Source organism: Paraburkholderia sp. RL17-337-BIB-A (genome assembly GCF_046025895.1).
GTDB lineage: Bacteria > Pseudomonadota > Gammaproteobacteria > Burkholderiales > Burkholderiaceae > Paraburkholderia > Paraburkholderia fungorum_C.
This window is the reverse complement of record NZ_JARESY010000001.1, coordinates 2415608-2472117: the sequence shown is the minus strand read 5'-3', so window position 1 is coordinate 2472117 and position 56510 is coordinate 2415608. Positions and strand designations below refer to the sequence as shown.

Here is a 56510-nt window from a genome sequence, read left to right as displayed (position 1 = left end):
CGACTAGAATGGTTTTCATTTTTGCTCGCGGCACGTGGATATGGGACGTACCGGCACCGCATTGGTCACGCATCTACCTGACTGCCGTTGCTCAGGTTCCAATGATTTGGGAACGACGCTCGTAGCTATCCATTCGCGAGATGTTCCCTTCTTCAGCAAAGAGTGAAGCAGCAATCGCACGGAGGTCGCATGACCCCAGACTCGCGGCTACTGGATGCATATTGCGCAAAGGTCGACGGTACGGCGATAGATGTTCCTGCCAAGCCATGGCACGAACGTGTACTCCGAATATGCGTTGCTTCCGATATATATCCAGTTATGCAGAACAGCAGACACGATGATTCCTTGAAGATGTTAAAAAAGGGAACCAGTCGGGCCCAAATGCGATGTTGTCGTCGGGCCGAACAGCGAGCTTTGCGTTGTCATAACGGCGAGCGCTGTCTCGATGAGAGAAGGGTAGGTTTTTCCGAAGGGCAAATCTACTCTACGGTGGGATATCCAGATGCCGCGTTGGCGTCAACTGGTTATACGGGCGTATAACTGCTTCGAACGACCCGGTACGTCTGGTCGCCGACCGCCATCCTGTTTACACCGGCCTGCGTCAGTTCGAGTATCTCGTCAGCCACGCCCGCCGCAATGGCTTTACGCACGTCGCTGATGTCGGAGCGGTTGTTTTCGGACCGACGTAGGCCGCTGCGGACTGACGTCAGCCAGGTACTAGCCTTGGTTACTGCTATTTCTCCGCCAGCGGGCGTGCACTGGAGCGCATTGGAAAGCAGGTTTGCCACACCGCTGGAAGCAGCGTAATCGGGCTAAATGTTGCCAGTCACCAACTTCACTGCGTCAGTCCAGAGCGATATCAATAGGCCGGGCCTGAAACTGGATTTGAAGTTTCGATTTCTCCGGGAATCGGGATTACAAGTGCCTCAACGACTGCGGCCGCGGGGCCGCTAAACCTGCAGGGTGCAAGGGGCATCCCCAAAACCTGCGCAAATCGTCTACTGAATTCGCGTTCATCACGTCCGTTTGACTACGGTCAATGAACTCGGTCGCTGAACGTGCCTACTATCTGGGTGACTGCCATGTCCGTGACCATGGGCGTGACGCTCGTTATGGTCATAGTCGCCATGATGACGCTCGTGTTGGCGCACGGCAAACAGGGGACAGTCGCGCCACTTGGTAGCGGGTGGAGACTGCACAAGGGGGATGACAGGCTATTCGCCGTATCACCCAGCCGTTGCGTCTGCACGTAAATCGGTGTCCGTAGCGCCGCTCATCACCAGCAACTTGCATGGTGGGTTAAATGTCGAAGGTTGAAGTTGCCTCGATTTGCCGTTCTTCAATCCGCCGCGGCTGCGCAGCTGAGTCCGTCCACGTACGACGCGCCAGCTTGCGCTCTTGCCTGAGGTACGTTTGTTGCGAATTCCTAGCGACGAAATATCATGCATCGAGGTTTCCATGTCCAAACTTTTCCGTCGCGTTGCGGTGCCCGGGAGCGTGGCTGAGGGCCGCATTTTGCAATTTGCGCCAGTTGTTTCGATTGTCGACGACGATAGCGGCGCCCGTCTTGCGTTAGACAGCCTCATCCGTTCACTTGGCTGGCAGGCGCGCATGTATGAGTCGGCAGAAGAATTTCTTGCCTCCGGGCAGGCCGCTCATACCTCCTGCCTGATTTCCGACGTTCGCATGCCCAGGATGTCAGGTATCGAGATGCATGAGTGCCTGCGTGCGCAAGGGCATGCCCCGGCGACCATCTTTATAAGCGCATATCTGACCCCGGCTTTGCAGGCAAAGGCGGCGAGTAACGGCGCACTTGTGTTGCTGCAGAAGCCTTACCCGGCCGCTGCAATGACTCACTGGCTCTCGGTCGCGCTCGGAACTCCCTAGCGAATCATCGACGCTGTGCAGAAGTGCTAACGACGGCGCTCAGTGATGACCGCCGTGCGGCAGACGGGGCTGGATACCAAGCGATTCGGCCTTGCGGACAAGGTCTGGCATGGAGCGCGCATTCATCTTGCGCATCACCTGTCCACGGTGAACCTTGACCGTGATTTCGCTCAGGTTCATCTCAGAGGCAATCTGCTTGTTCAGCAGACCGGACAGCACAAAGGCCATCACCTCTTTCTCGCGCGGTGAAAGAGATTGATATGAAGCGCGCAGGCCGGCTAACGCGGCCTCGGCCGCGAGCCGCTCGCTGTCCCGGGCCAGGGCCTGAGCCACTGCGTCGAGCATGTCCTGGTCCTTGAACGGCTTGGCAAGGAAGTCCAGCGCGCCGGCCTTCATTGCCTTCACCCCCATCTCGATGTCTCCATGACCGGTCATGAAGACGACGGGAATGAGCATGCCGCTATTGACGATTTCCTGATGAAAGGCCATGCCACTTTTTCCGCGGAGCCGCACGTCGAGGATGAGACAGCTTGGTCCGGTGGCGCGAGGAAACCGGAGAAATTCGTCCGGGGACTCGAACGTTTCGACGCGCAAGCCTACCGAGCGCAGAAGCATGTCGAGAGCCTGCCGGATTCCCTTGTCGTCGTCGACGACGTAGATGACCGAACCGTCGTCTCCTGCGGTTTCAGTCCTCATTCGGTTGTAAGACCAGCAGTCATCGGGGTACCTCGCGAAGCCGGAACGCGGTCGCATTACATCACAGCGGAGTGGGTACTCCACCATTGCCGGACAGCGCCGGAAACTGCACGGTATCCGGGCGACAAGTCAATTTCAGTACGCAGGCGTGCGCAGAGTGCGGATGAATCAAGCGTCGTCGAGTGCGGCATGAAGTGAGCGGTTCAGAGCGGCTGGATATTTGCAGCCTGCTTGCCTTTCGGGCCTTGCTTCACTTCGAAGCTCACCTTCTGATTCTCCTGCAGGGATTTGAAGCCGTTTCCCTGGATTTCAGAAAAATGTGCAAATAGGTCCTCGCCGCCGCCGTCCTGCGTGATGAAGCCAAAGCCCTTTGCATCGTTGAACCACTTCACTATACCTGTTGCCATTTTCCTGAATCTTCCCAAAAGTTTTGTGTTGTTGTCACGTTCAGCGGAACGGTAGAACATGACGCTTTCTTTGTACCACGGGAAATTGACAACGGACAACCAGGGGCGCTACGTCTTGCATCCGAAAGTGTCGAGACCTCAGCGCGAGACCGCGAACAGGTCTTCGCTGGGACTTTGACCGTCTGCGGGAGAGTCCAAGGTCAGTGACGACTACTTCCCGTCGGGTGGAGAGGTCGCTCGGCGTACCGGAGCGGGACGTGACCTTTTGGCGCGCCGGAGTTATCGTTCCGAAGAGAACGGAGTGCGAGCGCCTTTCTGAACTTCTCGGGGTGGACGTCGCGCGGCTAAGCGCAGGTCAAGCGTATGCCACAGCATGTCATGGCGGTTCTCATCGGACGCGAGCTCGCTCGAGGTTCGGTTTGTCGCTACTCATCGGCGCCTCGGTCGGGTCGCGTGCCGCGCCCCCTGCCATTGACCGGCATCACGGTCGAAATGGCATTTTTGAAAACAAGTTGCACGCCTGGACCAGACTCCAACAGAACTGCAAACGGGTCCAGGCCGGCCAGTTGCCGGCCTGCGCGAAAGGGGTGAAGCAGACGCAAGACATATGCGGTAGACCAAAGAACGGTTCGCCCGTCGTGGGACAAACCGTTTCTTACCTAGGCCGGCCTTGATGGCGCGAGACGCTTAGGCGTGCGGGTGGTATTGATGGTGAGGTTGATGATGGTGCCGCACAGGGGCGTGCCGGCTGTCGCGGTGCGTATCAGCGAACGACACCGCGGGGGCTGCGAACGAGGCTACGATGAGGACAGCGAGAGTCTTCTTGAAAATGAGTTTCATGTAAATTCAGGTGGAAGTAATAGCGTGTCAGACGAGAAGCGCGATGCAATGCCTCGAACCACTGCAATGCCTAGACATTTTAACGTAATGGCTGGCGAGGCGAGCAGGCGGCCCCCGGTCGTCAGCACGCGGGGAACCTCCCGGCGTGCCATACTCGCACCGAAGCGACTTTCCGTTGTCTGCACAAGACAGTAGTGCGTCAAGGTTTCATGCCGAGAGTAAGAGCGATGACAAAGGAAAAATCCCCATCACATGAGGCGCTGGCACTTGAACGCGTCGTTAGTGCCGCGCGAGAGGTGTACGCAGCCTCAACAGCGCTCGAGGCGCACTTCGGCGAGGAGGGAGGGCGGCATCCGTCTACATTGGAACTCGCGAGATTTGCCGCCGCCATGCAGGAACTGCGAGACGCCCGCGAAGCGTTCGATGTGCTGGTTTCAGGCAACCCGGCGCCGCGTCGTTGAATTGACCGCGCCCGCATGGGATGAGACGGCGGGTCACGCAACCGGGGTGTGCGTTGACAAAGTGCGCTCCACAATGGCGGGTCGACTCTCCCCTCGAGAGCGGAGATAGCACCAGAGGCCGTCAGTGAGAAAAGTCTGCAGCGTGCAGCTTTATCGGCTCGGCCGAGCCTCTCAGTACTACTTTTCGTTCAACAGCCGCGGCAATCCGCTTGTGTCCATCCGTATAAGCCTTCAGAAGGCGAGCGTCGTTTGCGCCGATGGGCGCCCAGAAATACTGTTCGAGCACATCCCGCGTAATCGAACATTGCACCACATGTCCACGGGCGAATACGACGAACTCAACGAGTTTTCCGTCCGTTGACACGTTGGCTTCTACGGTGAGAGTGGTGTCCATGGGGGCATTGGTTCTTTGTTGACATTGGCGGACCGACTGTCCCTGGAGGAAGAGCGTATAAGCTACGCTGGCATCAGCATAAATCAAACAACGCCCCCTAAAATTGCCGGGCGAATGGACCGGTAAAAAGTGATGACAAGCGCATCCGGTGCGACCTCAAAAGGCGCGGATGTTGGACGCCGGTCACCTATGTGAATCGTGCAGTGTCGGCTCCCCGTCTTCGACATCTGCCATCTCTTCACAGCGTGCCAGTCCGGCCGCCCGTTCGACCCTCGTCACACCACTGGGTGTCCTTGTCTAGCTTACCCAGTCCGCCGGCTCTCGCAAGTTTCTTCACATGCGCAGACGAGACGCTCCGAAGCTTCGCAGCTGGCTTTGCCGACAGACAGTCTGTGCTTTCGTCAGTTGCGTGGGTTTGTCTGGTGGATGTCATGTGCACAGGTACCTCTCTCGCCCGCAATACTGCGACGAGCGATGCCCGACGTTCGGACGCCGACTTTCCGCCTGCGAGCAATTCCTGTTCAAAAGCCCGTTGGAGCAACTCGGGGACCGCGTCGCTTAGCGCCTGTGACAGATGGTCGAGCGTCTGTTTTCTTCCATCGTCGAGAACGGTTGCTAACAGCGCCGCGAGTTCTTCCGTCAGTGCGGTGGCGATGGGCGCAAGCTCTGGTTTGAGGTCGTCACGCAGAGGCGTGTTTCCCGACAGGTTGATGCTCTTCAATGCAGACTTGCGTTTTGCGACCATTGTGGCCCCCCGAGGTCTGTCGATAGCATGCACCCGGGTCGTGACTATGCCCGGAGCCGTTGAATCTCAACAACTTGCACAACCGGGGTCAGCAGTACCCGGCTAACCGAGATGCGATGGCCCAAGCGGGAAGCCCCCGAGTTTCAGACCATTAAGACTACTGATAGTCATGTGAAGATATTCGGAAAAGCGCGGGCGGCGAATCGAGACACCGTCCGACAGGCGTGCCCGCTACATTTGTATCGGGCGGGTTCCCTGCGTGCTTTCCGGCGACCGTTACGTTTTCTGTCCGACGCGCATAGGCGACTAGCTCCACGACGGCATCCGAGGTGCACTTGCCCTACCGAGCCCCACAAAGCCACTCCAAAAAAAGAAGGACTCGCTTGAAACATTTGGCGGCGTTGGCCGACGTCGAAACATTACTACTTCTGAACGGCTTCGACTGGTACAACGGCCTGTCGCGTCCGCTTGGCCAAGGCCGGCGACGCAGCGCTAACATTGCTGTCGACAATCTCCACCGCTTGCTTTGTAGCTTTCCTGGCAGCTTCATACGTGGCGCTGGCCGTCTCGCTGGCGGTCTTGATGAATGCCTTCCATGCTGCCACGGCGGCTTCGCTTCCTGCCGGTGCTTTCTTCGCGAGCTTGTCAACGAACTGGTGCGTCCCGCGATGGTGCTGCTGGAGTTGCGCTTCAGCCGCCGCCGCGAATCCGCTTTGTGTGCTGGAGATGATTTCGTAAACGTGGCGCCAGTACGACTGTGCCTTTTCTACGGGGGGTTGAGCGTGGCTTGCCTGCAACCCGAACAACTCGTGCAGGTCTTTGACCGAAAACGTTTTGGCCAGGATTTCCTGATGTTCGGCGAGGGTCGATTTGACCGCCTGCAAATTCAACTCGACCAGCTTTTCGGTGTCTTCGAAAGCCTTGGTGAAGACGCTAAATACCGCTTCGAAACCGGCCTTCTGCGCAGCAGTCAATTGCTGTTCGGGGTCGACACTGCCCATCACTAACTCCATAGGGGGCGAAGTGGTGAACGTCCGGGAGACCGGTGAACGGAATCACGAACGACGGAATCGTTGTTGCGATGCAGCGAAGTCTCATTCTAGGGTTGAGCGCGCGAATGTCAATTGTTTGTCGCGCTGCGGCGACGCGCGCCTTTTGCGAGCGGCATCAACTGCCTTACTGGTGTTGACTCGCAAACGTTGTGCTAGGGGAAACCCTGCTAACGGGTAGAGCCACGCGCGGAGCTAACTTGCGCCGCAATGCTTTTCCGGGCATTCCGAGAAGGGTGTACAGAATAGTGCGGGCGGCCGCACGAATCGGGTTGTATTTAAATGCTCGCAAAACAAGTAGGTTGCTATACTTAAGTATTAATCTGTAGAACATACGGATAAGCCAAGCCATTTAATAATATCGTATTACATAAGTAGGATTTTCTTGGCAAAACCATCACTTTTCGTAATAAGGAATAGCGAATGGACGTGCTCGTCGTGGACGACAATGAGGTTGTCGCGGACAGTTTGGCTTTTCTCCTGGAGTGCTATGGTCACCGCGCCGTCGTGGCGCACGATGGGGAGACTGCGCTCCAGTTGCTTCGCTGCGGCGCTTTTGAACTTGTTTTTCTTGACGAGCATCTGCCCGGTATCAATGGCAGTGCTGTGGCACGGGCGCTCATGGACAGGCCGGTGTCTCCCCGGCCTTTCGTTGTCTCCATGACCGGAGACAACGAAAGCCACGAAGATTTTGCCCAACTCTTCGATGTCCTTCTGCATAAGCCCTTCTCCCTCGAAGCACTCATGCAAGTCATCGAAGATGCTCGCTGCAGCAGCGATGCGAGCACTCTCCTGGCCGCCTAGGCTCACAGCACATCGCTGTCTGCTGCAGCTATGGGGTAGTGTGGCCTGACATATCAGGTGCATTTCGCGTGCGATTTTTCAGCCTCCTCAATAACGTGGTTATCCTTGCCAGGACCTTGGCTTGTGGACGCCAACACTACATCGACTCGCATGCCGACATCGGACTGACCAGTCTGCCAATTGGAAAGAGGTTCCAGCAGCAACGATTCACGACCCGCTCTGGTGGTCAGCCGGATTTCGGCATGCGGGTCAAGCCGGCATCGGCGACATCAGCGTTACCACCACAATTCATCCAGCGCCAAGCGCGCGCAACACGGCACGTCCATCGGCAGTAAGTGCGAACATAGAGGTGGCTCCATCTTGTTCCGACTCGACACCCTGGACCAGTCCGACTTCGCGAAGTGCCATTACGTCAGGCGTCGCGGCCATGAGCTCAGCCGGCGCCTGAAGTAATAGCAGAAGCGTGGCAATTTCATGTGCACTCAGCATCCGACGTAGTCTGAGCCCAAGAGGTACCGGCGCTGCAATAGGGCGCCTTGGTTTTACTGCCGTAGACATAACCAACTACCAGATTCCAGTTATTGTTGTACTTCACGACCATGCTGGCGCCGGACCTTGCAGCGGTAGAAGTGCATAGTCAAGGCGCTCACACCGCTGCCATGGAGAATACGGCGCCTTGCTCCTCTCGCATCAGCGTGCTTGCTCCGCGCGCCTCAGCTTTCGCAATATCACCGAGTGACGCAGCAGATAGCTGATTATCGAAGATGCCAAGCGCATTGCAGAGCTGTGTATACGCAATATCGTTCATCAGCCACGCCCCGGTACTCTTTCCCACCGTTTCGATTTGTGCCGTAGCAGCGCACGCGGCCTCGATGTGAGGCAAGCCGTGAGCGTGGTTCCGGAGGTGACAAAGCTCCTCGGCGATAAGCAGTTGTCGACTGAGGTTCTCCAACAGCTCATGTGAACCATATCCTCGACGAAACCCGTCCAGGCTGGCATACGCCTGTAGGAGCATCGCCTGAGTCACGGGCTCGTGCGCGGCACGGCTAAATGTCAATGCACGTAGCAAAGGGGACATTGCCAGAGTTGCATTCTTATGGATGCGCGATTGACTGGCCATAACGATTTCAATCTCCGCTTTGAAGGTGTTGTTCAACCATGCTGAAAGCCGACGACTAAGCCAGCCTTAGACGCCAGAATGAGCAGATGCTCGCTGTGCCGCCTCACGCTGCGCCGCCTGCTCCTGTGCGTGCTGTTTCGCGAGATGGTGACCGACAATACATCCGCCTACCGCGCCGACCACCGCGTGATGCCCGGCGTAATGACCGGCGACACCACCGACGACAGCGCCCTTAAGGCAGCCGGCGGCGTTTGCCGTTCCGACGCTTGCAAGAAGGAGTGCTGCTGCGACCAGCCTGAATTTGCTTCCAGTTTTCATGTTGTTTGTACGCGTGTGTTGGGGGCCAACCCGAGTTGGAGGCGGGTTGCTTGATTTCAACCGTCCGTTTCGCCGCTCTGAAGTAGTACGGTTGTTGCTTCCGATGCAGCGGAGGGAAGTGTAAGAGTGCGGCTCGGTCGAAAGTGAAACGTAGCAGGCCGGTGAAATACCTCATGTAGCGGTCATCCGGGACGCAGGCGTAAACGTTGAACTGATGTCATCAATGAGAGCGAGATGGAACGGATGCGTGGGCCAGATGGTTTTACCGAGTCAATGTTCACGGTGTTGAAGCTGGACGATTTTGTACCGAAGGACCATCCGTTGCGTCCGATTCGCACCTGGCTCAATGACGCGCTTAAACGCATGGACGATGTGTTCGCGCGGATGTACGAGGCTGATGCGAAAGGAGGTCGGCCGAGCATCGCGCCGGAGAAGCTGGTGCGAGCTCTTTTGCTGCAGGTGCTGTATTCGATTCGTAGCGAGCGCATGCTGGTGGAACAGATTTCCTACAACATGTTGTTCCGCTGGTTCGTCGGCCTGCCGATGGACGGGACCGTGTGGGACCACTCGACGTTCAGCAAGAACCGCGACCGGTTGCTCGAACACGATGTGCTGGTGTTGCTCTTCAACGAGACAGTCGAGACCGCGCGCGAGCGCGGATATCTTTCCGGGGAGCACTTTAGCGTCGACGGTACGTTGATTCAGGCATGGGCCGGGCACAAGAGCTTTGTGCCCAAGGCAAGTCCGGACAAAGACGACACGCCTCCTGACGAACCGCCCGCGCCGAATGACAACTGGCACGGACAGAAGCGCAGTAACGAGACGCACCAATCCACGACGGACGAGCAGGCGCGCCTGTTTCGCAAGAGCAAAGGAACCGGAGCGATGCTCTGTTATATGGGCCACGTGCTGACCGACAACCGGCATGGCCTGGTGGTCAACGCACAGGTGACGCTGGCGACGGGCACCGCCGAGCGCGACGCGGCCGAGCTGATGCTTGCCGATGCCGCAAGTGTTGCGCCGCACGGCATCACGGTCGGCGCGGACAAGAACTACGACACCGCCGGTTTCGTGGCCAGTTGTCGAGCGAACCGTGTGACGCCGCATGTGGCGCAAAACGATGGGCGTCCAGGAGGTTCAGCAATTGACGAGCGAACTACGCGCTGGCCGGGTTACGCGGTCAGCCAGCAAAAACGTAAACGCATTGAGCAGGTGTTCGGATGGGGCAAGACAGTCGGACGAATTCGACAAGCGATGTATCGGGGACTCGAACGCGTAGACCAGCTCTTCGTGCTGACGCAGGTCGGCTACAACCTGACGCGTATGCGCACACTTGCCGGTTGAGGGGCAGGAAGCGATGGATAACACCGATATGGTGAACCCGCGAGTAACGCCGAATGCCCGCAAACGTGTTCCGCGTTTCAAAAGTGCAAACCCAGCATCCGTCGTAATGCATCTGAGCGCATCAACGACGGATATTTCAACGGCCTGGTAGGGGGCGCGATTGGTAACGGCCGATTACCGGCCGACGAAGACTGACATAAAGAGTTACAACGGGACACCCGGAGAATTCGTTGACAGTGCAGTCGCCAGGGCCCAGTTCAGGCGCTCGTTGCTCTTGAATCCGCGGCGGACGCAAGAGCAGCAGTGCCTCAGGACGTCGAGCCTGGCTGGGGCCAAGGCCAACCCTTCTTCTCGTCGGGCGCATCCCACTCAGCGGCCGGCGCGGCGTCGACCGACGCTTCGACCGGACTCGCTTCTTCAGCGGCAACGTGCGCCGGTTCGTCCGAGACGCTCCTTTTCATCTCGGGAAGCCCGGTCCCAAACCATCCCACCTTCTTCTGCATATGGGCGACATACGTCTTCCAGCCGTCAGGGTTGCCATCAAAGAGGTCGTGCTGAACGGTTGACGCAAGCGCATTGCGGTTGAGCTCCAAATCGAGCAGTTCCTTTGGCCACAGGAAGAAGGCGCTCGCGGCGCGTGCGCCGAACTCGGCCACCGTCATCTTCGGGGAAAGCGCCCGGAGGAACTCGAAGTCCTGCAACGAATCCTGTTCCGTCGCAAGCTGCCCCACCGGCGCGTCCGGCCCACCGGTCTTGGCTAAACAGCTCAAAGCTTCGAGCATGTCTCCGAGGTGAAGCAGCAGTTCACGTCTATCAAATCGGTCGTCCATTGTAGTATCTCCGCTCATCGCGTCCCTGTTGGATGATACTAGCGGGTCTCCCGTCAATATGAGCTTTGGCGTACGCGGAGGTGAATTTGAGAACGGCCTTCATGCCGTGCATGCCGCCAACAGAGACGGAACCTTGGCTACACTACACAGGAATCCTTCCTGACCGAAACGGGCGCAGGCGAACTTTCCTTGGGCTATTAGCAAATCCGACGCCGATTCAATCGGCGCTCTCTGGTTGCAGGCATGTCCGAAGGGGAGCGTGCGGGCGGCTTCCACCCGCCCGGAAGTACGGTGGCAATTGCGTGCTTCATGATGGATTGCGAGCCACCGGGCGACGTCAGTTCGACGGTGTAGCGGTCGAATGATTCGATTTTTCCGGTCAGACGGGTGCCGCTCTTGAGAAAGATGTTTACGGCTGTCTTGTCTCGGGACAACATCTTGAGAAACCCGTCTTGTACGGAGGATGGAAGGACCATGTGGAACTCCAGCGTTGTGGATGTTAACAGTCGATGGTAATGCGGCTGCGGCATTCCATCCGGACGAGTACGGGGAAATGCTGAGGTCTAACGGCTGCCCCCTCATAAAGCTGACCCGTGAGATTGCCGTCAGGGGGAGGTCAGGTCTCTTTTCTCGACCAGGGTATCGAAGGCTTCCCGCGCATTCTTCAGTTCCTGCATGGCCGCCGCAAATCTGGCCAGTTGGAGCGTCGACGGCAGCTCATTTGGGTCTTCTGCGTAGTGCGCTTCCAGCCGTAGTGACGCGGCTTGTACTTCGCGCGCGGCGCTCACCACGCGCTCAAGGGCGCATGCCTCGGCCGACGCCTTTTTTCCTTTCATCGTCCTTGTGTCCTGGGACCGGGAACAACCACCGTCCGAGCGCGTCGGTCGGCGTTGTACCAGGCATATCCCGGCAAGCCCGAACCGGTATGTTTTGTCGGTCATTGTGTGCTCTCAGGTGCCGTCCAGAGCGAGGCTTTCGCCAGGTGCTCCCGTGCGGTCATGTGCCCTTTCTGGCTGAACAGTTTGTCAGTGCAAAAAGCAGCGTAAGGCGACTCCACGGCTTCGGGAGTTTATATTGGAGAATTCGCGTCTTGAACAGTTACGCCCGAAGATATGTGCGCAGGCCCACATTCCACTGGCTGCGTTCGACAAGGGAAGGAAGTGTCAGGCTATCGGGCCGCGGTAGGTGCCGCTGCGGTCCCTTCTAGCTATACGGTGCTCGTCCGGGGGGCGGCGATGACTCTAGTTGCATCTGCAACCAGCTCGCGACTTCGATGTCGCGGTGTCGTGGAAACTCCGCAGTGGCTCCGGAGGAGGCGACCTCCACCAAACATATGCGAGCCCCGGTAGCGGTTGGCTGAACGCATCGAGAGCTCCGAACTGGAGACGGGCATTTCAGGCAGGCAGGGAGGAGTCGATGCTTTCCAACAGTCTCTGCAGCCGTTGCTGTTGGTTTGAGAAAAGTCCCGGCGTCGCAAGTGCCTGAAGAACTCGCCCACGCCAGTACGTTCTGGAGAACAGAGAATCCGCTCCTTCCGCCCCCAGTACCTGCTCGAGATGGGCAATCGCGGGGTCGATATTACGGAACGTGTAGGGGCTTATGCCCGTCGAATTTCTGTTAGTGGCAGTCATTGCATGCGCTCTGATTAACCTGCTTTTCCTGCCCGGCGTGCGTACGGGGCGAACGACGGCATCTAACTTGGATGCTATAAAAAGTATAACAATATACTTCGCGTTTTGTCTTCAATCAATACAACGGAGAGGTTGCGGCGTTGACCCAATCACACCGCGCTGGCGCCGGCACATATTGTTAGCGGCCGGTCCAGGGCGGGAACACCTGCCATGTGCCGTCATCGCACCGGAAGAAAAAAAGCCCAATCGAACCTTCCGGGCGCTGTGCATCAACGCGTACGTAACGCTTGCGGCTAGAGCCTGTGCGAGTGAAACGGGTAACCCGAATCGGCGTCGCCGCAGTTGGCGTCAGCCATTTTTCAACCAGCGAACGCAGGGACCTTCCAGCCGTGTTCATCCGCTCCTCCTTCAGTCTCGTTGCCGTCGGCTCGGCGTTGCCCTGGGGCACTCGCCTCGTTGCACCTCCAGCCGCGAGGAATGTGGTCGCTTCGCGTGATTGATACCGGACGAAATCAAACGCAGGTAGGGCAGGAGACCTGCGCAACGCCGCATGAAAATTTCTGGCTCAGAAGACGGGTTTCGTGACGGCGTACGAGGCGCACTGGTCGCCTCCAAGCGTTCCGGGCGCCACTGACGGCCACCCGCAACCAACGCGAGCGGGGGCTCGCCTGGAAGATTTGACAGTGATGAGCTACGACAAGACGCTATTACTTCTCATTGGCATCGACCGGTGCTGCAAAGCTGTCGAGTCCGCTTGGCCGAAGCCGATGCCACCGTGCTGATGTTGCTCTCCGCAGTCTCCACCACCTGCTTTGCGGCCTTCTTCGCAGCTTCATACGTCGTGTTCGTTGTCTCGTTTGCCGTGGTGATGAACGTTTTCCATGCTGCCACAGCGTTTTCGCTTCCTGCCGGCGCTTTCTTCGCGAGGCTGTCGACAAAAGCCAGTGCACCTTGCTGGTACTGCTTGAGTTGGGCTTCGGCGACCGCCGCGAACTCGGCTTGAGTGCTGGAGATGATTTCGTAGACGTGGCGCCAGTACGACTGTGCCTTTTCTATGGCGGGTTGAGCGTGGCTTGCCTGTTGTGCGAACAACGCGTGCGGCTCTCCGGCTGAAAACGTCTTGACCAGGATTTCCTGATTTTCAGCGAGGCTTGATTTGACCGCTTGCACATTCAGCTCGGCCAGCTTTTCGACGCCGTCAAAGGCTTTGGTCAGGAAACCAAATGTTGTGTCAGCGCCGGCTTTCTGCGCAGCGACGATTTGTTCCGGGGGGAGACTGCTCATCACTAAACTCCATAGAGGTGAAGCGACTAATTTCGAACAGTCAAATGAATCAAATCGCGAGATATTAGTCACGAAGTAGGAGCGGCTGGTGCGGTGCAGCAATGTCCCATTCTATGGGCGAGTGAGCGGATGTCAATCGTTTGTTCAGCCGTGGCGGCGAACGGTGCGTGAGCGCATCGGCAAATGCCTTGTTGATGTTGAGGCGCAAACGTTATCTAGGTGAAAACCCGGGTTGGGGAGGGGTCCCGCTGAAAATCCGGAAACGACCTTTACTCAGATGAATGCAACGCGGCCAAGGGATAGACGGCCATCTTCGGGATGCGTTTCGGAGTGCTCTGGAACATGCGAAAAGTTGTCGCTTCTGGTTTGCTTCTCTGTCTGGCTGCGGTGACAGTGCCGCCAACGGTTCACCTGACTGCAGGTGAACGCGTTGCAAAAATATTTTCGTTTCGGTGGTTTAGGCCGCGGCGAAGATTCTGGTAGCGCATCGAGGTCGACCCAAAGACGCGTATTCGATGCGCGAGCCGTCATCGACGAACCTTGTCAGCGACGCCCCTTCTGACGAATCTGGAAAAGCACGGTCGTTCATGCTTCGCATTACAAATTAATTAAAATCATCTGTTCGGTTCTGCACATTTCTCGACCGCAAAAACGCGCAGAACGGCCTTAATGTAGCGCAATGATTTTCTCAGACGAATTTGTCACTTGACGTCGATGCGCATGCAGAGAGATAGTTGTGAGCACAACCGTTGCGCAAGTTCGGGGTCACGGTGACGAAGGGGCAACACCGAGTCACAAGGCTGTCATGACGAACACGTAACTTCATTCGACGCCGCGAATGCGTCGGCGCTGAAACGCATCAAAAATAAAAGCTGAGAGACGTTAAGCAAGATGATTCGACGTACCACGAATATCGGTCACCTCGAGCGTAGCATCGAGAACGACCGCCTCAGGCGGGCCTTGGCTGCCCGCCTCGACCGGGCATTCAAACGGGCCGGCATCAGCTCGGCGCGCGCAGCGAGATGGCTGGGTGTGAGTGAATACGAGGTGCAATATTGGCGACGCGGAATCATCGTGCCGCCGTTGAACGCCTGTATGCGTCTGGCCGCCGTCCTCAATCTCGACGTTGACTGGCTTTGTACGGGGCACGCTCAGGTCGCCTAATCCGCATTTCGTGGAGATGGCGGAGTATGGAGTAGGCGTGCCCTGCGTCCGTATTCATCCTTGTGATGTCAACTCAGTCGGACTGGCGCGCGGCGACGCGCCAGCCGGCATTTATAAGTCGACGCGGCAGGCGCTTGCCGGAAAACCGGGGTATCGATGTGATGGCGGCTAAACGTAAACGGTCGACTGATGACGTCCGGCGCTTCAATGGCTGCGAGATGGAGTTGGCGCGAGGTGCTTCGCACATCGCGAGCATGTTGTACGAGCAAAGTATTCACGCGGCGGTCAGGGAAACAGTTCTTCAGTTCGAGGCATGTCACGGACGCGATGACCTGAAGGGGTTTGCGGAAGCACTTCTCAGGAAACTGGAGCAGCGCGGCAAGCCGGAGGCAGTCAAGGTGCTTCACGACTTTATCGAGCATGGTCGCCTGCCAGAGTAGACACCCGGCGCGGTGCCCAAACCTGTGTCTACCCGGAAGCCCATCGCCCCAGGCGATTCATCCAGGCACGGATGAGTCGGGCGGATGCAATGACCGAAGCTGCTTGAACGCCACCGGTCAGGTCGACCATAGAGGCGACTGGCACGCTCACCCGGGCGCACTAGCAATGCGTAGTCACTCTACCTAGCAAGAGTATTTTGTTCCTTAACCCTAACAGAAACTGAGAATAGAACATGGCAAAGCGAATTGCGTACGTGACCGGCGGCATGGGTGGAATTGGAACAGCGATATGTCAGCGTCTGTATAAGGATGGGCTAACGGTGGTGGCAGGATGCGGACCGAATTCGCCACGACGGGAACGGTGGCTGGCCGAGCAGGCCGAGCTTGGATTCTCCTTTATCGCCTCGGAGGGCAATGTCGGTGACTGGGAATCGACCGAAGCCGCTTTTGCGAAGATAAAGAAGGAAGTCGGTGAGATTGACGTGCTGGTGAACAATGCCGGCATTACGCGGGACGGCGTGTTTCGGAAAATGTCGCGGGAGAACTGGAACGATGTCATCGACACGAACCTGACAAGCCTCTTCAATGTGACCAAGCAGGTTATCGAGGAAATGGTCAGCAAGGGATGGGGCCGGATAATCAACATCTCGTCGGTGAACGGACAGAAGGGGCAGTTCGGCCAGACCAATTATTCGACTGCCAAGGCAGGCATTCACGGCTTCACGATGTCGCTTGCCCAGGAAGTTGCGACCAAGGGCATCACGGTGAATACCGTTTCACCCGGGTACATAGGGACGGATATGGTTCGTGCGGTGCGCCCCGAAGTATTGGATGCAATTGTCCAGAGCATTCCTGTACGTCGGCTCGGCGAGGCGTCGGAGATTGCTTCGATTGTTTCGTGGCTTGCCAGTGACGAAGCCGCGTTCGCGACCGGGGCTGACTTCTCGCTGAACGGTGGCTTGCACATGGGTTAAGAATCGACCCGGAGCTCGAAGGGCGCGGCCCGAAAGCTCGTGGCTCTAGCGCCCACGACAAGGCGTTAGAGCGTTTGGGTGACGGGCGAGCGCGACCTCATTTAACGAAAGCGCAATGGAGGGCGGTCTCGACATGCATCGGACATACGGTTACAAGGATTTCACCATAGCGGTGGAGGCGGAGTCTGTCGGCGGAATTCCCAGAGGAAAAGTTCTTTCGGTGCCGGTTGGATACGTCGCCGTCGTCCATATCTCCTTGGGCGCAAGTCCTGCAACAATTCAGCCATTGCGCTTCGGCCGGGACAATGGCTGTCCGTTCGCTACCGAAGCCGAAACTTTAATGCGCGGCTACGGCGCGGCTCAGCGCATCATCGACGACATCATAGTCACGCGCACGCCATGGTCAACGCGCTGACAGCGCGTTCCCTTTGCCTCGATTTGTGTAACACAGTTGTGCTCGTCTGGTGAACTGTCGAGCCTATCGAGAGCACAAGCGGCCAGTGTCTTTTTGCCTTCGGCATAGGCAAGAATACTGGTGTCGGCGATTGCCGTGGACGAGGGCACACATAATATATGTCGCAGATTTTTCTATCGCGCGATAGTGCTGTACAGCTGCTCATGTATGGAAAGCGCAAACCCGTGAACGAAACCATCCAGTGGGAATCGCTGGATTCAGGCGCATGCCAGGCCGCCGCTGTCGGAGACATCGGGCAACTTGTGCTCGACGTCAAAGCCGGTCGTTTACACGTGTTCGACCTATCTGAGCCTGATGGCACCATCCTGCGGGTCTACGTTTCTTGAGCGCCGGGTTAGGGCGCCGGCAGCATAGCCGACTGATGCCACCCATAGCCCCGGGCTCTCGTGATTGCCCGGCGACGGCCTCGGGTGTCTAGCGGTGCGATGCAGGACGGCCAACAACATTGAGGAAACAGCATGCCGAATCAAGCGTCAACGGAGGACCCATTCCTGAAGGCATTAATCGAGGACAAGACGCTCGTGAGCGTCTACATGATTAACGGAATCCGGCTCAGCGTTCGCGTCGCGAGTTTCGACAGACACATTGTCCTGCTGGAGTCCCTGACGGGTCGCCAGATGGTATTCAAGCATGCAATCTCAACGGTGATGCCGGGCGCAGCGGACCGGCCGCCACGGCCGCCCTATGCTGCAGGCAATCGGGCGAGAACCTCGCACACATAATACAAAGGTGTCCCGCGCGCGCACCTTACGTTGAACGCGTTGATGGCCACAGTTTTCGCCAGGGGGAGCAACGGCTCGCTGCGTGACGACATCATCTTCCTCAAGGGGGAGCCCGACAGGCTGAATGGCTCGCCGGGCGCATCCGTTTGGACCGTCAGCGGCTCCAATGGATGAATGCCACGGCGAGGCTTATGCGCAAGCAACGAGTACGGCTCTAGCGACTCCTGGGCCGTCTCGGGAACATTTCCGAGGCGGTATTCCTTTGAAGGCCACGGGCCTCACGCTATGGCCTGCTGCGCCTGAGCTATCGCCTTTCGGTGGTTTTTCTTCCACTCTTCGATAACGAGCCCTGCACGCTGCAGGTCGGCCCGCGAGACGATATGCAATTGCGCGAAATACACGGAGAGCGCGCTTTGCAGCGCGGCATAGGTATCGTCGTCGAGTTGCCATTGCCCGGATTTCGTCCCGTTGGCATAGAACTCCGCAAGCCGCGTTTGGGCGCGAACAACGATTTCCTGGGCGTAGGCCAAGTGTCCCGCACAACAAAGAGCTTCGCTCAGGAAGACGTACTGCAAGACGAGGAGCGCGGAGTCTTCGCACACGCTATACCGGACCATCCAGTCGAGCGCGACGTAAGGTTTAAGCGACAGGTTGAGTATCTGGCTGGGGGACAGCGGCAGTCGCGAGCGTATCACGGTGTAAAGCGGAGGTATCTTGCCTGCAGGTATGGTTTGCGTCGGTGGAAGACGACTGCTCATGGCGACGGGGCGAAGTTGCAAATTGGAAATCAATCCTAGCACAGGGCTTGAGCGAATGAGGCGAGGAAAAGTCTTCCTGGTTATTGCGATATGCGAAAAACAGAATTCCCAAAACCGTGAACTGTTTTGGGGCATTTCAGTCAATCACGCGGATGCGCGGTTGGCTTCAAAGTTTCTGTGGCGATTGAACACGGTTTGTCGACCGGGAAAGTGGGAAGCGCGGGCGTAATGCGGCGCAATGAATTCCACGAATTATTTTTCGATTGACACTAATGTGCGCACGGAGGAATAGTTGCACATACAACTAATACGCAATTTCGGTGCCTTGCAGGTTGACGCGGGGCATAACGTAGCGCCATTCGACGCCGCGGATGAGCCGGCGTCGGATTCATATCATGTCACTGGGTGCCGTTGTAAAGTAATCTGCCAATTAAAAGAGGCGCGCGGCACCGACCGCACGTCATCCGAGAGAGAGTAATCGAGGGTCTCATTTTGCAAATTACGCCAGTGGTTTCGATTGTCGACGACGATAAGGCCGTCCGTGTTGCGTTAAGCAGCCTCATCCGGTCGCTTGGTTGGCAGGTGCGCATGTATGAGTCGGCAGAAGAATTTCTTGCATCCGGGCAGGCCGCGCATACCGCGTGCCTGATTTCCGACATCCGCATGCCCGGGATGTCGGGTATCGAGATGCATGAGCGACTTCGTGCCCAGGGACATGCGCCGGCCACTATCTTTATCAGTGCATATCCGACGCCGGCATTGCAGGCAAAAGCGGCGAGTAACGGCGCACTTGTGTTGCTGCAGAAGCCTTACCAGGCCACTGCACTGACTCACTGGCTCTCGGTCGCTCTCGGAAATCCCTAGCGTGTCATCGACGCCGTGCAGAAGTGCTAATGCACAGCGGCGCGCGGCCCGGAAAGCTCGTGGCTCTAACGCCCATGACAAGGCTGTAGAGCATTTGGGTGACGGGCGAGTACGACCTGATTTAACGAAAGCGCAACACCGGGGGATTGAGAGATGCATCGGTTGTACCGATACAAAGACTTCACCATCGAGGTGGATGCAGAGCCCATCGAAGGAATTCCAAGCGGAAAGGTACTTTCCATGCCGGCCGGATACGTCGCGGTCGTTCACATTTCATGGGGCGCAAGTTCCACAACAATTCAACGGTTGAGCTTCGGTCGGGGCGATGGTCGGCCATTCGCTAGCGAGGCCGAAGCCTTGATGAGGGGTTACGGTGCCACCCAGAGCATCATTGATGGCATGAGAGCCGGGAGCGCGCTACGGCCAATGCGTTGAGCGCGCGTTCCGTTTGCCTCGACTTGTGTAACGCAGCTGCGGTCGGCTTGTATACGGTCGAGCCTGTCGAGGGGACACACGGCCGGTGCATGACTTCGGACCAGGCAAGAATGCAGGTGTCGGCGATTGCCGTGGACGAGGGCACCATAATATATTTCGCAGATTTTTCTATTGCGCGATGGTGCTCTTCAGCCCCTTATGTACAGAAAGCGCAAACTCGTGAACGAAACCAACCAGATGGAATCGCTGGATTCGGGCGCATATCAGGCCGCCGCCGTCACAGACATCGGGCAACTCGTGCTTGACGTCAAAGCCGGCCACTTGAACGCATTCGAACTCGCCGAGCCTGATGGCACCATCCTGTGTGTCTACGTTTCTTGAGTGAGTGCGCCCCACGGTGAACCACATGCAGTCCGCAACGAGGCCCGCGATGACTTCGGCGCTCAGCATGCCGGAAACGAATAGGGCCGGTCGCGACTGATGCCGCGGCGTCATTTACGAGAGAGCGCTGTTCATTTGCGGCAACCAGATAGCCGTCGACGACGCAGGAGCCGTTGCGAACAGCCCGAACGTCTACGCTCGGGCATGGTTGTTCCACACAAAGTCATTGAACATGGTCGTTGATAACGGTCTGCTGAAGTGAAAGCCCTGCACCGTGTCGCACCCTGCGGCCTCGAGGAATTGCTTTTGCTGTTCTGTTTCGACACCCTCGGCGAGAACCTCCAGCCGCAATGCCTTACCAAGCGATACCACGGCCTGGGTGAGAACCCGGGCGTCTTCGTCCTCTTCGATATCCCCGACGAATGACTTGTCAATCTTTAACGTGCTAATGGGGAACCGTTTGATGTAAGCGAGATTCGAATAACCGGTTCCAAAATCGTCCAATGCGACCTTGATGCCCATAGCCTGTAATCTCAACAAGACATTGGACGCCGTGTCGAGGTCGGCCATCAACATGCTTTCCGTGATTTCCAGATGTAACCGGGAGGCATCGAGTTCGTAGTCTTCCAGCATCTGTGCAACAAAGTCCGGCAACCCGATACTGCACAGATGTTTCGCTGACAAGTTCACGGACACTGGAAACACAGGGAAGCTTGTTTCCTTCCACGCGCGGATTTGCCGGCAGGTCTTCTCGATAACGACCTTGCCTAGCGAAACAATGAGCATCGATTCCTCAGCTACCGGAATAAAGTCGCCCGGCATGACCAGACCTCGCTCGGGGTGGACCCAGCGCACAAGGGCTTCGGCTCCGATGATGTCGCCGGTCGCAAGGGATATTTGTGGCTGAAAGTACAAAACCAGCTCGTCGTCACGAAGTGCTCGACGAATCTGCTGCTCAAGGTCGCGCTTGTAGCGTTGCCGGGATGCAAGTTCTGCCGAATATAGTGCCCAGACGTTGCGCCCCGCGGCTTTAGCGGCATACATTGCCGTGTCGGCATTACGCAGCAATTCGTCCGCAGTGGTGCCAGCTGCCGGGTAGCTGGCAATACCCACACTTGCGCCTACCGTCACCTCAGTTTCGCCAATCGATATGGGCAGTACAACGGTCTGCAATAGAGTTTCCGCAAAGCGCTGGAGTTCGTCTGCGGACAATCCGTCCAGCAGGAACACAAACTCGTCGCCGCTGATGCGCGAAACTGAACCCTGCGCGCCGGCGAGCGCGCTGAAGCGTCTGGCCAGCTCAACTAGAACGATATCCCCGGCGTCATGGCCGTACGAATCATTTACGGTCTTGAAGAGGTCAATGTCGACGAACAGGACGCTCACATTGCGACCCGTCGCGGGAATGGCTGCGACAGCGGTCTCAAGCAAACGCAGGCACATACGCCGGTTGGGAAGGTCCGTAAGGCCGTCATGCTGGGCGATGTGTTGAAGCTGAGCCTCCTTGTCCCTGAGCTCCGAAATATCGTGCAGCAGCAGGGTAACCCCTTCCGCATGCGGATATACCCGAATCTCGAGCCACTTATGTGCCACCGCACAGAACCCCGAAAATGACACCGCCTTCTGCGTTCGGACTGCTTCCTCGTAACGCTGTTGAAATTCGGTGCCCACCGCGCTAGGGAACGCCTCCCAGATACTTCGCCCAAGCAGACTTTCCGTCGGCAGACCCAGCAGCGTCTCCGCCTGCTGGTTGGCGTAAGTGAAGCACCACCGATTGTTCACAGATACAAAAGCGTCGGTAATGCTGTCCAGAATGACCTGGCTTTGCCGCTGCGTGGCTCGAAGTTCCCGTTCCACGCGCTCTGCCAAGGTGATGTCCCTGCCAATGCACACAAGTGCGTCTTCGCCCTTCATGCCGATGACTGACCAGTTGATTGATACCGGCGTATCGTTGCGATGACGATGCTCGCTCGCGAGGTTATGCAACGTTTCCCCCAACAAAGCGCGCGCGAAATGGGCCTTTGCAGATTCAACGCGTTCGGCACTGAAAAAACGATATATCGACTCGCCGACCACCTGCGACGCCGGCCAGCCGAGGACGTTCTCTATGGTCGGGTTAGCATCGAGAACGATGCCGAACCGGTCGACCGTACAGATGATGTCTGGAGAGCCCTCAATGACCCTTTGCAGATAGGGCACTGAAAGTCTCAGTGCTTCGTGGGGCGCCGCAGGGCGCTGAATGCGCGGTTCGGCTGGCTTACAGTCCTGCGAGTCCGGGTCAGTTGAGCTCATGGCAATGGTGTAGTGGCCTTATCCGACGGGGCACGCAGTTTTTCAGGCTCAAAAAATTCATGGCGAAAATGCTCGGAGCCGACCATGACTTCAAGATGCTGACCCGGCAAGCCCTTGTTTTGCTCGAAAGCGTTTCGCAAACAATCTGGAACCACTCATCAGCAGTTTACGGCGAAAACGCCAATGACTTTAGGGAGGCAAAACAATTGATTGTCGATATCTGTTTCAAGGCCGAGAGCAAGGGATTCCATGCCAATTGACCGTGTCGCCGATACGGCAAAGATGTCATCTCTGACGAGATGGTGAGTCTGCGTATGAAGCGACCAGGCGGTCGCGGCCGTTGGATTTTGCATCGTAGAGGCAGCGGTCTGCCTCCATCAGCCACTCCGTAAAACTGGTCATATCTGGTCGATGTCCCGAGAGTCCGGCACTGGTTGTGCACAACAGTGTCCCTTCGCTTTGACTTGCTCGCGAACGAAGGGCGAGCAGGAGCAGTTCCACAATCGTTTCTGCATCGGCGAGGCTGAGCCCCGGCAGGATGACGCCAAATTCCTCGCCGCCATACCGGCCAATGATGTCCTCGGGTCGTAGGTGTTCGCGCAGAAATATCGCAAAGCTCCGCAGCGCAGCATCGCCAGCGGCGTGCCCCCTCGTGTCATTGACCCGTTTGAAATGGTCCAGGTCGAATAACACGAGGCAGGACTGCAGTTTTTCGGCTCGGCAAAGTTCGAACTGTTGGGCGAGCAAACCCTCCCAGTGGCGGCGGTTCCACAGGCCGGTAAGGCCGTCGGTCTGGCTTAGGCGTTCGAGTTCTCGCGCGTGAGCAGCGAGCTTTTGCGACGTGCTATAGGTTGTCCAGCCAAGCGCCAGTGGATAAAGAAAGAGGAAGGGCAGGCAGGCCAGAATGGTCGACATCTGCGACTGCGGTGCAAACGCAAATCCCAGTGTAAGAACGCCAACCGCGACACCGACGACATGAGCCACGATGCCCCGGACAAAAAGCGGCAACCCGCCCGCGGCGATGTTGTTCGTGCTCAGCAATGCGAGTATCAGAACGCTTGGCAGAATGTTGAATCGCATGGCGACAACCCAGAAGCCGCCGAATGCGGCATCTACCATCAGGTTGACCCGCTCACCTCTGTATGGCACGGTCCACGCAAGCGCTACGCGGTATGCGATGTGTGGCCAGATGAATCCGTGAAAAATCAGCAGCGCCCAAAGAAGCAGATTTGCGTGCAATTCCGTCAGGACAGACGCGACGCAGAAGGACCCGATGCCCAGTCCAATCACGCGTAAGCGATAGATGCGTGCTGTGAAGCACTTCCCTTTACCTGCATACCTGTTCGTGTTCAACGCGTTCCCCGTCTCTCAGCAGTGCCTCGGGACGCGTTCAGTCCGGCGCTCCGTGCGGCTGGCTGTGAACACTTTTTGTCCTTCGGCTTATGGGCGTTGAGGAGGTAGCTCGGTCGTCCACCTTTCTGTTAACGCCATGGTCTTCGAGCATTGTATCTGCCCCGAGTTTCTGGTAACAGGTGCTTTCCGTCGTCGAGGGGTACGTCAGGCACACTGCTGTCGCAGGAAGCGCGGACGCTTTGAGCAAGGCAAAGGGTGCTGCCAAGAAGGCCCCGACGGCTGCCGGTGCAACTGCTCACAAGGGGCAGCCGATAGGTCCGCAGCCGGACAAATACCGCGACCCAAAGACCGGCGCGACATGGAGTGGGCGAGGTCCAGCGCCGGCGTGGCTGGCTGGCTCCAAGGGTCGGTCGAGGCTTCTGGTGACGGAACCGCAGCTGTCGCGACTGAGTCCAGTGCTGAAAGCAAAGCAAGCAAGCCGCAGTCATCTGCTGCAAGCGCCGCCGTTGCGAAGAGAGCCGCAGCCTCGAAGGTCGGGGCAAATAAGGCGGAAGCCAAGAAACTAACACCGAAGGCTGTAGTTCCGAGCGAGAACCTGGCTGCAGCGACCAACGCCCCCGCGAGGAAGGTTGCGACCAAGAAGGCCGCGGCCAAGAAAGTGCCGGCCCAGAAGTCGGCTGCTGCGAAAACGGTGGTCAGCGAACGCTGATGTCGCGGCAGCACCGGAATCTGCGACCGTGCAGGCAAGTGCGCGACGGCGCATCTGTTCATCGATGAGCAGCGACGTTGATGCTTAGCAGCAGGACCAGGTGGTCCTGCTGAAATCTGTTCCCAATCCGGTTCGTGGTTCCCCGGGGCCGCTCATTGTCGCCAGAGAGCGGCGGGTAATTGCGTCGTATCGGGTTGCTGAAGCCGACTTTGAACAGTTCGGGCCGTTCGATGACGAAGCTTCCCCGCGCTGTTCACCGCGTCCTGCCTTCAGCGACGCGCATCCAGTTTGTGCAGGCGCCGCCGTGGCCCGGAGTAGAATTTTTGCTCATCCGAGTGTCCTCTGCGCGTAGTCGTTTCGCGTCAAGCACTTACGGTGCATGCCTGCAGGTTATCCACAGCCTTGCCAACAAAATCTGTGGATAAGTGGCGCGGCGAGAGGACGTTAGGGCGGGCGCGAGGCGCGGGAATTTTCGCCACGACGTGCGCCCCCGACGCTGTTCGCTATAGGTCACGACTTTTTCCACTCCCAGGAATTTCATGCACGCACGCGAACTCGCAATCTCTCTCGTCGGCTCAGCGCTAGGCGAACTTTTCGGCCCGCTTAGCCTGCCGCAGGACGAAGTCTTCCACGACCGCAATCGGGTTGATGCCGCCAGAGTTGCAGAAACCAACGGGTGCTCGGTGGCGCTGTTGAAAGCGGCAGGGTTGGATGGTGCTGACTTCGCTGGCGACGACTACGCGGGGCTGCTGTCGGTGATGGAAGCAGCGGTGGCGATGGTTGAACGTTACGAGCTGGTCGCAGGGTGACCGCGTATCGCACCTGTGTCAGCCAGCGTGGAATTCGATGTGATTGAGAAGTACCTCTGTGCAGAATCGCTGGTAACCGTGGTAACCAAGGTAACCGACTGGAGGGAGTTGCCGCCAACGTTCACGGTTTCTTGAGTACCTGTTGCGGGACCTTCATCAGTGTTCGCCACGAGGTCCGGCTGGGCACCCATGCCCGCTGATATATAAACCCGTTGGCCTATAGGTCCTGTCGGAGGAGAGGGCTGAATACCCCGCGACCGACGCTTGCGCCAAGCGGGAAGCTCTGGGCGCGCCTTGGGAGTCTTCAGCTAGAGGGGGAGCGGCGGGACGTGCATGTCCCGGATAGTCTGGCTGTGCTGCGGCGAATGCGCTCGACCGCGGTGCCCCTTGCGACGGGTCGGCTCCGCGGTCCATGTCGAGATGGGGTGCTCGTTCTCCGGTGATAACCGGATAGGGGGGAGCTTTGCCCCAAGCTCAAGGAACCCACCACAGTCCATAAGAAAAAAAGAGCTTTCTTGGACAATACAGGGTTATCTCAAAAACCCAGGATGACTTTCACGTTTATCACGGAGGGACAGTAGCGACTTTCCGGGATTGATGGGCGATGCGCGATGGCGTCGTCTTGATGTTGTGTGCCGGGTTGTAATGGCGCTGGTCCGGACGGTCGACCTGCCGCTTGCATTCCACGCGCGTTTGGGCGTTGACACATCAGACTGTGGCACAACTTCGGACGGAGCCATGGATGGCCCAATGGATGGAATTCGCGCTTTAATGTGCATGGCTCGGCCAAGGCCGGTTGCAGCTGTTTTCTGCGTGTGCATCCGAATTCCCGCGCCCCACGAAAAATCCTGCCGGCGTATCGAAAGAATATAAATTCGTTCCACTACTCTCTGATGAAGCGCCGACAGCTCGATGTGAACCGCCGCATAGGTGGCTGAGCAAAAGTAAGAGTCAAGGCGCTCCACATTGCCGCCGCACAGGCGGCTCAGAAACAAACGGAATGCTGAGACGTTTTGGCCAGCGCTGCGTGCGTGGTTTCGAGTCGCTTTAGGTCTCGGACGCTGCCGTTATCCGCCGAACAGGCGGTTTGTGTTGAAGTCGTTGCAAGAGCACGCAGAAATCTGCGGGTTCTTTTCCGGCCGCGGCGGCATTATGACGCAGTTACCCTTTGAAGCCTTCCCCGTCGCCGGCCGCTGATGGAGAGCCGCACCGGCTGGCGTTCTGCAGCGATACGGGCCGGCGTTTCGTACCGCCGGAGGCATAAATTCCCTGCGTTTACGAACACTTTCGGAGCAAACAACGCAATGGGAATACAAGTCTTCAAAGGGATTACCCAGCAACGCGCACGGATTCTCGGTCAAATCCGCGAGCTGGAGGAGCAGGCCCGCGCTGCCGACGCCAAGGTGGCGGAGTTGCAGCGCCAAGTGGCCGCATTTGATGAGGTGTTGCGGGCGCAAGGCGTCGACATCGACCCTGACGAGTACATGCCTGTCCCTCCCCAAGAAACATTCGAAAGAGAGGTCGTTACTCAAGGGGCTTTGTCGGCCCGGCTTCTCATTCGTGAGAAGACTTCGCTATGATATGGCGATTCAATCCTTTACTTTCTCCATGACTAGCAAGGTCGGTTTGGACATTGAGCGCGCGAGGGGCTTTTTCTCGGGATGGCATCGGATGCATGCTGAGGCCTCGGAGCAAAAGGATAAGGTCGCGAATTGGAGGGCTTTTTTCGATGCTTGGAGGCAACTTGCCACCCCTAACATTCTTCCTGCAGAGGCAAGGCCTACCCTGGACTGTCCTCGATTCGAGCGCTTCGCTCAAGCGTTCCGCGAGCCATATAGGGGATATCGTCAAAGCGGCGCCATGGCAAACTTCTGGCGGGCAGCCGGGCTAGGATACGATGAGCTTCGGAATAGCCAGGCATTGGCGTGGATACTCGACAGATTTGGCGACCACGGCCAGGGTTCGGCCATCCTTGAGCGACTGGTGGAGTTGGCTGGTAGGCAGCAGCCTATTGCCGTCACGCCCGAGACCGTGCGCAGGGTCGACTATTCAACCCGAACAGAATCTCAGCCTTTGGGAGACCGGGAGAGTCGCGTCGATATCGAAATTGAGAGTCCCCGCTTTCTGATTTTCATCGAGGTGAAGGTCCGCGCGCCTGAAACCAGCGACCAGCTAAAACGTTATGTGGAGCTCGCCCGCCAGAAGGCCGCCGGACGGCCTTCGGTCGTCGTATTCCTGACTCCAGATGGGCGACTCCCCGTGGACGGGAAGCTGCACGGAACAATCATTCCCCTCTCGTGGAGACAGGTCTCAAATATATTGACTGCGTATGTCTCGGGCGAGCGCGCGGACAGTTTCTCGGGTCGCATCTTCCTTCAGTTCGCTGCACACGCCCGTACCCTGGCCCGGTAACCTTCAAAAATCAAGGAATCTTCATGACCCCAACCTATGAGCCGCACCGTCTGGTCATTCAACATCTGGAAATCTTGGAGACTGCTCCTAAGGTTCTTCATGAAGTAGAAAAGCACGTCTTCTCAGCCATCGATGAAAAGCTCAGGCAGTGGGTCGAATCTCAGAAAGACTGGGAAGGGACGTTTGATTTTATTGACGACCAGACTTCCTTTAAACCGAAGGCGTGGGAGAATTCGGAGGACGGTACTTACCAAGCATATTTTGCACTGGAGCGCGACCCTTCTCTTGAAGACACTTACTATTTGTCAACACTGACGGGCATAGTGCCCGGAAAAATGGGCATTTGGTTCAAGGTCGATGCCGCTTGGGTCACCCGTCTTGGAGGAAAGGGCGCCCGGCCGGGTGCCGAATGGAAAAGATATCTTGCTGACCAATTCCCTTCGACACGCTTGAGTGAAATAGGCTTTGAGCTTCATGGGCAAGACCTACTTCTACCCATCCGGGTAGATGCGCAAATCCTGGCGGACGACTATCCAGACTCTCTGACAGACGCATTGGCTCCCGTCGACGAAGCCTTGAAGAGGTTCGAAGCCGCCCAGCATTCCATTCAGGGGCTTCTGGACGCGGCACTACAGTACCAGTTTGGCAAGGGCAAGTAACCAGCGGGGCAAGAGTAATGGAGGCCCGGTTGCCGAGCTCAAAATTGCAGCCAACGGCGCAGCGGGAAGCGGCTGCGCTCTAGTGGTTCAACCGGCGCTTTGCCTTCAATCTCAAGCGGCATTACGTGGCATCGGGCTCCGGGGCCGCAGCGACATCGGTTTCCGCAACAACGTCCTTGGCAGCCACCGTCTTCCGGTCAGGCCCCTTGTTCGCCGCCGCAGGCTTCTTCGTCGCCGGTCTCGTCGTCTTCTTGACGGCGGCCTTCTTGCTCTCGGGTGCTTTCTTGGCAGCGGCCTTCTTCGTAGCCTTGGCGTTCTCGCCGGCAGCTTTTTTGATGGCAACCGCCGGCTTTGTCGCAGCCTTCTTGGTCGCAGGCTTTGAAGCCGCAGTGTCAGTCTCGACGACAGCACCCGGACCGGTGCAGTCGATGGCAATTACAATCAATTCTTGGACGTGCGGTTGTTCTTCCTTGATGAGTCGCGCCTGTCCCTGCAGGTACTCAACCAACGCCTGAAACGGTTGTCCCCTGCCAACGCCTGGAATGTCCCACCCTTTATTGTCGAGTCGGAAAAGCAACAGGATTCCGTGACTGCTATTGAACCCCTTCAGGTATTGTCCCACTAGCTGGTCGCGGATTGTACTGGTCAACGACGCAGCGGAATAACCCCGTCCATCGTCGACGGGCTTAATCTCAATACAGACGTTCCAGCCGCGCGCGCTCAGCTGAATGTCAGTCGCCTTGTCATCATCAACATCTTCTTCGCGGTGAACGCTAAACCGTCGATTCGGCGTGTCGCGAAAACGAGCGGCCAGCCAAAGCTGCAGCAACTTCTCCCGCATGCGAACGTAGAATAGGCCTCTGTCGCTGAATGGTCCCTGTTCCACGCCAATCCGCACCTCCTCCAACCGAGAAAGCACCTGTTCAAACAGTTCGCGCTCGTTTTGAGGTTCGTGGTCAAACGGTGCACCTAGTGAATGCAAATCGCTGGCATCAAAGCGAGACACGAGAGACGCTTCTAGTGCTGAATGTTCCTGCACGCGCCCCTTAATCCATGTCTTCGCTACCGGTTCCGTTTCGGTTGAAACGAGCTTTAGAAGGGCATGATGAGCCGCAACTCCCGGAGTCCGTACAAAAATACCGGGTATCGTTTCTAGCATCCGGGTCATCGAAGGGGCATGATGACAAGGTTGCCGTCGGCATACGCACCTTCGTTGTTAACACGGTCCACGGACCAATCGGTGTCCTGCCTCGTGCCATGTGTCATCTCGACGAGCGTCACAGGGCAAGTTGGGTGGTCAATGCTGGCGATGAACTCCGGCGTGACGCTTTCATCGACAACCCGGCCCCGCCGTATGGCATTCTGGCGCAGTTGAAGCCATTTTCGCTCAAGTCTGGTGGGCGTTTTCCATCTGCTAGCGAAATGAGCTTTGTCGGCTTTGTGGCCTTCAATCACATCTTCTTCGGCGTCCTCTCTCGGGTCCCAGCCGAAGTGGGCTAGGTCCCAGCCAAGCTTATGTCCCATTTCTGCTGTGTAACTGCGCTCCATGCCCTCACCCACTTTTTGTAGTTGTCCGGTCTCGGTAACGGCAGGAACCGCCGAATCTTAAAGGCGAAGGACGTGAACGGTATCCCATGTGATTTTGGGAAGCATCTCGCGAGATTTTCTACCTCGCCAGAACGGTCAGCCAATCGGCAGATATACCTCAAGAGCCATCCGTAACGTATAAGCCGTTTGACGATTCGGCGAAAGCTAAGAACGGAAAAATCGCGGAGGACAGGTCGAGCAGACAAGGCGGACACTCTCGACCGCGTGCTGTCTTCGCGGTCGAGCGGGTGACAGGCAAGGCCTAGTTGAGCGGGTAGGACCACGGGTCGTAAACAACAATCTCTGCGGCGACGCCGAGACGGCGAAGGTCCTGTCTCATTGCGCGGTAACGTGTCGCTTTCCTTGCGCGCCGTTTTTCGATGTCCTCATCGAGTTCGCGGTTGGTCGCCTTGTCAGGTGAGAACATTAGTGGTAAGTCTGCGGCCGACCAGTTTCGAGCAGGCGGGGTTCCTTCTAAGGGAAAGATGAGGCCCGACGGCGGCGAAATTCGCTCGCGCATCCAGTTCGCGCCGACGCCCACAAACGTGCTATCGAGCAGCTTGCTTCCGGCACGCGAGGCGGCCTGCAACTTGAATGTTTCCAAGAACACTTTGACCAGTTCAGGTAGAGCGGCTCTCGAATCGTAGTCTGGATGTACTTTTACCGTCACCGACGCGAAGCTCGTATGAGGAAATTCGCGCAGATACCCGCCCAACGAGCCGAATCGATTGTTGACCAGCTCGTACTGAAGGACCTTCCAGAGTCCATTGAGCCCGTACGATTCGTCATCTTGCATCCCGCTCGCTGCCAGCTGAAGAAAAAAACTTTCTGGCGTCGCCTGCTGCTCAAAAAGGTACGGGTCGACAAGCGTCCCCTCGAACAGGGCAACCGGCCTAAAGACGTTATTTCCGTCCAGCCTAAAGAAGCTTGCCGTATAACGCCACCACGTCATGTCCTTGGCCGTCGGGCCGACATCCGGTAGAGGTTCAAGGCAAATGCTGCACAGCCCGGTATGAGCGGGCCGCGTTGAGTCGCTATTAGGAATGTCGCATATGGCCTGAAGCACCACGCAGCCTTTTTCAAGGCTGACCAGGCGTTCGGCAATTTGCTTGTTCCAAAGCAACGGCCAATTCTGCGCGAGCTCAACGACGAACGGTACTCGGCTCAGAACCGGATTGCGGGACGCCACGGCCGGGTCTGGGTTCTTGCTGAAATCCGCCACCTCCTGTTTCACGGCGTCTGACACATTCTCTCCAAACGGGTCACGCACTCCGCTGAAAGGGGGATTGATGCGATTCCAGAAGAATCCGGCAAATTCTGCGTGAGCCTCTTGAGCAGTCAGCGACGTTCTGTGGGCCAACTTATAGACGATATACTCCATCGCGTTAGGCCAGCGTTGCGCGCGCCAGCGCTGGAACATCGCCGAGAGGTTATGCCTAGCCAACGTAATATCTGCTTCGCAAGCTTGCCGCATGCGCGCGAGCTGTTGCTTGGGCTTCGCTGTGTCCGGCCACTTTCCAAGGTCCTGCCAGCGCGCCATTAGGTCGGCGTCGGGAGACTCGAATCTCGTCGCCGGTGCGAAGACCTGCTCAAAGTGCAGAGCGTCTGCGAGAGACCAGTTTTCTTCAGTGACCGACTTGATGGCGCGCTTCAAACACGAGAACAAACGCAGGCGCTCACGCGGCCGGTGGAAAACGCCGAGATGCGGAAAGACGAGTCCCCAGCCCAAATCGGCGAGCGGGGCCTTCAGAGCGAATCTCGAGTCTTGCTCAAGCAGTGCAGCAGCTCGAGCGTTCCGATGCGCGATGTCTGAAGGGCTCAGCTCATCGTCGAAGGGGCCGGCAGCCGCGTCTTTTGCAAGCACCGCTTTTTCTTCATGGAAGCCGGAAAAACCACGAATTATCGCCAGCTTCTCCTTGCAAGCGTTCGGCTCAGCGGACGTCAGGTGAACCAGCGATTGAGCAGCTTCGTCCGAGTCCTCGCGAGACACAGAACGGAACGGAAGGGTAGGAGAAACGGGGAAGGGAGTAGACATGAAGTCTCCTTTCGAACAAATGCAGCTTGCTCGCTATCGCCCAAATCGAGCGGCCGGTCTCGGATTACCGGAGTGCTTGATTCGGGCGGCGTGCGCGCTGCGATTATCCGCAAGGCGACTAAGTATTTGGGGTACTACATCGGGACCGTCGCACTCGCGACAACCTGGACCATCTTTTCAGACTTCTTCCGAACACAGGTTCCCAACGCGGTAATCGTACAGAGGAACATTCGTGCTGTCTACCGGTGGTCGGGCGAGGTGGATACGTGGGGCCTGGGTCTGATGTGAAGTTAAGCGAAGGATGCTTCCCAAAATCTCATATTATGGCTCCCACTACAGGATGCTGTCGGGGAGATGCGGGCGGTGGTTGAGCTGCTTGCAAAGGAGTGGCCGGATGAGTATCCGGCCTGGGCAGTGGAGCGGTTGATTCTGGGTGACCCGTCATTGTGTTGAGCAGATTCCCGCAATTGCAATTCCAGTGGTCGTGACGGACAACGGCCCGCAACGGACCGCTGAAAGCAAAAGTGGAATGCGGGCTGCTAACAGCCGGCGCTGGTAATGGTCGGCACGCTGGCGCAATCAGTACGCCCGTCGAGTCATACGATGCCCACCTCGTGCGCTATCCGGCACGAAGCTAATCAATGAGAGTTCTTCCTCTAAAATAATTTTATCCCCATTAAACCAAGCGCTTGCTAAGGGCGGCTTTCATAACACACTTCAAGCAGCGCATAAATCTGGAGTTCGCTGGAGGCATCTGGAGTTGAGGTCGCTATTCGGTGTACAGCAGCCAAGAACGCTGGCCCTGCAAACGAACCTCTTTCAAGGACCACAATGAACACCCAGCAGAAAAAGTCCGGTACCTTCGTCGAAGTGCGCGCGGCGAGTTCGTCCGATGCTCACTACCTCGGCGGACTGGTTGGTACTAAATGGATTCGTGCAGCCCGCATCTGGGTCCGCACTTACGACGACTCTGGCGTAAAGACGGCGGAGAGGTTTTTCGGCTTTGTCGACACGCGCTGCACCGGTCCCCGCTCGCATGCAGGCCGGGTTCTCGCCACCGGTGATGAGGTGCGAACCACTAATTTCCGCAAGGGCAGGCAAACTGCCCGGTGATAACAAAGTCCATTCGAGTCTATCTCATGACTTCAAATACACCAGTGATTCCGGCACGCATGTCTGTCGAGGCGCTCAAGCGCCTCGACAGACAACGGCCTTCATGTGCAGCTCACCTGGCAGTGGGTTGGTCGTCAACGTCATGGCGTGCTGACCATAACGAAAGACGGCAAGCCACTGTTTTCGGAGCGATTCGCGCGCAGCACACAAACATGGGGCCGCGGCGACGAGAACTTCGACCTCGTCCGCACTGGCAGCAACAAACACCTCGCCGTGATGCACGCGGTGAGCGTGCTACGTTCGCTCTATGGGCAGCCGAACAAGGCAGTCACTGCGGGCCGGCGCCAGCCTGGTGGCATCAGCGACACGTTGATTGAGTGATGACGAAAACGCGGCCTGCTGGGCCCCGCTCTGATACCAATCAGCGGAAGTAGAAAGTATTTGGAGGCTAATTCATCGATGACTGGCGGCACCGGTCGGTTCCTGAGCAACCATTCGCCGGTGCTGAACTCAGTAGAGTCCGTCTATGCAAAAGTTTGGGGTAACAGGGTAACGCCGGTAACAACGTTGGGCGCATGTCGTTGTCATCTGCACGAATGCTCGTCAAACCCAGCAGTCTCCAGATTGAATCGCTGGTCGACTTGTGGCTGCAGTCGAGTTCGTCGGCGTGTTCTTGAATGCAAGTGTTGGTCACATTATCAGCTGCGGCGAATAGTCCCAACATATGGAGAATTTGGCAGCACAAAGCGGTCGAGTTGCTGTGAAAAAGGCTAAAAAAAATCCATAGACTTCTCGCGACTTCAAGCAGGCTCTCCCGCTATGCGGGGATTCAACGAACGCTGTTCGTGGGCAAGGCCGACGGTTGCGCTTCACCCGCTATGCGGGGATTCATCGGGCGCTGTTCGTAGGTACGACGCACGGGGTCACTTCTCCCGCGAAGCGGGGATTCATCGGGGCTGTTCGTGGGTGCGACGGACGGGGTCACTTTTCCCGCTATGCGGGGATTCATCGGACGCTGTTCGTAGGTACGACGCACGGGGTCCCTTCACCCGCTATGCGGGGATTCATCGGGCGCTGTTCGTAGGTACGACGGACGGGGTCACTTTCCCGCTATGCGGGGATTCAACGAACGCTGTTCGCGGGCAACACGGACGGTTGCGCTTCACCCGCTTTGCGGGGATTCATCGGGCGCTGTTCGTGGGCAAGACGGACGGGGTCACTTCACCCGCTATGCGGGGATTCATCGGGCGCTGTTCGTGGGTACGACGGACGGGGTCACTGCTCCCGCTATGCGGGGACCTCGGAGGTGGGTAGCGGCGAGGCCGGTAGCCACGATGGTGTCGCCGGAGCTGTCGCCACCCGCCATACCGAGGGCAGCTAGAAAGAATGAAGCAGTTCGACTGCGAATAGAGAAGGCCACCCTCGCGAGGGTGGCCTGAATCAAGAGCGTGTAGCCTACGCTTCCTGCGGCGTTTCAGCGGCCGGCGTAGGCTGAGCGGCTGGCTTTGCAATCTTCGCGGCTTCGAAAGCGATAATGAGCAGCGTGCCCGTCGGCTTGCCCTCGCGTGACAGATAGAAGTCTGCCTTGAGCTTCCCTGTCACTTTCACGAAATCGCCTTTCGCGAGGCCCGGGTCGGCGTCTTTCATGATGCGAACGGTATACCACGTGGGCGTGTCAGCGTCCGCGCCGCGTTGGCTTTCGGCCATGCGAAATTCCCAATAGCCTTTGCCGCTTGCCTTCGTTTCTTTACGTACAGGTGCTGTCGCCACATTTCCAAATGCCTGCATTTCTTGTGTCCTCAATCGATTGAAGATGGGAACGAGCTCCCATCTCCTCATATAGCGAGGGCTACAAAGCTGACTCGTCGATTGCAGCTCTTAACGGGGATGTTGGACGCGGCCACGCGCCGAGAGTGTCTGGGCGCCGATAGGGCAGGTAGTTTTCGCCGAGCCAGCCGGTCAACGGATGCTTATTCTTATTGTCGAGCCGCACCTTCGGCAACCATGTGGTCAGCAGCTGGATGATGACGTGGCCCACGTGCTGGTTTTCGATTCCGACGCGACCGTCGGGACGCCGCTGTTCAATTTCAGTCCAGACCTCGAAAGTGCCTTCATCAACCTCTCGGAAAGTCCGGTCGGTCGGTGCATGCGGCCGGTCTGATGCTTTTTCCTGTTCCCGGAGGATGGCGAGAGCTCGCTTCAAAATGCGCTCGTTTTTTGCATGCACAACCACGCGCCGTAATACGTCACCGGTCGCCAGTTTTTTTCCAATGTGCTTCGTCAGTCCCGCGAGTGCGGCTTCCCGGTCCGCACCACGCTTGCTGCGGTCGATTTCGTGCCAAGTGACGCCATCGGTTTCGTAGCACAGGACATCAGGTCGCAAGGTGCGATTTTTGCCGCGAGCCAGGACCGTGACGAAACCCTGCTTCACTGCACGGCCTTCTGCGCCGTCACGATTGAGATGCTGGAGTGCCTCGGTTTCCGTTTGAGCCGTCAAACCCCGGGCCTCGCATGCGAGCGTGATGAAATCCATCCACAGCGTGTGCTCGGGATTCGACATATCAGCGACCCTTCGCACCGACGGCGATGCGTCCAAGTCATGTTCGTCGAGCCACCGTGCGCCGGCTACGGTAAGACCGTACACATGCTGGAAACGGTCTGTACGATACCGGAGGAGAAGCTTCGCTTTGGTCATTGCGCGCATCGCGCGCTGCGCTGCTGACAAGGCGGCTTTGTAAGGGCGCTCTGGAAAGCATGCGATGGCGACGTCAATGGTGCGGATAACGCGAAACCGGTTTGCCAACGAAAGGGCGCGGAAGCGAATGGCGTGACGAAGCTCGTTCGGCGGAATGATGGCGACGAGGCCGCGGTCAATTTTTCGTGACGCGGGTCTTCGGGCCATGTGTCCCGTAGGTGCCCCGTTCAATGTCTCTGTGTTGCCGGCATTTGACGCCGTGGATGGACCTGCTGGCGTCTCAGCGTTACCCGGTTGTGTGTCGCTCGACACGCGATACGGTGTCGCAGCGTTGTCAACGACAGTATCCGTCGCGACCGGCGATTGAGTCAGCGTGATGCCGATGGCGGTATCGTCGGTGACGGAGTTTGGTACTTCGCGAGATGGGCGCATTGATGTTGCTCCGGAAAGATAGCGTATTCGGGGTCACCGGCCCATCGCTTGTTTCGTCGCGCACATGGGGGCGGTCTCACCTATAGCGACGCTTCGCTAACTCTCTCCATAAAGCTGCCCACCATGTGCGCCGGCCCGTGTTGGTTGAATCGAGGATTCGTCGCCCGGCCGGGCGAGGGCAGGGGGCAACTGGCTCTTCCCCTCGACCAGCCTTGCGCGCTTGGGGCGCGCAGCACCGATGTATCCGTCGCGACGTCCGTCAAAGCGACTGTTCTTCCCGACCGGCTGCGCCGGTGCGAAACCCCGCCGCCGCCCAATACTGTTTTAGCGATGCCCGACGTTTTCTCGATGGTCGGCGACACCAACTGTTCTCTCTGCATGCTGTTCCTTCCCGGCTGCCCCGCGCTGCGTAATCAACTGTCTCGTCGACGCAGCGCGGGGACCCCGCGCCGATACGGTGCCACGCGCAGTCGCGCTCGCACGTGCTCCCAACGAAGCATGCGCTGGGACGGCGGCGGGGTTTCGCCCCGCCTTGCCGGTCCCGGTCGCGCGCAACTCGGCTCCCGTAGCTGTTTTCCAATGCCGCAGTGACCCGCACACGCGACCAACGTGCCGTCAACGAACGCGGCTGCACGCCGCGCCGTCAGTCCGCTCGTCCTTCGGGTGCGCATGTTCGGCGCCGTCAGGCCGGGCGTTCTCTACGTGACGCACTGACCGATGGCGTGGGTTCTCCCATTTCGTATCCCGGTGACGCACGTATTCGAGCGAACGCGTGCCCACGCGACCACCGCCACGTTGTCTGCAGGATGCGCCGTCGGCGCACCCCTTGATACCAGTCATTTTGTCCAGTGTGCCAATACGTTGCATCCCCTACGTGAATGGAGACCACGAAAATCAAACTACGGATACTTGAATTCCACGAAAAACTGATTTGCTACCGCTCGCTCTTTGTTCCCAAAGGGACTTGCGGTAGCACACGCGGCTGCTGGATTCGGCAGTTTGTTGGGTGCCTTCCGGCTGCTGCGCAGGAACTGCCGATGAGTCTGCTGATGAAGCTCTCGCTGACGGAGCTAGCATATCCGGTGACCTTCTGCCTGCAAAGGGAGGCCCACAGTGCACATTAAGAAACGCAACGGCCGTGCGTCGCTGTACCGCTCGCGATACGTGCGAATGGGCGCTGACGGGAATACGCACGGCTATGCCGAGCAGGCATTTGTCGGCAGCCTGTCCCTTGACGCACAAGAGATTCCTGAGGAACTGGCAGCGAAGTTGTCGCCGGAGGAACGTGCGTATGTCGAAAGTTGTCGGCACGGCGGCCGGCGGAGGAAGCTGCGCGCATTGCGGAAGAACATCGCCGCGTTGCCGAGGGCCGCGAACGCGACCCTCGGTGGCGCGTTGAGGGACCGACTCAGTGCTCAATGTGCTCGGCGGTGACAATACGCGGAAGGTGACGCGTGTGGCGCGATACGGGGCCGGGTACAGGTGCATTCGGCCGGAGCTCCGGCGAAAGTCGTCGTTGTAGTCAGAAGCCGACGAGTCGGTTCCGGCTGGCGCGTGTGGAATTGTGGAAACTCGCCAGCCGAAGGTTTTGAGTATTTTATCGACAACGCGAAAAAAAAGCCCCGGATGCGGGGCGTGGATGTCAGCAACTGAATTCTTCGAAACTCTCGTCGTCAATGGTGGTCATCCGGTCGCGGAGCTCTGGAACCGAGCCGTCGAGAGATTGGGCGATACGCTCCGTGACATATGCAGCGACATCAATCTCAAGCGGAGCTGTCTTCTCAAACCATTCCGGATTTCGGCTTTGCTCCATGGTTGTCGGTTCGGCGTAAGCCTCCGCAAAGCCACAACCATTCTCGAGGTCGATGGTCGAATTACCTCGAAATTGGATTTCCTTTTTGCCGGCAGCGTCGAGCGTCCATGCTGTCCAGGCGAAACGCTTGACTTTCGAGTTTTGCGTCGTGGGTTCGAGGATTTGTTGAATTGCGTACATGTCAGGTCCTTTGGGTGGTAGAGGTTGACCAGCAGGCTGGCCTCACATATAGCTAAACCCATTTTAAATTTCACGCTCTAAAATTTTAACGAGCGTATTGTCGATTCCAGATAACTGCTCCTGGGTTTGCCGACGTACCCATTGCTGTCGGAAACAAAAATGTACGCCGCGCCGTCCGTTTGCCCTCGGCATTCGATACGCTGATTGCTAGCCTCACTTACGCCTTCGGGAGGAAATGATGGCAGCAAAGAAAAACCGTAAGCTCCGTATCGACGGGCTCGGCGCGCCCAATGGCGTACTTGCGGATGCGCTCAGCGGCACCGGGCATCGGGTCGACAAAATCTACGAAGAGACAATGGAGGCGGTCAGTCACATCGTCGGCTGGAGGAGGAGCACGTATTCGAAGACTGGCCTTGTCGCCGAGGTTCTGCATGTCGGAAACTTCAATGTGGCGGCCACGGAAGCGAAGCGACACGACCTTCGCGCTGAGCTGAGCCGCTACGGTCATCCGGAGACGGACATCCGCATCAGGAAAGATGGTGCAGTCGTGCGGGAGTTGCAGTCGAAATATTGCAAGGATGCCGAGACGACCTACGAGGCATGTCGGGCCTCGCGCTACGAGCACGTGGACAAGGTCACGCCGTCTGACCAGTACGAGGCCGTCAAACGGGTGGCGGAAAAGGCTGGCAAGCCGACATCGAAGGCACGGATTCGCAAGAAGTCCCGTACGCCGCGCCCGGATGAGTTCACAGACCATCTGGAGCATGACGGTGTTGCTGGCAATGGGGTGCCGTACGACGAAGCCCGCCGGGCCTCCGGCGGCGACCTCTCTGGGCTGACTTGGCGCCGCCAGCGTGCCGACACGCTTCACACCACGAAAGCCGCGATGAAGAGTGCGGCGATGCTCAGTGGAGGTATCTCAACCCTCCAGCACGCTGTGAAGGTGGTGCGCCGTGAGGAAAAGGTGGCCGAGGCCGTGACGAATGTCGCGGTTGAGACGACGGCGTCTGTTGTTACGGCAGGTATTACCATGGCTGCGGCAAAGACGGTCGAGCACGCCATCGTCAATGCCACCGGCAAGGCAGCTACCCGGCTTGTGTCAAGCGGCACGCTCACCGTTGTGCAGACCATCTTCAACCTCGTCCGACTGTTTATGAACGGCGAACTGTCGGCAAAGAGGGCGGCTGAGGAAATCCTCATCGCCGGCGCAGGCCTTGGCGGCGCTGAACTCGGCGCCATCATCGGAACTGCACTCCTCCCGGGAGTGGGGACGGTCATCGGGGGCCTCGTTGGCGGCATCGGCGGTCAATGGCTCTTGACCAAGCTGCTCGAACGGGCACGCAAGGAGCAGGTGAAGGAAGGACGACTTGACGCCCCACATATGCAGCGACTCGAATACCGGCCCTCGGCGAATGACCCCGAGTCCTTGCAGGCATAGTAAATTCACCGATGTTAGCCGGTGACCGTCTCAGGGTCCGCCCCAGCTAACCTTTGGAGGAAAGTGGGCGACGGCCGGAACTACTGTGGCGTCGGCTAATTGCAGGCGTCGGATGCGGTTTTGCGAACTCTCGCCACTCCTTTAACCGAACGCGGGCTAGCGTCGCGACCCGCCAACATTGCGCTCGAGCGGCCTGGAGCCGCAGGGTACTCGACGACCGGTTGCCTGCACCCTGTGTCATCAACCGCTTTATCGCGCGTGTCTACACGGTGTATCACTTACTCTCGTGGGGACACGAAATGCACGCAAAGAAACGCAACGGGCTCTTCTCACTGTACCGTTCAAAATATGTCCGAAAGGGCTCCGATGGCAATACACACGGTTACAGCGCACAAGAGTTTGTCGGCAGCCTACCTGTTGACGCCCTCGAAATTCCTGTGACGCTAGCAGCGAAGTTGTCTTCGGACGAGATTCGGTACGTTGAAGACAATGTCATCCTTCCGGCTGTGCGGGCGGCGGATAAAGCGCGTCAAGTGGCCGAGCAGCAACGCCGCGATGCTGAGATTCGCGAACGCGACCCGCAGTGGCGCCTTGAAGAGGCACTGAGACTGCTGACGGACGCGGGAGGACTGGTTCTCGAGGCGGGGCAAAGCGTCGATGCTAGAAGCGTCAACGCGCTCAGTACTGCCTTAGCAGGCCGGTGAAATACCTCATGTAGCGGTCATCCGGGACGCAGGCGTAAACGTTGAACTGATGTCATCAATGAGAGCGAGATGGAACGGATGCGTGGGCCAGATGGTTTTACCGAGTCAATGTTCACGGTGTTGAAGCTGGACGATTTTGTACCGAAGGACCATCCGTTGCGTCCGATTCGCACCTGGCTCAATGACGCGCTTAAACGCATGGACGATGTGTTCGCGCGGATGTACGAGGCTGATGCGAAAGGAGGTCGGCCGAGCATCGCGCCGGAGAAGCTGGTGCGAGCTCTTTTGCTGCAGGTGCTGTATTCGATTCGTAGCGAGCGCATGCTGGTGGAACAGATTTCCTACAACATGTTGTTCCGCTGGTTCGTCGGCCTGCCGATGGACGGGACCGTGTGGGACCACTCGACGTTCAGCAAGAACCGCGACCGGTTGCTCGAACACGATGTGCTGGTGTTGCTCTTCAACGAGACAGTCGAGACCGCGCGCGAGCGCGGATATCTTTCCGGGGAGCACTTTAGCGTCGACGGTACGTTGATTCAGGCATGGGCCGGGCACAAGAGCTTTGTGCCCAAGGCAAGTCCGGACAAAGACGACACGCCTCCTGACGAACCGCCCGCGCCGAATGACAACTGGCACGGACAGAAGCGCAGTAACGAGACGCACCAATCCACGACGGACGAGCAGGCGCGCCTGTTTCGCAAGAGCAAAGGAACCGGAGCGATGCTCTGTTATATGGGCCACGTGCTGACCGACAACCGGCATGGCCTGGTGGTCAACGCACAGGTGACGCTGGCGACGGGCACCGCCGAGCGCGACGCGGCCGAGCTGATGCTTGCCGATGCCGCAAGTGTTGCGCCGCACGGCATCACGGTCGGCGCGGACAAGAACTACGACACCGCCGGTTTCGTGGCCAGTTGTCGAGCGAACCGTGTGACGCCGCATGTGGCGCAAAACGATGGGCGTCCAGGAGGTTCAGCAATTGACGAGCGAACTACGCGCTGGCCGGGTTACGCGGTCAGCCAGCAAAAACGTAAACGCATTGAGCAGGTGTTCGGATGGGGCAAGACAGTCGGACGAATTCGACAAGCGATGTATCGGGGACTCGAACGCGTAGACCAGCTCTTCGTGCTGACGCAGGTCGGCTACAACCTGACGCGTATGCGCACACTTGCCGGTTGAGGGGCAGGAAGCGATGGATAACACCGATATGGTGAACCCGCGAGTAACGCCGAATGCCCGCAAACGTGTTCCGCGTTTCAAAAGTGCAAACCCAGCATCCGTCGTAATGCATCTGAGCGCATCAACGACGGATATTTCAACGGCCTGTTAGAGAAGCTTGCCGTTGCTGGTAATGTTGAACGTGACCCGCTCGACGGCGTGCTTGCCGCTGTCGTGTCCGCAGCTTCCGCGGTGAAGGCCGGGCACTACGGCAAGGCGCCAGCGAGCAAGCTAAGCGACACCTCTGTGTACAGGAAGTGGCGAAACATTGCTGAAGCAGTGGACGATGGAGAAAGCAGTCTGCTTAGGGCACTCCAGGCGGAGGGTTGGGCGCGCGCGCGCGGATAGTGATGACAGACGACGGCGCCTACGAGGCGCCGTTCTTTTTTATGATTCGACCGTGCGAAGGTTCACAGCACGCCTGTACTTCAACCTTTTCGGCTACACCATCTTCCGCGAATTGACGGTTCGTTTCGGAAACGTCACGCCCGGCTACACGGTCACGGTCGATGAAAGCGAGCCGTGCCTGAACGTTGTAGCCTCGCCGGTGCATGCGGACGAAGACTGAGTTTTTCACGCGCTTGCCGTCGCCGGCGTGCGCTTCTCTACGTGCGCTCAGGACGTGGCGTCCACCAACTCCATGAATCTGTCGAGTGCCTCTGGTGAGAGCTCGAACAGCTTGCAAAGCTCTGAGTCAAAAGTGCGCAGTTTGGCGGCGCCCGTTTCCTCCTGCAGGCGTTTGCCCAACTCCTCGAGCCTGACGGAGTCGTTCTTCAACGCGTTGCTCAGGAGGTACACGCCTCCGTCGACGAAGATGCCGAACAGAGGTTGCCCGTCAGCTCGACGTAACGTCAGTCGTGGATTGATTCCCGAGGACGAACCGACGGCGAACTCGACGTCGTGGCGCTGGCCCCAATCGCGAACCCTCGCGAGGTTGGCGAGCATGACCTGCTTACCCTCGACCGCGCCTATTGAGCCTTTCGCGTACTTTTCTCGATTGCGGGCCAGTTCGAAGAAATCGTCGACAGAGCGCAGCACGTCGCTTCCGGCCTCAGCGGATTTGCGGCGCTGAGCTCGTGCGGTGCGACCAATGACCGACGGAACAAAGGCTTCGCGCCCGCCGAATTCAAGTCGTTGAATCTCGATGCCAACCACTTCTTCCACATCGAGCCGCTCGTTGAGGAACTCGATGAGCCGGCGCAACGTAACAGGAATCTTGTCGGCAACGAATACGAGTCGGATGCGGCCTGCTTCCAGATTGGTTTGGACCGACTTCCAGAAGTTTTCGGCGTCTCGCTCGCATAGGAACTCGGCGAGTTGGACATCTGCGTCGGCCGCGCGGTCGGCTCGAAACTGGTTTTGGATGTCCCGAACGTCGTAGGTCAACATGATGGACGCGTAGTCGAGCATCTGGGCCACCACCTCTCGCCTGTTCTGCGGGTTTGACGAGCGTTTGTCCTCGACGAGCGTCGGGATGCCTTGTTGGTCGATGAAGAGGTGGTCAACGCTCAGGGAGCTGCCGTTGCCATCCGAGAGCGGGAACTCGTCTTTTATGCGAAGCCATCTGCTTCGGCCGCTATCGTCCGGACCTGGGAGGCCATCCGCGAGCAGTTCCGGGAACTGGGAGAGGAGGTCCTGCAACTGCTTCTCCTGTGCGTACGGCTTGCGGTCAAAGCGCACGAGCTTTCCGTTATCTGCCAGGTACATGCTTGTCATCGGGTTCCTCGTAAGGTCTTTTTTAGCTGTTGCGGCAAAGTACCAGGCAGGGTCAGCGCTTTCTGTGCGCCGGACCACCGATGATGGTGCCTTGGGACGTTGTACATTGCATCGGCCAGGTGCGCCCGGGGATTGCACAACGAGTATGTCAGCAAAGCAGATTCGAGGTATGTCCGTGCCGCCGGAGAGGCTTGGTTGAGGACGCGCCCAAGAGGTGTCGCGTACTTACGGGGTATCAGCAGCGCTTTTTCAATGATATTACGCGGACCGTGTGCATAAGGCGATGGTGTTGACGCGCAGAAACTGAGTTTTTGGACCTCCGTCGTTTACCACAACCTAGTGCTCGAAGCGCGTCCGTCAAGAAGACGCCGACATCGCCCCACGCAGGAGCACTTTCGCAAAGGCTGGGATGAGGTGCTCGTCCTTTGCGAGATGCTCGCCGTCGAGCAAATTCTCGTCTACGGTGTTAGCTCGGACCACGCACTCCGCGAAATCTGCAGGAGTCGCGGTCTCGTCTGTACAGTCAGGAAGACTGGTCGGGCTACCGGGAGGTGTCGCCCCAGGGTCGGCGTGCTGCGCACCAGCAAGACCGAAATCAAGCTCGTCTTCATCCGTCACCCCAGCGAGCGCTTCAACTGGCAGCGCTGGTCGCCTGTGATTCGCGACCATCTGGCGCTCCCCCCACTATCTCGAACCGCTTAGTGTCTCCTGGATGGGCAGCGCGCAGGCCTCTGCCGAAATTCCGCGGCCGGCTCGTCAACATTTTTGCCACGAGGCAGTGCAGGTTTCCTTGGCGACTGCGGGGTCGGCGCGAAACAATCGCCCCGCGAGGTGCGGGGCGGTAGGCTACATTGAAACGCTCACCTTCAGACGGTAGTCTGTTTTGGTTTGCGTTTGAACGCATCCTGTGACATTTCGACCATATGCAACAGCTCATCTCGATTCTTATTTAACCTGCGTGCGTACATGGTCACTTCGCGATTCGCCAGTTTAGCTGCCGTCTCGTCTCCGGTTGCCTCAGCTGCCCTGAGCATTTCTAGCGAGTCGAAGAGGTCCGCTTGTGCGAGTTTCAGTCCGTGCAGCGGCGTACTAATGTGATTGAGATACACGGCCGCTTTCAAAGAGTCCGCGTTATCCTTCTGCAGCCTCTTCATCAATTTTTCAAGCTCTGCAATAGCGACACGCTCGACCGGCACTTTCTTCGTTGATTTGGTTGCCACTTGGGCTCCGTTCCGTTGAAATTTTCGATGAGCACGTGTTATCGGCATAGGCCGGCAAAACTTTAGGCGAAAACACCGACCGTGCGTTTTCATCATCCGTCGGTGGGTGAGTCAAAAAGCTGTCTCGCACATTTACGCGCTCATACCGCTGACTGTCGCTACGAGAGCCTTTCTTTGTTTTCTGCCGCCGTTAGTGATTTTCGAGCTATCGCGCTGAAGATATAAATGCGTCGGCCTACACGCCTCAGTTATGTCGTCTCTTGGCACGTAACAGCACGTGTTGGCCTCAACCGCTCTCGCGTGTCCCGAAAAAACCGTTTCTTTGGGACCAAACCTTGAAACTGCTTGACCTAGATGAACTGGCTGCGCTGCTTGGACGCAGCCCCGAAACCATAAAAAAAGACCTTCGACGCAATCCGATGGCGGTGCCGCCGCGTCTGCACATCCCGGGCACGCGGCTCCTGCGCTGGCGCGAGTGCGACGTTGCGGCGTGGCTTGCGGAGCACGTGGCGGGGGGCGTATGACGGTTCGGCGATTCGCACCCCACACCTACGCCGCGGCGCTCGTTGACAGTGACCGGTATGCACACGAAGGCGGCATCCTGTTTCGCTGGTCAGGGACTCACTGGTCACCCATCGATGAGGAAGATGGCGAGCGGCACGCATACAACTGGCTCGTCCGCCACAGTATGGAGCACGCATCTCCGGACAATGCCCGGAAAGCACACCGGGCCGCGATACTTTGGTCCGGGAAGCTTCTCGAGACCACCCGGAAAGTCGTCATACCGTGCCTCAATGGCTACGTCCACGCCGCGAATGGCAGTCTTGTGCTCGAACCTGCGGACCCTGCGCTCGGATTACGACATGTGCTCGGATGCAACTATGACACTGGCGCGCCTCCCGCAAAGAGGTTCATCGCATTCATCCGGACCATCCTGCCGGACGAGGCTGTACGTCAGCGGGTTCAGGAATACATCGGCTACACCTTGACGGCCGACGCGAGGTATCAGAGGGCGCAATTCTGGCTAGGTGGAGGGGCAAATGGTAAAGGCGTACTGGCGAACATCGTACAGGCACTTCACGGAAAGCCTGAGGCGGTCCAGCTCGATGCGCTCGAGGGTTTCCGGTTGTCCGTGCTTGCCGGAGCCAGCCTTATCTACTGTGATGAAGTCCCCCGCGGCCGGATTAACGAGCAACTGCTCAAATCCATGATTGCCGGCGAGCGCATACAGGTTGACCGGAAGTACCGCGACCCAATCAGTATTCATGTCCGCGGCAAGTGGCTGGTTCTTGGCAATCATCTTCCGACAATCACTGACCACTCGGCAGGCTTCTGGCGGCGATGGGATATCGTCCCGTTTAGCGTTACGATTCCCGATGCGAGCCAGGACCCGATTCTGGCGGAGCGCATCATCGCTGAGGAGTTGTCGGGAGTTCTCTCGTGGGCACTCGAGGGACTCTCCCGCCTGCAGGCTCGCGGTGCGTTCGACCCGTCCGTTCCAGCCGCCATGGCCGGATTGATGAAGGAGGCGAAGAGCGAGACGAATTCGGTGCAGGCCTGGTTCGACGATTGTGCTATTGCAATTGATGTGGAGCACAACGTGACGAAAGAGAACGTATACGACCATTATCGTGATTGGTGCGCGCGGAATGGCCTGTCGGCGATGGCGTCGCCCCAATACTGGACTCGCATGCGCGACATTGTGCCGGTGGAAGAGTCCCGGCGCAGACAGGGCAGGACTCAGGTGCGGGTATGCAATGTTCTGCTGCCGGGTTCTGGCACCGCCGCGGCGTTACCCACGATGAAACTGGTGAGCGCGGCCGCCTGATACCTCAATCGCGGTGACAAGCGAAAAGATGGCGCGTCGGCCTCATGCTGACGCGCCGTTTCTGTCGTCTGGTAGCGAGGCAATGCCCGGGTGAAACCTAGGTGTTCCTGCCGGGCTATGTCGGTCTGCATTGGTGCTACCGAACCTGCGAGAATTACAGCCGCACGCTGCGGTGTCGTCGCCTTTCGGCGCATTGCAGTACGTTGCTCAAAAGGCACTCCGGACCGCTGTGAACTCCTGACAAACGCCCGTTCGGAGTAGAGTCGTTGTGCTACGCCACGTCGACGGTGACGCATGCGCTATGTGACGTATCGACGGTGGTAGCCTGATGCGGGAGGCGCGGTCTTGGGCAACGCGTCTTGCGACAGAGTAGGACCGTGGTCGAGCGTGAGGCGAGCCACATAAACGCGGCCGGCGCGTGCTTGCCCGCCTGCAGCGGTGCTTTGCCGGTAGTGTGTCAGGTGAGGTGAGTCTCGGTGGGAAACTTTCTCTCTAATACCCTCAGTCACACGGGAAGAATATTTGTTGATAAAGGCTTGTCTCACCCGCCTCCAGCCATGGTTCCCTTATCTGCCAATGGGACCGGCGAGGTACATGTGCCCCTGTTCCTGGCACGGTGCGGGAGTGGCTGACTCACATCCCGGGTTCGCGGCCGTCGCGACACCGAGCGCTGAAGGAGTCGGCGACCACCTGGACAACTGCGAGTTATCTGAAGGTTCGGGGCGGTGCGTCGCACCGCGGTCGACACGGAACGCCGTCGGCGTTGCGGACGTTTCTGGCAAGGGCAGGTGTCTTGCCGAACAGCCCTTCGGTGCGCGCCGCTTCACCATTCCCCAGGTGGGGCTGCTTTATCCGGGCGTGAACTGGTCACCCTACCAGCAGTATCTTTGGCGCCGCCAGCGTGGCGGGACCGGCGAAAACGATGCACAGACACGCGCCGTTCCGTGGGAACGCTTTCAACGGATTTGCTTCGATGCAACGAGGTACTTTCGGCGTTCGCGAGGAGTTCCAGTAGCCGCTGCAGTAGCACTCGTTGCGCGTGCATCAGCCCGGTGTCGCGTTCAGCTGTATGACACGGATTCGCCGGTGCCATTGACCGAACATTGAATGCGCTCCGTCCGAAGATAGCATTCGCTCAAGGTGGGTGATTTGCGGGTCTGAGGACCATCGTGCTTTGTCTAGCCAGGGGCCCTGAACGAACAGCGGGCCTGCTGAGCGTGCGTCTGAACCGGTTGCGCGTTCACGTAATGACGCGTCATTTGTTGAACGGGGCCCGGCACTGCGTGAACGAGGAGAATCGCTGGAGCCGTTTCACACAAGGAGTTGCTGGATTTCTGGCAGAGTCGCTCTATTCTTTCTTAAGAAAGAAGTAAGGTCTTATGCGAGAGGGGGCTGGCGCGCCCGTCGGTCGACGCCGGTCTCCATCTGCGGTGCGGTGCACCCCTCCTGGCCACGGACGCCTTTGGCGTCGAAGAACTTTCTCGAACCGGAAAGGGGCTTGGTCAACCAGCCTTTGGCTCCCGTCTTTGTCGACTGGTGATGTCGAACATGTTCACTTCCCGGAGTTGGGCCACAGCGCTCGTTGCCGGGCGTCGTACCGGCGGACCAGTCCGCGAATAACCCGGGCTTTACGATGCTTGAGGCAACCGGCTCCAGGTACGACGATGGCCAGGGATTGCGTCCGCGGCCGTCCTGGCCACTGCCGGCGCCGCGAGCACGTGCGCGGCGCACGATGCCGCAAAGATTCGACGCTCAGTCGAGGGACGCAAAGATGAAGTCTGCTTCAACTGCGGCAATCGTTTTTCGTCGGGTCTCCTGCGACCTCCAGGGGGCGTGACATCGGCCGATAGTCGCGTATCAATAGCAGGCTGGCAGAGGCAGCCAGGTGCTGGAATGGCACAGCGGCCAGACCGACGGCCTGCGCCGGCAGCAGTGCTATCGTCCCTACCGTCCAGGCCATGAAGTGTCAGAAACCGTGCACATCAGATACCCGCCCGTTCCGCTGAAGCATGCTGCAGATGGCCGCGTGTGCGGATAGACGTGCCGGCTGCGTTTGCAAGAAGGTCCAGCAGTCGCTGCAATCGAACTCGTTGCGTGCGCATCAACCCCGGTGTTGCATTGACCTGCATCACGCGAACGCGCCAGTAGCTCTGGCCGAAAAGTGATTGGGCTCCCTCGAACGTTAGTACGCGCTCGAGATGAGCGATTGCAGCGTCGACGTTCTGTGCGGTGTAAGGACTTTCATCAGCGTCCCTTCTTTTGATGATGGTTTTCACTTGGTTCTCTCAGGTTTTTCGTATTAAAGACGCCTTCCGATACGCAGCCATGAAGTCTTTTCAGTACCTCCATTTTCACGAAACCGCCGTATGTCGAAAACATTCGTGCGCTCCGCAGCAGACCCGGTCGGTGCGCATGCACCAACCCACGTTGCAAAGAAAGCTCGCTGCTCGCCGACGACCAGTATCACAAGCATCAACGTTTGTGTTCGGGGCGAGTACGTCTTATTGTCCCGACATATCGAGACATCTAACGTCCCAATGTGTCATTAACCGTTCCTCGACTAGGAGCAGGCTCGCGTTACAGAGAGCCGGTCTCATATTTGCGTGGGTCGCTCATACGGCGTTGCGCAACCCTCGACTGTTTGTCGCTGACCCTGCCGGCCTGGTCGAACTATTCGTCGGCTTGACGAGCCGTTTTTAGAGCACTGGCGAAGACGTTGTATCCCGTGATGAACTGGTGATTCTCCCCCCGGCATGAGACACTTTGCGTCCCAGTCTCAAATCGACCCGTTGTGGCGGTGACGAGGCCGCACGTGATGGACAACGGAGTCGCTTCCATCCGTTATTGCCTGCGGAGCTTTTCGGCGCCTATTCCTTCTGGCTTGGTGCCGGAATGATTGAATTGCGATATGAAATGTCTCAATATCGGGTCAAGCTCGCATAACCCGTAAAAAACTCCTGTCGTCCCAATGACTGTTTGCGTGCGCTGATAATCAACTGCGACTTGTGTCGGAACACCTATGCCGCGCCGAGCGGTACCGCGACGATAAGCTGACCGCTTGGCCGGAAACGTAAGGCTATCGTGACGGCCCTTCGTTCGCATAGAATCTTCATCCTGTCGCCGCAGCATCGGCAGCGACCCATCACCACAGGAGGCGGCAACATGCGTTTCATTCACGCGGCTGACATCCATCTGGACAGCCCGCTTCACGGGCTGAGTGCCTATCCGGACGCGCCCGCGGAAATGCTGCGAAATTCTTCCCGCGATGCATTTACGGCGTTAGTGTCCACTGCTATTGACGAAAACGCCGACTTCATGGTGATTGCCGGCGACCTTTACGACGGCACCTGGCGCGACCACAATACGGGCATCTTTTTTTGCAGGGAAATGGGCCGTTTGCGTCGCGCAGGAATTCCCGTCTATCTGCTGTTCGGCAACCATGACGCCGAAAGCGAGATGACCAGGCGGCTGCAGCTACCGGACAACGTGCGGACGTTTTCGACACGGAAATCTGAGACGTTCCGCATCGACGAGCTAAAAGTTGCGCTGCATGGGCATAGCTTCAAGGAGCGGGAAACGACCGCGAACCTCGTGACTGGCTATCCGCCGCCTGTGCCCGGATTCTTCAACATTGGTGTGCTGCACACCGCGCTGGAAGGGAACACAGTTCACGCGAACTATGCGCCCTGTTCGATTGCAGAACTTCATGCAAAGGGTTATCAATACTGGGCCCTGGGTCACGTGCATGAGTACGCTATCTGGCAGGAGAGCTCGACCATCGTGTTCCCCGGCAATCTGCAGGGGCGCAACATCAGGGAAACCGGGCGACGCGGCGCAGTCATGGTGACGGTCGATGAGTCGGGCGAGCTCGCAGTCGAGCGATTGTTCATCGATGTCCTGCGGTGGGCGTCTGTGGCGGTAGACGCTTCCGGATGCTCGACGCTCAATGATGTCGCGCGGGAAGCGGGCCGCGAACTGGAGGCGCTGCTTGAGTCTGCTTCCGTGACCGTTCCCCACGCCGTTCGGGTCACAATAACCGGCGCCTCTGAAGCCCATGGCGAGCTCTTTGGTCTGGAGGCTCAGCTTCGCTCGGAGGTGCTGGCGCAGATTGCGGCTATCAGCCATGACCGCCTGTGGCTTGAGAAGGTCAGGGTGCAAACCACGCCAATGGGTAGCGATGAAAACTTGCAGGGTCGAGCAGACGCGATTGCTGACCTTCAGGGGCTGCTCGTCGAAGCGGAATCGGACCCTGAGTTTCTCAAGATACTCAGGGACCGGCTAATCACATTGGTCACGCAATCTCCGCACGAGCTGCAGGACATGGTGCCGGCGCTTTCCCACGTGCGCAACGACGAATTGTCGGTTCTCGTGCGCGAAGTGCGTTCAGGTTTGGTCGAGCAATTGGCAAAGGCGGAGTGAGCTGATGCGCATCAAGAAGCTGGAGCTTATCCGGTACGGGAAGTTCTCGGATGAGACGGTGGACTTTCCCCACTCCGAACACGATTTTCATTTTGTTGTCGGCCCTAACGAGGCGGGCAAGTCAACTATCAAGACCGCGATTTCGGAGCTGTTGTTCGGCATGCCCCACAGTTCGTCTCTGGATTTCGTCCATCACCAGAGCGAACTGAGACTGGGAGCGACGCTGGAAAGTGATGAACGGTCGCTTGTCTATCACCGGTCGAAAGCAAGAAAGGCGCCGTTGTCGACGTCAGCCGGCGAGGCGCTGCCCGCTGATGCCCTCGCACCTTTCCTTGGCACAGCAGACAAGGCTTTCTTTGAGCAGATGTACTGTCTGGACCATACAGCGCTCATCAGGGGCGGTCAGAATATCCTAGACGCATCCAGCGATGTCGGTCAGGTGCTGTTCCAGTCAGCGGCCGGCATTGCGAGTCTCGGGCGTATCCGCGACAGCCTTGCTGAAGAGGCGGACGGCCTCTGGGCGAAGCGGAGGTCGGGCGACCGGGCATACTACATCGCCCAGAAGCAGCTGGATGACGCCAGTGCCGACCTGAAAGCTGCGATGGTACGAACGTCCGCCTGGCGGATGGCGCACAGTGCTGTTGAGGATGCGGAGGCGCGCAAGCAAGCCGAAGAAATCAAGCACGGCGAGCTTGAACGGAAGCGCAGTCTGCTTGAGCGAATCCGGCGGGTCGCTCCTCATCTGAGCGTCTGGCGGGAGAAGGCGGGCGAACTGCGCACGCTTGACGAGGTTGTTGACCTGCCCGCAGACGCGGAAGCGACATTGCAGAACGCGCTGACGAAGCTCGCAGCGGCGGAGAGTGCACTTAAGGTGCACGCGGAGTCGGCCGAGCAGTTGCAGGCCGAGGTGGATGGTCTTTCCGTCGACCACGCGCTGCTCTCGTTGCAAAAGGAAATACAGGACCTTGAAGGGACGAGACACCGGTGCGGCAATCATGAGCAGGAGATTGCGCGGCTCGAACAGGAGGTCGCTCTTCTGCTGCGGGAGGTTGCGGATGAATGCGCCGAGCTTGGTTGGCCTGACGACGAGCAGGGTGCGCGTGAGTCGCTTCCGGGCTCCCTGGCCCTGCAGACCGTCTCGAGCCTGATGCTCAATCGGGGCAAACTGGAACTGGCGGCCCTGAAGGCTGAACAATCCGTCGAGGAACAGCTTGCCGATATCGAGGCGCTAAACAAGAAGCTTGCGGCCGTTCCATGCACGGAGATTCCGTCTGGTCTCCAGGTCTCTCTACGCGCAGCACAAAAATATCGCGATACCCAATCGACGCAGCGCCGTTTGGAAGATGCCAGACGGGACGCGGAACATGCGCTCAATGAAAGCCTCGCGACCCTAGGCAAGTGGACACGGCCGGTTTCCGAACTGAAGTCGATGACGCTTCCCTCAACGGAGCGTATTTCATTGCTGCGCGCTGAACGCCAGGAGCTTCTGTCACGAGTGAAGCTCGCTCGCGACAGAGTCGATGAGGCGCAGGAAGTTGCGTGCGTGAGCAGCTCCGAGCTCGACGAATTCGTGCAAGCTCATCTAGTGGTAACGAGTGACCAGGTACAGGATGCGCGCGGTGCCCGCGATGCGGCATGGAGTGCAATCAAGTCTGGCGAGGTACCATTGGCGAGCGGCGCGACGAAATTCGAAGACACGATGCGAGCGGCGGATGACCTGTCCGACCTGCAGGTGGGCTCGGTTACTGAGGCGACACAACTCCTTGTCCTGAAAAAGCGGGTCGCCTCCGAGAAGGATGCTCTTGTGCGCCACAAGAGAAATCTTTCTGATGGCGAGGCAGGCTTGGTCCAATTCGATGCGGCGTGGGACGCACTCGTGGCTGCCTAGCAACTTGCCGGAATGGCGCTTGACGACGTGTCGTCTTGGATGACGCGTCGCGATAATGCCCTGCAAGCAGCTGAAGCACTCAGGAAAAGCTCCGATGACCTTGAACGGGAAGTGACTGACGCCGAGGTGTCCAGGGCGAAGCTTGCTGAGCATCTGTTCGACGCGGGCGTGGCCAGAAAGGCACAGTCCGACTCTGATGCGTTGTGTGCTGCCGCAGAGCGCTACATCGGTGGACTTGAGCAGGCCGCAACCACTCGCCGGCTCGTCGAGGAACAACTTGCGACAGCTCAAGCAGACCTCGCCACGCTACGGAGCGAGGAAAAGGCCGCGAAGGACGCATATAACCGCTGGAAGAACGACTGGGCCGCTGCGGTTGCCAAGGCTGGCCTCGTGGCAGCTTCTGGTTCGGAGGCAGCGACGGACGCAGCCATTGCGATTGCGAAGAACATTGGCGAACAACTGGATGAAGTCAAGTCGATTCGCACGGGTCAGATTGAAGTGATGCGCTCAGCGTTGAACGCATTTTCCGCGGACGCGAAGCGCCTCGCAGGAGAGCTCGACACTTCTCTGTCGGAACTGGATGCTAAGGGAATTTCGATTGAGCTCTCCAGGCGGATGAAGTCCGCCAGCGCGGCGCACGCGGAGATGGAGCGCCTCAAGAAGGAACTTGCCGGTGCGAGAAAGCAGGTTACGAAGGCGAGGGTGGATGTCGACAACGCTATGGCGCAACTTCGACCTCTTTACGCCCTTGCAGCAGTCGACACGCCGGATTTGTTGCGGCCATTGATAGCGGGTTCGGACAGGAAGCGCGGATTGCTTGCAGCCATCGAGGATGCGAAAAGCAATCTCCTGAAGGGCGGGGACGGGTTGACGCTTGAGGAACTCGCGTCGGAAGTGGTTGGCTCTGACGTCCAGGCGGTGCCGGCCGAGCTGTCCACCGTCGGCGCTGCGCTGGCGGAGTCCGTCAAAACGCAGGGTGATATCGCAACCGAGCTTGCAACTGCCCGTCAGCAACTGGCCGTAATGTCGGGTGGAGCGAACGCCGCCATCGCTGAGGCCAGGAGGCAGGAGGCGCTGTCGGCCATGGCCGACGCGGCCGAACGGTTCATCAAGGTAGAGACTGCATCAACGTTGCTGCGTTGGGCAATTGACCGGTACCGCGAGCGTCGCCAAGGCCCCATGCTGGCTCGTGCGAGCGCCATTTTTGCCGAGCTGACACTCGGCGCGTTTTCACGACTCACCGTGGACTACGACAAACAACCGATGGCCTTGTCTGCCGTTCGGGGCAGCGGAGAGCACGTGCAAATCTCTGGCATGAGTGAAGGCACGCGCGACCAGCTATACATGGCGCTTCGGCTGGCCGCCCTCGAGCTGCATTCGGAGCAGGCGTCTACTTTGCCATTCGTCGCCGACGACCTGTTTATTAACTTCGACGACAGGCGGGCGCGCGCCGGTCTTCGAGTCCTTGCGGACATTGCGAAACGCACACAGGTGATTTTTCTGAGCCACCATGACCACCTGGTGAGTGTTGTGAAAGATGTCTTTGGGCCGGCTGCTAACATACGATACCTGAGCTAGCCAGGCGCAGCGTTGGCGGAACCGAAATCATCGAGTGCGGTCGAGCTGCCACCTACGGGGCCGAAGCTGTTCATCTTCGGGAATGCCTGCCAGGAACGGTCGCCGCGGCCGCTGGCGCAGTTGTTGGCGAGCGTCGGTGCCGACCCGATACCGTATCCATCGGGCAGCACCGGCCGTCAACGGTCGTCGAGTGGGTGCGGCGAGAGAAAGCAGCGTATGGCTGTGCGACCTGAGCTGGTGGTGGAGCATGACGCTCTCGAGAGTGAGTTCAGGTCCTTCAGTCCACCCACCTCGATTGCCATCGCATGCCTTCTTAAGCGCTTTTATGACAGGTTGGTCGTTGGCATGATTCAGGAACTGGTCCAATTTGTTGCGCGGGACCAGATGGACGGCTTGCGATTCCCACCCCATCGTTCTGGCCACATGCGCTAATGAAGGCGACGCGGCATGGGAGATGCTCGGACATTCGCGAAGAGCGACAGCGGGCAAAGTGTTGACTGCCTCGGGATACATCCACACGTTAAAGAATCGTTCTAAGCTGCCGATAAGAAAGGATTCGGCGGAATGCGTTAAGCGCTGTCCGAAGGCGAGAGCGACCGCTATGTCGGCTCGGACCTTTAAGAGCTTCAAATTTATAACTAAGGATATCGATATCGTGCCAAATCAGCAACTAATCGACGACTACGTGGATAATCTCGTGCAGGCAGAGGGTTGGTTTGACGACGTAGACAACGACAAGACGTACGGTGGCGTCAGCACTTTCCAGGGTGTCGAGACGGGTTTTACTGGCGAACCTAATGGCCCGCAGGCAGTTCACAAGGGCTGGGCGTATCGCGAACTGAAAAAGCTCAGTGAGGAGGGGTTTGACGTAAACGCGTTGGATTCCACCGAGGGTTTTGAGCGTTGGCACGCTAAGCTTATCGATTCTTATGAAGCTAACTATGAAAGAAAGGGCCTCAAGCCGCTCCCGCGCCACACCGTGTACCGTCTGGTGGACCTGTTCGTCAAATGGCTCCGTGTCTACAGAAAAGAATATCCCGCCGTGGTCGCTGCTATCAAAAGGCATGCGCACGTCGTTTTGAACGAGCCTAACCGAAACTTGATTTCAGAGATAATTGACGATTGCCCGCCATATGGCTCCTCCACACAAAGCACAGAAGGTGCGGTGAGGAGCTATAACGATATCCAGAATAAAGTCCGGGTGTTTTGCCAGCAACGCGGAGGCTCGCCAATTATTGTGGACGTCTGGGCTAGGAATAGAAATCACTCCGGGGAGTGAGCCGGCGCATTCGTTTTGACCACCTCGGATAGTTCCCGGGGATGACGTTGAAGGCCGCCAAAGGCTCTTCCCTCATGACCGAGTAGGCGTATCCTTTCAACTCACGGAGCAGGCGTAATGGCGCCGCCATAAGATTTTCTGCACTGCAATGGCTCGCGGTGCGGTTGCGCCCTAACTTAGAAGCTCAAGGGTACTCCATACCGCGCGAGGCCGCTCGTGAGTCGCATGACTGGAGATGAAGGGACGGAGATTGGTTGCGAGGCAAATCATTGACAGCATTGACGAGCGGCTGGTGTGTCGCCGCGCGGGCGGCGACATCCTACGTTCAGTTGCTGCCCTGTGGTATGAGGTTGAGGCATCAGGGAAGGTGATGCGTACTGGTGGGTACTCGCCGGCGATGCTTCATACGGTCTCGCGCTCTTATTGCAGCTTGACCGGCAGAGTTGCAATTTCGTCCCTGTGGTCCTCAAGGATTTTTTCGCCATCGGCGATTATTTCCTGCGCAGTGTGGATAATCCGCCATCGCTGGGCAATCAGCGCCGGCGCCTTCTCAGGGTCCTCAAGTTTCCCAAGCATCATGTCGATAATGGCTTCGTGGCCTTCGCGCACAGACTGATGTGCCTCGGCAACGGCGACGACGACATTCCAGAGCGTGACGCCTTCCGATACGTCGGCCGGAATCGATTTGTTATCAGGACGGTCAGTGAACGGCATTATTCCCTCGGGAAGCTATGTGTGGCTTGTAAATCGAGCATTTCGGCAATCTCGTCTGAACTGTGCCAATAGTGAACCTCGCTACGGCGGTAGTGTTGCTCGTTTGACACTCAGTGTTCGATTGAGACGGCATCTGTCTTGGTGTAACGGTAGCATCCGCAACAATCTGAAGGGTGTGAGGGGACAAATGCTTCAACTGGATGGGAAAAGGGTTTACTCGGCGTCGGACCTGGTGTCCTTTCTTGAGTGCGAGCACAGCACGAGGCTCGCGCTGATTGACTTTGTGACGCCGCTGCCACGCAACCCGGAGGATGAACAGCTCGCGCTTGTACAGGAAAGAGGGCTCGTCCACGAGAAGGCTTATCTGGGCGCGCTGTCGAATCAGTGCAAGAACGT

58 protein-coding genes and 1 pseudogene (2 of these 59 running past the window's edge) are annotated in these 56510 nt (G+C 58.1%); 31 read left to right on the top strand and 28 right to left on the bottom strand.

The genetic code is table 11. The features are described from left to right. On the bottom strand, window positions 1-19 hold the beginning of the coding sequence (locus P0D84_RS11065; protein ID WP_408336098.1) for a response regulator. Its footprint begins 341 nt before the window's first position; 19 of the gene's 360 nt are visible here — the first part of the coding sequence; the start codon lies at window positions 17-19; its stop codon lies beyond the left edge, outside the window. Window positions 20-1413: 1394 nt separating this feature from the next. Between P0D84_RS11065 and P0D84_RS11060 the strand changes: the two genes are divergently transcribed. Next, a complete protein-coding gene (locus P0D84_RS11060) occupies window positions 1414-1887 on the top strand; it encodes a response regulator transcription factor (RefSeq protein WP_408336095.1) in 474 nt (157 codons plus the stop codon). A 39-nt stretch (window positions 1888-1926) separates the two neighbouring features. On the opposite strand, the gene P0D84_RS11055 is transcribed toward P0D84_RS11060, so the two are convergent. From P0D84_RS11055 to P0D84_RS11045, 3 genes are all read right to left on the bottom strand, one after another. Beyond that, window positions 1927-2583 carry a response regulator transcription factor gene (locus P0D84_RS11055; RefSeq protein WP_408336092.1) on the bottom strand — a complete coding sequence of 219 codons (657 nt, stop codon included), beginning with the start codon at window positions 2581-2583 and terminating at the stop codon, window positions 1927-1929. A 203-nt stretch (window positions 2584-2786) separates the two neighbouring features. After that, window positions 2787-2990 carry a cold-shock protein gene (locus P0D84_RS11050; protein WP_408339784.1) on the bottom strand — a complete coding sequence of 68 codons (204 nt, stop codon included), beginning with the start codon at window positions 2988-2990 and terminating at the stop codon, window positions 2787-2789. Window positions 2991-3415: 425 nt separating this feature from the next. Beyond that, window positions 3416-3526, bottom strand: coding sequence for a hypothetical protein (locus tag P0D84_RS11045; protein ID WP_408339782.1), 111 nt, complete (start codon window positions 3524-3526; stop codon window positions 3416-3418). A 531-nt stretch (window positions 3527-4057) separates the two neighbouring features. Between P0D84_RS11045 and P0D84_RS11040 the strand changes: the two genes are divergently transcribed. Next, complete coding sequence (locus P0D84_RS11040; RefSeq protein ID WP_408336089.1) at window positions 4058-4291, top strand: hypothetical protein; 234 nt, start codon at window positions 4058-4060, stop codon at window positions 4289-4291. A 121-nt stretch (window positions 4292-4412) separates the two neighbouring features. On the opposite strand, the gene P0D84_RS11035 is transcribed toward P0D84_RS11040, so the two are convergent. From P0D84_RS11035 to P0D84_RS11025, 3 genes are all read right to left on the bottom strand, one after another. Further along, the gene (locus P0D84_RS11035) at window positions 4413-4685 is read right to left on the bottom strand and encodes a DUF1488 family protein (protein ID WP_408336086.1); all 273 of its coding nucleotides are present in this window, start codon (window positions 4683-4685) and stop codon (window positions 4413-4415) included. 238 nt (window positions 4686-4923) lie between these two features. Beyond that, window positions 4924-5430: a hypothetical protein gene (locus P0D84_RS11030; RefSeq protein ID WP_408336083.1), complete on the bottom strand. Its 507-nt coding sequence runs from the start codon at window positions 5428-5430 to the stop codon at window positions 4924-4926. Window positions 5431-5852: 422 nt separating this feature from the next. Beyond that, window positions 5853-6431, bottom strand: a complete 579-nt coding sequence (locus tag P0D84_RS11025; RefSeq protein ID WP_408336080.1) for a phasin family protein — start codon at window positions 6429-6431, stop codon at window positions 5853-5855. Between the two features lie 471 nt (window positions 6432-6902). On the opposite strand from P0D84_RS11025, the gene P0D84_RS11020 reads away from it, so the two are divergent. Then, complete coding sequence (locus P0D84_RS11020) at window positions 6903-7283, top strand: response regulator (protein WP_408336077.1); 381 nt, start codon at window positions 6903-6905, stop codon at window positions 7281-7283. A 288-nt stretch (window positions 7284-7571) separates the two neighbouring features. Here P0D84_RS11020 and P0D84_RS11015 read toward each other — a convergent pair whose 3' ends face one another. From P0D84_RS11015 to P0D84_RS11005, 3 genes are all read right to left on the bottom strand, one after another. After that, window positions 7572-7841, bottom strand: a complete 270-nt coding sequence (locus P0D84_RS11015; RefSeq protein WP_408336074.1) for a hypothetical protein — start codon at window positions 7839-7841, stop codon at window positions 7572-7574. An 88-nt stretch (window positions 7842-7929) separates the two neighbouring features. After that, window positions 7930-8439 (bottom strand): hypothetical protein, encoded by a 510-nt coding sequence (locus P0D84_RS11010; protein ID WP_408336071.1) that lies wholly within the window; start codon window positions 8437-8439, stop codon window positions 7930-7932. 30 nt (window positions 8440-8469) lie between these two features. Further along, window positions 8470-8721 carry a hypothetical protein gene (locus P0D84_RS11005; protein WP_408336068.1) on the bottom strand — a complete coding sequence of 84 codons (252 nt, stop codon included), beginning with the start codon at window positions 8719-8721 and terminating at the stop codon, window positions 8470-8472. A 243-nt stretch (window positions 8722-8964) separates the two neighbouring features. Between P0D84_RS11005 and P0D84_RS11000 the strand changes: the two genes are divergently transcribed. Continuing rightward, entirely contained in the window at window positions 8965-10065 is a 1101-nt protein-coding gene (locus P0D84_RS11000) for an IS5 family transposase (protein WP_408339776.1), read from the top strand. A gap of 308 nt (window positions 10066-10373) precedes the next feature. Here the strand turns inward: P0D84_RS11000 and P0D84_RS10995 are convergent, their stop codons facing one another. The 4 genes from P0D84_RS10995 to phaP all read right to left on the bottom strand — a co-directional run bounded on the left by P0D84_RS10995 (window position 10374) and on the right by phaP (window position 13810). Beyond that, complete coding sequence (locus tag P0D84_RS10995) at window positions 10374-10895, bottom strand: hypothetical protein (RefSeq protein ID WP_408336065.1); 522 nt, start codon at window positions 10893-10895, stop codon at window positions 10374-10376. Window positions 10896-11092: 197 nt separating this feature from the next. Further along, window positions 11093-11371: an RNA chaperone Hfq gene (gene hfq / locus P0D84_RS10990; RefSeq protein ID WP_408336062.1), complete on the bottom strand. Its 279-nt coding sequence runs from the start codon at window positions 11369-11371 to the stop codon at window positions 11093-11095. A gap of 129 nt (window positions 11372-11500) precedes the next feature. Next, on the bottom strand, window positions 11501-11836 hold the full coding sequence (locus P0D84_RS10985; protein ID WP_408336059.1) for a hypothetical protein: 336 nt from the start codon (window positions 11834-11836) through the stop codon (window positions 11501-11503). A gap of 1404 nt (window positions 11837-13240) precedes the next feature. Further along, window positions 13241-13810, bottom strand: a complete 570-nt coding sequence (gene phaP, locus P0D84_RS10980) for a TIGR01841 family phasin (protein ID WP_408339780.1) — start codon at window positions 13808-13810, stop codon at window positions 13241-13243. Between the two features lie 891 nt (window positions 13811-14701). Between phaP and P0D84_RS10975 the strand changes: the two genes are divergently transcribed. The 6 genes from P0D84_RS10975 to hfq (P0D84_RS10950) all read left to right on the top strand — a co-directional run bounded on the left by P0D84_RS10975 (window position 14702) and on the right by hfq (P0D84_RS10950) (window position 17585). Then, window positions 14702-14974: a helix-turn-helix domain-containing protein gene (locus P0D84_RS10975; protein ID WP_408336056.1), complete on the top strand. Its 273-nt coding sequence runs from the start codon at window positions 14702-14704 to the stop codon at window positions 14972-14974. 134 nt (window positions 14975-15108) lie between these two features. After that, window positions 15109-15414, top strand: coding sequence for a hypothetical protein (locus P0D84_RS10970; RefSeq protein ID WP_408336053.1), 306 nt, complete (start codon window positions 15109-15111; stop codon window positions 15412-15414). A 233-nt stretch (window positions 15415-15647) separates the two neighbouring features. Continuing rightward, window positions 15648-16388 carry a 3-ketoacyl-ACP reductase gene (locus P0D84_RS10965; protein ID WP_408336051.1) on the top strand — a complete coding sequence of 247 codons (741 nt, stop codon included), beginning with the start codon at window positions 15648-15650 and terminating at the stop codon, window positions 16386-16388. A gap of 115 nt (window positions 16389-16503) precedes the next feature. Beyond that, complete coding sequence (locus tag P0D84_RS10960; RefSeq protein ID WP_408336048.1) at window positions 16504-16803, top strand: hypothetical protein; 300 nt, start codon at window positions 16504-16506, stop codon at window positions 16801-16803. 224 nt (window positions 16804-17027) lie between these two features. Then, complete coding sequence (locus P0D84_RS10955) at window positions 17028-17189, top strand: hypothetical protein (RefSeq protein WP_408336045.1); 162 nt, start codon at window positions 17028-17030, stop codon at window positions 17187-17189. Window positions 17190-17321: 132 nt separating this feature from the next. Further along, window positions 17322-17585, top strand: coding sequence for an RNA chaperone Hfq (gene hfq / locus P0D84_RS10950; RefSeq protein ID WP_408336042.1), 264 nt, complete (start codon window positions 17322-17324; stop codon window positions 17583-17585). 278 nt (window positions 17586-17863) lie between these two features. Here hfq (P0D84_RS10950) and P0D84_RS10945 read toward each other — a convergent pair whose 3' ends face one another. Next, a complete protein-coding gene (locus P0D84_RS10945) occupies window positions 17864-18376 on the bottom strand; it encodes a hypothetical protein (protein WP_408336039.1) in 513 nt (170 codons plus the stop codon). Between the two features lie 474 nt (window positions 18377-18850). Between P0D84_RS10945 and P0D84_RS10940 the strand changes: the two genes are divergently transcribed. Both P0D84_RS10940 and P0D84_RS10935 read left to right on the top strand, forming a co-directional pair. Continuing rightward, window positions 18851-19207 carry a response regulator transcription factor gene (locus P0D84_RS10940; RefSeq protein ID WP_408339778.1) on the top strand — a complete coding sequence of 119 codons (357 nt, stop codon included), beginning with the start codon at window positions 18851-18853 and terminating at the stop codon, window positions 19205-19207. A gap of 654 nt (window positions 19208-19861) precedes the next feature. Beyond that, a complete protein-coding gene (locus tag P0D84_RS10935; RefSeq protein WP_408336036.1) occupies window positions 19862-20023 on the top strand; it encodes a hypothetical protein in 162 nt (53 codons plus the stop codon). 192 nt (window positions 20024-20215) lie between these two features. Here the strand turns inward: P0D84_RS10935 and P0D84_RS10930 are convergent, their stop codons facing one another. Then, the gene (locus P0D84_RS10930; protein WP_408336033.1) at window positions 20216-22222 is read right to left on the bottom strand and encodes a putative bifunctional diguanylate cyclase/phosphodiesterase; all 2007 of its coding nucleotides are present in this window, start codon (window positions 22220-22222) and stop codon (window positions 20216-20218) included. Window positions 22223-22374: 152 nt separating this feature from the next. Between P0D84_RS10930 and P0D84_RS10925 the strand changes: the two genes are divergently transcribed. Continuing rightward, a complete protein-coding gene (locus P0D84_RS10925; protein ID WP_408336030.1) occupies window positions 22375-22575 on the top strand; it encodes a hypothetical protein in 201 nt (66 codons plus the stop codon). Window positions 22576-22600: 25 nt separating this feature from the next. Here P0D84_RS10925 and P0D84_RS10920 read toward each other — a convergent pair whose 3' ends face one another. Beyond that, the gene (locus P0D84_RS10920) at window positions 22601-23668 is read right to left on the bottom strand and encodes a diguanylate cyclase (RefSeq protein ID WP_408336027.1); all 1068 of its coding nucleotides are present in this window, start codon (window positions 23666-23668) and stop codon (window positions 22601-22603) included. Between the two features lie 179 nt (window positions 23669-23847). On the opposite strand from P0D84_RS10920, the gene P0D84_RS10915 reads away from it, so the two are divergent. The 5 genes from P0D84_RS10915 (at window position 23848) to P0D84_RS10895 (ending at window position 28257) form a co-directional block, all read left to right on the top strand. Further along, the gene (locus tag P0D84_RS10915; RefSeq protein WP_408336024.1) at window positions 23848-24234 is read left to right on the top strand and encodes an H-NS family nucleoid-associated regulatory protein; all 387 of its coding nucleotides are present in this window, start codon (window positions 23848-23850) and stop codon (window positions 24232-24234) included. Between the two features lie 682 nt (window positions 24235-24916). Beyond that, window positions 24917-25186, top strand: a complete 270-nt coding sequence (locus P0D84_RS10910; protein WP_408336021.1) for a hypothetical protein — start codon at window positions 24917-24919, stop codon at window positions 25184-25186. Between the two features lie 1304 nt (window positions 25187-26490). Next, window positions 26491-26766, top strand: a complete 276-nt coding sequence (locus tag P0D84_RS10905; RefSeq protein ID WP_408336019.1) for a hypothetical protein — start codon at window positions 26491-26493, stop codon at window positions 26764-26766. Between the two features lie 280 nt (window positions 26767-27046). After that, a complete protein-coding gene (locus P0D84_RS10900; protein WP_408336016.1) occupies window positions 27047-27598 on the top strand; it encodes a PDDEXK-like family protein in 552 nt (183 codons plus the stop codon). Window positions 27599-27621: 23 nt separating this feature from the next. Then, entirely contained in the window at window positions 27622-28257 is a 636-nt protein-coding gene (locus P0D84_RS10895; RefSeq protein WP_408336013.1) for a hypothetical protein, read from the top strand. Between the two features lie 121 nt (window positions 28258-28378). Here P0D84_RS10895 and P0D84_RS10890 read toward each other — a convergent pair whose 3' ends face one another. The 3 genes from P0D84_RS10890 to P0D84_RS10880 all read right to left on the bottom strand — a co-directional run bounded on the left by P0D84_RS10890 (window position 28379) and on the right by P0D84_RS10880 (window position 31879). Further along, on the bottom strand, window positions 28379-29263 hold the full coding sequence (locus P0D84_RS10890; RefSeq protein ID WP_408336010.1) for a hypothetical protein: 885 nt from the start codon (window positions 29261-29263) through the stop codon (window positions 28379-28381). A gap of 158 nt (window positions 29264-29421) precedes the next feature. Further along, window positions 29422-29805 carry a hypothetical protein gene (locus P0D84_RS10885; protein WP_408336007.1) on the bottom strand — a complete coding sequence of 128 codons (384 nt, stop codon included), beginning with the start codon at window positions 29803-29805 and terminating at the stop codon, window positions 29422-29424. 301 nt (window positions 29806-30106) lie between these two features. Next, window positions 30107-31879 carry a hypothetical protein gene (locus P0D84_RS10880; RefSeq protein ID WP_408336004.1) on the bottom strand — a complete coding sequence of 591 codons (1773 nt, stop codon included), beginning with the start codon at window positions 31877-31879 and terminating at the stop codon, window positions 30107-30109. Between the two features lie 831 nt (window positions 31880-32710). Between P0D84_RS10880 and P0D84_RS10875 the strand changes: the two genes are divergently transcribed. Together P0D84_RS10875 and P0D84_RS10870 are read left to right on the top strand one after the other, a co-directional pair. Further along, window positions 32711-32992: a hypothetical protein gene (locus tag P0D84_RS10875; RefSeq protein ID WP_408336001.1), complete on the top strand. Its 282-nt coding sequence runs from the start codon at window positions 32711-32713 to the stop codon at window positions 32990-32992. 105 nt (window positions 32993-33097) lie between these two features. Continuing rightward, window positions 33098-33373 (top strand): hypothetical protein, encoded by a 276-nt coding sequence (locus P0D84_RS10870; protein WP_408335998.1) that lies wholly within the window; start codon window positions 33098-33100, stop codon window positions 33371-33373. Window positions 33374-34447: 1074 nt separating this feature from the next. On the opposite strand, the gene P0D84_RS10865 is transcribed toward P0D84_RS10870, so the two are convergent. From P0D84_RS10865 to P0D84_RS10855, 3 genes are all read right to left on the bottom strand, one after another. Next, a complete protein-coding gene (locus P0D84_RS10865; RefSeq protein ID WP_408335996.1) occupies window positions 34448-34780 on the bottom strand; it encodes a single stranded DNA-binding domain-containing protein in 333 nt (110 codons plus the stop codon). A 61-nt stretch (window positions 34781-34841) separates the two neighbouring features. Further along, entirely contained in the window at window positions 34842-36119 is a 1278-nt protein-coding gene (locus tag P0D84_RS10860) for a hypothetical protein (protein WP_408335993.1), read from the bottom strand. 1642 nt (window positions 36120-37761) lie between these two features. Further along, window positions 37762-38112 (bottom strand): hypothetical protein, encoded by a 351-nt coding sequence (locus tag P0D84_RS10855; RefSeq protein WP_408335990.1) that lies wholly within the window; start codon window positions 38110-38112, stop codon window positions 37762-37764. A gap of 238 nt (window positions 38113-38350) precedes the next feature. Here P0D84_RS10855 and P0D84_RS10850 point away from each other — a divergent pair, with 238 nt between their 5' ends. From P0D84_RS10850 to P0D84_RS10835, 4 genes are all read left to right on the top strand, one after another. Further along, on the top strand, window positions 38351-39550 hold the full coding sequence (locus P0D84_RS10850; protein WP_408335987.1) for a glycine zipper domain-containing protein: 1200 nt from the start codon (window positions 38351-38353) through the stop codon (window positions 39548-39550). A 299-nt stretch (window positions 39551-39849) separates the two neighbouring features. Beyond that, on the top strand, window positions 39850-40254 hold the full coding sequence (locus P0D84_RS10845) for a hypothetical protein (RefSeq protein ID WP_408335984.1): 405 nt from the start codon (window positions 39850-39852) through the stop codon (window positions 40252-40254). Between the two features lie 78 nt (window positions 40255-40332). Next, entirely contained in the window at window positions 40333-41433 is a 1101-nt protein-coding gene (locus P0D84_RS10840) for an IS5 family transposase (RefSeq protein WP_408339776.1), read from the top strand. Window positions 41434-41872: 439 nt separating this feature from the next. Then, the gene (locus tag P0D84_RS10835; protein ID WP_408335981.1) at window positions 41873-42040 is read left to right on the top strand and encodes a hypothetical protein; all 168 of its coding nucleotides are present in this window, start codon (window positions 41873-41875) and stop codon (window positions 42038-42040) included. Between the two features lie 47 nt (window positions 42041-42087). Here P0D84_RS10835 and P0D84_RS10830 read toward each other — a convergent pair whose 3' ends face one another. From P0D84_RS10830 to P0D84_RS10820, 3 genes are all read right to left on the bottom strand, one after another. Then, window positions 42088-43188: a hypothetical protein gene (locus P0D84_RS10830; protein WP_408335978.1), complete on the bottom strand. Its 1101-nt coding sequence runs from the start codon at window positions 43186-43188 to the stop codon at window positions 42088-42090. A gap of 357 nt (window positions 43189-43545) precedes the next feature. After that, window positions 43546-43857 (bottom strand): hypothetical protein, encoded by a 312-nt coding sequence (locus tag P0D84_RS10825; RefSeq protein ID WP_408335975.1) that lies wholly within the window; start codon window positions 43855-43857, stop codon window positions 43546-43548. Window positions 43858-44054: 197 nt separating this feature from the next. Further along, a complete protein-coding gene (locus tag P0D84_RS10820) occupies window positions 44055-44408 on the bottom strand; it encodes a hypothetical protein (protein ID WP_408335972.1) in 354 nt (117 codons plus the stop codon). A 335-nt stretch (window positions 44409-44743) separates the two neighbouring features. Here P0D84_RS10820 and P0D84_RS10815 point away from each other — a divergent pair, with 335 nt between their 5' ends. Beyond that, window positions 44744-44932, top strand: coding sequence for a hypothetical protein (locus P0D84_RS10815; RefSeq protein WP_408335969.1), 189 nt, complete (start codon window positions 44744-44746; stop codon window positions 44930-44932). After that, window positions 44929-46236 (top strand): DNA primase family protein, encoded by a 1308-nt coding sequence (locus P0D84_RS10810; protein WP_408335966.1) that lies wholly within the window; start codon window positions 44929-44931, stop codon window positions 46234-46236. The genes P0D84_RS10815 and P0D84_RS10810 overlap by 4 nt, the downstream gene beginning before the upstream one ends. Window positions 46237-48218: 1982 nt before the next feature. Here P0D84_RS10810 and P0D84_RS10805 read toward each other — a convergent pair. Continuing rightward, window positions 48219-48512 (bottom strand): hypothetical protein, encoded by a 294-nt coding sequence (locus P0D84_RS10805; protein ID WP_408335964.1) that lies wholly within the window; start codon window positions 48510-48512, stop codon window positions 48219-48221. Window positions 48513-49398: 886 nt separating this feature from the next. Here P0D84_RS10805 and P0D84_RS10800 point away from each other — a divergent pair. The 4 genes from P0D84_RS10800 (at window position 49399) to P0D84_RS10785 (ending at window position 55400) form a co-directional block, all read left to right on the top strand. Then, window positions 49399-50655 carry a metallophosphoesterase family protein gene (locus P0D84_RS10800; protein WP_408335961.1) on the top strand — a complete coding sequence of 419 codons (1257 nt, stop codon included), beginning with the start codon at window positions 49399-49401 and terminating at the stop codon, window positions 50653-50655. Window positions 50656-50659: 4 nt separating this feature from the next. Then, a complete protein-coding gene (locus tag P0D84_RS10795) occupies window positions 50660-52543 on the top strand; it encodes a YhaN family protein (protein WP_408335958.1) in 1884 nt (627 codons plus the stop codon). A 12-nt stretch (window positions 52544-52555) separates the two neighbouring features. Next, window positions 52556-54121 carry an ATP-binding protein gene (locus tag P0D84_RS10790; protein WP_408335955.1) on the top strand — a complete coding sequence of 522 codons (1566 nt, stop codon included), beginning with the start codon at window positions 52556-52558 and terminating at the stop codon, window positions 54119-54121. 655 nt (window positions 54122-54776) lie between these two features. Further along, entirely contained in the window at window positions 54777-55400 is a 624-nt protein-coding gene (locus P0D84_RS10785) for a hypothetical protein (RefSeq protein ID WP_408335952.1), read from the top strand. Window positions 55401-55820: 420 nt separating this feature from the next. On the opposite strand, the gene P0D84_RS10780 is transcribed toward P0D84_RS10785, so the two are convergent. Continuing rightward, window positions 55821-56114: a hypothetical protein gene (locus P0D84_RS10780; RefSeq protein ID WP_408335949.1), complete on the bottom strand. Its 294-nt coding sequence runs from the start codon at window positions 56112-56114 to the stop codon at window positions 55821-55823. A 187-nt stretch (window positions 56115-56301) separates the two neighbouring features. Here P0D84_RS10780 and P0D84_RS10775 point away from each other — a divergent pair. After that, window positions 56302-56510, top strand: a pseudogene (locus tag P0D84_RS10775) (TM0106 family RecB-like putative nuclease); its annotated part runs 1303 nt beyond the window's last position; the annotation flags it as partial.

Excerpts from the sequence above, each read along its gene's own strand:
- P0D84_RS11055 (WP_408336092.1), bottom strand. The coding sequence starts at position 2,583 with ATGAGGACTGAAACCGCAGGAGACGACGGTTCGGTCATCTACGTCGTC.
- P0D84_RS11050 (WP_408339784.1), bottom strand. The coding sequence starts at position 2,990 with ATGGCAACAGGTATAGTGAAGTGGTTCAACGATGCAAAGGGCTTTGGC.
- P0D84_RS11040 (WP_408336089.1), top strand. The coding sequence starts at position 4,058 with ATGACAAAGGAAAAATCCCCATCACATGAGGCGCTGGCACTTGAACGC.
- P0D84_RS11035 (WP_408336086.1), bottom strand. The coding sequence starts at position 4,685 with ATGGACACCACTCTCACCGTAGAAGCCAACGTGTCAACGGACGGAAAA.
- P0D84_RS11030 (WP_408336083.1), bottom strand. The coding sequence starts at position 5,430 with ATGGTCGCAAAACGCAAGTCTGCATTGAAGAGCATCAACCTGTCGGGA.
- P0D84_RS11025 (WP_408336080.1), bottom strand. The coding sequence starts at position 6,431 with ATGGGCAGTGTCGACCCCGAACAGCAATTGACTGCTGCGCAGAAGGCC.
- P0D84_RS11020 (WP_408336077.1), top strand. The coding sequence starts at position 6,903 with ATGGACGTGCTCGTCGTGGACGACAATGAGGTTGTCGCGGACAGTTTG.
- P0D84_RS11015 (WP_408336074.1), bottom strand. The coding sequence starts at position 7,841 with ATGTCTACGGCAGTAAAACCAAGGCGCCCTATTGCAGCGCCGGTACCT.
- P0D84_RS11005 (WP_408336068.1), bottom strand. The coding sequence starts at position 8,721 with ATGAAAACTGGAAGCAAATTCAGGCTGGTCGCAGCAGCACTCCTTCTT.
- P0D84_RS11000 (WP_408339776.1), top strand. The coding sequence starts at position 8,965 with ATGCGTGGGCCAGATGGTTTTACCGAGTCAATGTTCACGGTGTTGAAG.
- P0D84_RS10995 (WP_408336065.1), bottom strand. The coding sequence starts at position 10,895 with ATGGACGACCGATTTGATAGACGTGAACTGCTGCTTCACCTCGGAGAC.
- hfq (WP_408336062.1), bottom strand. The coding sequence starts at position 11,371 with ATGGTCCTTCCATCCTCCGTACAAGACGGGTTTCTCAAGATGTTGTCC.
- P0D84_RS10985 (WP_408336059.1), bottom strand. The coding sequence starts at position 11,836 with ATGACCGACAAAACATACCGGTTCGGGCTTGCCGGGATATGCCTGGTA.
- phaP (WP_408339780.1), bottom strand. The coding sequence starts at position 13,810 with ATGAGCAGTCTCCCCCCGGAACAAATCGTCGCTGCGCAGAAAGCCGGC.
- P0D84_RS10975 (WP_408336056.1), top strand. The coding sequence starts at position 14,702 with ATGATTCGACGTACCACGAATATCGGTCACCTCGAGCGTAGCATCGAG.
- P0D84_RS10965 (WP_408336051.1), top strand. The coding sequence starts at position 15,648 with ATGGCAAAGCGAATTGCGTACGTGACCGGCGGCATGGGTGGAATTGGA.
- P0D84_RS10960 (WP_408336048.1), top strand. The coding sequence starts at position 16,504 with ATGGAGGGCGGTCTCGACATGCATCGGACATACGGTTACAAGGATTTC.
- hfq (WP_408336042.1), top strand. The coding sequence starts at position 17,322 with ATGCCGAATCAAGCGTCAACGGAGGACCCATTCCTGAAGGCATTAATC.
- P0D84_RS10925 (WP_408336030.1), top strand. The coding sequence starts at position 22,375 with ATGGCGAAAATGCTCGGAGCCGACCATGACTTCAAGATGCTGACCCGG.
- P0D84_RS10910 (WP_408336021.1), top strand. The coding sequence starts at position 24,917 with ATGCACGCACGCGAACTCGCAATCTCTCTCGTCGGCTCAGCGCTAGGC.
- P0D84_RS10905 (WP_408336019.1), top strand. The coding sequence starts at position 26,491 with ATGGGAATACAAGTCTTCAAAGGGATTACCCAGCAACGCGCACGGATT.
- P0D84_RS10900 (WP_408336016.1), top strand. The coding sequence starts at position 27,047 with ATGGCAAACTTCTGGCGGGCAGCCGGGCTAGGATACGATGAGCTTCGG.
- P0D84_RS10895 (WP_408336013.1), top strand. The coding sequence starts at position 27,622 with ATGACCCCAACCTATGAGCCGCACCGTCTGGTCATTCAACATCTGGAA.
- P0D84_RS10885 (WP_408336007.1), bottom strand. The coding sequence starts at position 29,805 with ATGGAGCGCAGTTACACAGCAGAAATGGGACATAAGCTTGGCTGGGAC.
- P0D84_RS10880 (WP_408336004.1), bottom strand. The coding sequence starts at position 31,879 with ATGTCTACTCCCTTCCCCGTTTCTCCTACCCTTCCGTTCCGTTCTGTG.
- P0D84_RS10875 (WP_408336001.1), top strand. The coding sequence starts at position 32,711 with ATGAACACCCAGCAGAAAAAGTCCGGTACCTTCGTCGAAGTGCGCGCG.
- P0D84_RS10865 (WP_408335996.1), bottom strand. The coding sequence starts at position 34,780 with ATGCAGGCATTTGGAAATGTGGCGACAGCACCTGTACGTAAAGAAACG.
- P0D84_RS10860 (WP_408335993.1), bottom strand. The coding sequence starts at position 36,119 with ATGCGCCCATCTCGCGAAGTACCAAACTCCGTCACCGACGATACCGCC.
- P0D84_RS10855 (WP_408335990.1), bottom strand. The coding sequence starts at position 38,112 with ATGTACGCAATTCAACAAATCCTCGAACCCACGACGCAAAACTCGAAA.
- P0D84_RS10850 (WP_408335987.1), top strand. The coding sequence starts at position 38,351 with ATGGCAGCAAAGAAAAACCGTAAGCTCCGTATCGACGGGCTCGGCGCG.
- P0D84_RS10845 (WP_408335984.1), top strand. The coding sequence starts at position 39,850 with ATGCACGCAAAGAAACGCAACGGGCTCTTCTCACTGTACCGTTCAAAA.
- P0D84_RS10840 (WP_408339776.1), top strand. The coding sequence starts at position 40,333 with ATGCGTGGGCCAGATGGTTTTACCGAGTCAATGTTCACGGTGTTGAAG.
- P0D84_RS10830 (WP_408335978.1), bottom strand. The coding sequence starts at position 43,188 with ATGACAAGCATGTACCTGGCAGATAACGGAAAGCTCGTGCGCTTTGAC.
- P0D84_RS10825 (WP_408335975.1), bottom strand. The coding sequence starts at position 43,857 with ATGGTCGCGAATCACAGGCGACCAGCGCTGCCAGTTGAAGCGCTCGCT.
- P0D84_RS10810 (WP_408335966.1), top strand. The coding sequence starts at position 44,929 with ATGACGGTTCGGCGATTCGCACCCCACACCTACGCCGCGGCGCTCGTT.
- P0D84_RS10800 (WP_408335961.1), top strand. The coding sequence starts at position 49,399 with ATGCGTTTCATTCACGCGGCTGACATCCATCTGGACAGCCCGCTTCAC.
- P0D84_RS10795 (WP_408335958.1), top strand. The coding sequence starts at position 50,660 with ATGCGCATCAAGAAGCTGGAGCTTATCCGGTACGGGAAGTTCTCGGAT.
- P0D84_RS10790 (WP_408335955.1), top strand. The coding sequence starts at position 52,556 with ATGGCGCTTGACGACGTGTCGTCTTGGATGACGCGTCGCGATAATGCC.
- P0D84_RS10780 (WP_408335949.1), bottom strand. The coding sequence starts at position 56,114 with ATGCCGTTCACTGACCGTCCTGATAACAAATCGATTCCGGCCGACGTA.